This window comes from Amycolatopsis rubida (assembly GCF_900115345.1).
In the GTDB taxonomy this organism is placed as follows: Bacteria; Actinomycetota; Actinomycetes; order Mycobacteriales; family Pseudonocardiaceae; genus Amycolatopsis; species Amycolatopsis rubida.
This window is the reverse complement of sequence record NZ_FOWC01000001.1, coordinates 1243406-1298599: the sequence shown is the minus strand read 5'-3', so window position 1 is coordinate 1298599 and position 55194 is coordinate 1243406. Positions and strand designations below refer to the sequence as shown.

Sequence of the window (55194 nt, the reverse complement as noted above, 5' to 3'; positions counted from 1 at the left end):
GGTGCCGACGTGGTCGCCGCCTCGCCCGCGCCACCCCGCTTGGCAGTGCCAGTTTTGCTTGGCCCCCGCGACGACTGGTTCGCCGACGCGGGTGCCTCGCTCAACGCACAGTGGACAGTCACCGCGGAATCCAACCGAGTGGGGGTCCGCCTCGACGGGCCGCCACTACGTCGAGTGTCCACTGTGGCCACTTCGGAGTTGCCCAGCGAAGGCGTGCTCACCGGCGCGATCCAGGTCCCGCCGAACGGATTGCCACTGGTCTTCCTCGCCGATCACCCGACCACGGGCGGTTATCCGGTGGTCGCGGTCGTGAGACGGGAGTCACTCGGAGCACTCGCTCAAGCACGCCCCGGAACCTTGGTGCGGTTCCAAGCGTCCTTCTGAGCGTGGAACGGGTAACGATCACCGGCGGCGCGGGTTTCCTGGAGCTGAACACCGGAGGACGGGCGGAGCTGCCGCAGTCGCTGCGCATCGCGCTCGCGACCGGTCAGGTGCGCCTCCCGCTGGCGGAAACCCTCCGCGCACTGCTGGCGTTGCTCGTCGACGGCCAGTACCAGGTCAGCGGCCCGCAGCGGTTCGAGTGCCCCGACCTGGTCCCGGCGAGCGACTGGCCGGACGACGACGATGCCCGGGTCGGGTACTACCGCACGGCAATCCGCTCCGGACACCGGCCGGTGGCGGTGGTTTTGTCCGGTACGCGGCCGTTGCTGGTGGACGGGCACCACAAAATCAGCGCTTATCGGGCGGAGGGGGTCACGCCGTCGGTGGTGCTGATCAGCGGGTTGTGAGTGGTTGTCCCGGTTCTCACCGGCATAACCACTCACGACCCCCTCAGTACTCGCTCTCGTAAGCCGCCACCAGCTCCTCGTGCAGCGCCGTCGAATCCGGCAGCTCCGTCCCGTTGAGCGTGTGCACCCGGGTCACCTTCCGCACCGACGAGGTAAGAAAAACGCCGTCCCCCCGCAGCAGATCCTCCACTGAAAGCGGCTCCACCTTCACCGACCAGCCCGCCTTCTCCGCGCCGCGGAACAGCGCGTACTGCGTCGTTCCTGGCAGGATGCCAACAGTGGAGGGCGGGGTGTAGAGCGTCCGCTCCTTCGCCAGGACGACCGTCGACGTAGGCCCTTCGAGGACCGAATCGTCGGTAGCGGTGAAGATCACATCTTGGGCTCCGCGCCGGGCCGCCTCGCGCAGGGCGGCCATGTTCATCGCGTACGAAACCGTTTTCGCGCCGAGCAAAAGCCACGGTGCGCGCTCGGCCAGTTCGGGGCCGAAACCGCGCTCCATGGTCACCGCCGAGACTCCTTCGGTGCGCGCCCGCAGCACCTTTTCGTCGACCTCCAAGCCCATCGCGAACGCCGTCGGCTTGCCTTCCGGATCACCGTCGACACCCCGCGTGTACACGAGTTTCAGCGCGATCTCCGGTCCGCCCTGCCACGCGTCGACGACCGCCTGCGCGGCTCGCGCGAAGCCGTCGAGGTCCGGGGCGGGCAGGTCCAGCATCGCCGCGGAACGGGCGAGCCGGTCGAGGTGCGGACGCATTTCCCGCGGCTTTTTCACCGCCACGAGGATCGTTTCGAACACCCCGTCTCCGCGCAGCAGGCCGAGGTCGTCCACCCGGAGGTGAGCGGCTTCGGGATCGGCCAGTGAACCGTCGAGGAAGGCGAGAACGCGCATCCCCACAAGGTACTCACCTACCCTTACAGGCATGCCGTACAGCTCGCCGCTGCTCGAAATCCCCCGCGCGGTCGCCGCGCCCGAGGGCCACCCGGAAGCCGGAGTTCCGTGGCACTGGGGCGATCCGTTCGCCGAGCAGCGCACCGCCGCCCGAGGAGTGGTCGTCATCGACCGCTCACACCGAGAAATCCTCGCTGTCACCGGCGAGGAACGCTTGCCCTGGCTGCATTTGGTGATCTCGCAACACGTCACCGAACTCGCCGCGAACACTGGTACCGAAGCGCTCGTCCTCGACAGCCAAGGCCACGTCGACACCCATTTCGTGCTCGCGCACACCGGCGAGACGGTGTACCTCGACAGCGAACCCGGCCCGCTCGTGACGAGCGCGTTGCCCAAGGGCGGCAAGCAAACCCTGCGCGAGTACCTCGAAGCGATGAAGTTCTGGTCCAAGGTCGAGATTCGCGACGCGACCGAAGAGCTCGCCGTTCTTTCCGTGCTCGGCCCGGAGACCGACAGCGTGCTCGGCGTCGAACTCGGCACCGAGCCGTATTCGGTGGCCGCGTTGCCCGAGGGCGGTTTCGCCCGGCGGATGCCGTGGCCGACGCGAGCGGGCGCGGATCTCGTGGTGCCGCGCGCTCAGCTCACTCAATGGTGGCAACGGCTCACCGACGCGGGCGCGCGCCCGGCGGGCTCGTGGACCTTCGACGCGCTGCGGGTGGAATCGCGGCATCCGCGGCTCGGCGTCGACACCGACGAACGGACGATCCCGCACGAGGTCGGCTGGATCGGTTCGGCCGCGCACGTCGCGAAGGGCTGCTATCGCGGCCAGGAAACCGTCTCGAAGGTGCACAACGTCGGCCGCCCGCCGCGGTATCTCGCGCTGCTGCACCTCGACGGTTCGCCGGAGATCACGCCGGAGACCGGCGACCCGGTGAAGCTCGGCGAGCGCGTGGTCGGCCGGATCGGCACGGTCGCGCAGCACCACGAACTCGGGCCGATCGCGCTGGCGCTGGTCAAACGCTCGGTGCCGGGCGGGGCGGAACTGCTGGCAGGCGACGAGGACCGAGTGGTCCAGGCCACTGTCGATCCGGACTCGGTGCCGGGCGAGCACGCGGCGCCCGGACGGGAAGCGGCGCAGAGACTGCGGGGCTGAAGTGAACTCGACGGTAGCGTCGTCGCCGAATGTGGAGCAGGATGTGCCCGTGATCGAAGTGCGTCCCGGCGGGCGGCGGCGGATCGACCGCGTCCTCGGCCCGGGATATCTCACCGGATTAGGCGACTTGCCGCTCCCGGTGCTGCGCGAGCGGCGCGACGAGGCCGCGCAGGAAGAGACGGACCTGTCCTACCTGCGCCGGCTCCTGCACGCCCGCATCGACATCGTGCGCGCCGAACAGGAGCGCCGCTCGTCCGGCGGGGAAAGCAGCATTGTCGACCGGCTCGCGTCCATCCTCGCCGACAACGCGCTCGGCCCGGCCGCCGGTTGGGGCCGCCACCAGCAGCTCGAACCGTCCCGTGCGGGCGAGCACCGCAGGCACGCGGAGGCGCTGATCGGCGACACCGGGCTCACCGACGTCGGCTCGCTGTCGGACGACAAGCTCGCCGCCGCGCTGGACACGTACGCGGCCGAGGAAGCCTCCGTGTCCTCCTTTCGCCGCCAGGTCCAGGGCGTGATGGACACGCTGAACGCCGAGATCGCCGCGCGCTACAGCAGCGGGGCGGCCACTGTGGACCAGTTGCTGGACAGCGAACTGGGGCGCGTAGAGGAATGACCGGCCAGCCGATTCTCGTCGAGGTCGTCCGGAACGGATTCGTCGAGAGCGTCCACCACGGATGCCTCGTCGTCACCGCGCCGGATGGCTCCGTCCAGTTCGCCGCGGGCGACGTGACCAGCCCGTTCTTCCCCCGGTCGGCGAACAAGCCGCTGCAGGGCGTCGGGATGCTCCGCGCCGGGCTCGGCTACGAGGGCCCGGACCTGGCGCTGGGCTGCGCCTCGCATTCCGGCGAAACCGGACATGTCGAACGCGTCGCCGCGATGCTGTCCGGCGCGGGGCTCGACCCGGCAGCGCTGGCCTGCCCGGCCGAGCTGCCGATCGGCGAGGACGCCCGGCGCGCGGCCGGCGAGCCGCGGAAGATCACCATGAACTGCTCGGGCAAGCACGCCGCGATGCTCGCCACCTGCGTCGCGAACGGCTGGCCCACCGAGGGCTACCAGCTGCCGGACCATCCGTTGCAGGTCCAGCTCGCGAAGACCGTCGAGGAGCTGACCGGCGAATCCATCGCCGCAGTCGGGGTCGACGGTTGCAGCGCGCCGCTGTTCGCCTTCTCGCCGACCGGTCTGGCGCGGTCGTTCGGCCGGCTCGCGCAGGCCGAACCGGGCACCGAGGAACGCCGGGTGGCCGACGCGATGCGCGAGCACCCGTGGCTGGTCGCGGGCACCGGCCGGGAAGACACCCGGCTGATGCGGAGCGTGCCGGGGCTGCTCTCGAAGAGCGGCGCGGAGGGCGTCCTGGCGTTCACGCTGGGCGACGGCACCGCGTGCGCGATCAAGATCGCGGACGGCAACAAGCGGGCCTTGGCGCCGCTGGCCATGGCAGTGCTCGCTCGCCTGGGCATCGAGACCCCGGAAGAGCTGTCCGACCTGGCTCACCCCCCGGTGCTCGGCGGCGGCGAACCCCAAGGCGAACTGCGGGTCAGTTGGAGTGTTCCTTAGCCGCGAGGTCGCCCCAGAACTCGCGCAGCTGCGAAAACAGCTCGGCCAGCTCCTCGACGTTCCCGGTGCGCAGCGCGTCGAGAATGTCGTGGACCTCCTCCGCGGTGGAGTCGGCGTTGAGCAGCGAGTCGGCGAACAGCTGCACGAGACCGCCGTAGTCCAGTTCGACGACCGAGTCCGGGTCGAAGCTCTCCAGCCACTGCCGGGTCTGCGAGAGCACCCGGCCGGGACCGGAGTCGCCGAAGGTCGTCTCGATCAGCTCGCCCGCCTCGGAGGCCCGTCGCAGCGCGGCCGACATCGGCGTGCGCCAGGACGCCTCCCGCGCCGGGTCGGCCGGGCCGCTGCCGAGCACGAGCTTGCGTTCGTCCGGATCGACCAGCGAGAACCAGGGCAGCGGGACAGTCCAGGTGGTGGTGAGGGTGTGCGCGGCGGTGGCGGTGAGGTCGGTCATCGCGGCCTTGGTCTGCGCACGGGCCTTGTCCGCGGTGACGCCGCTCGCGTCGAGGACCGCGATTCGCAACGCGGGTTCGGCGTCGGCGAGGAAGGTGCTCAGCGCCGCGGCGGAGCGGGCGCGCAGTTCGAGCGGGCACGCGAACGGGCCCTCGGCGGAGTGGCCGGCGGGGACGTCGGCCGGGTCGAGCACGAGCACGTCGGTGCCGAGGCTCGGCGACGGCCGTCCGTCGCGCAGCTGCGCGGGCAGCAGCCGCACCGGCGCGGCCGCCTGTGACTTGAGCCACATCCGCTGTTCCCGTTCGCCGATCCCGACCCGGCTGAGCCCGCCCGCGGAAACGGCCTCGACCAGCTGTTGCGCAGGTGGATCGCCCAGCGCGCGCAGAGGTTCGTACACCCGCAGATAGGCCACGAAGGGTCGGAGCACCCGAGCATCGTGGCACGCCGACCAGGGCCGATCGGCATCGACGTGCCGGTAACCGGCGTCCGGCGAACACTGTCGCGACGAGCACACCGTGCCACGTCGCATCCAACCCCCGGGACACGGTACGGTGTCAGCAGGAAAGAACTGTCGAGACGATGCGGGGCCGCCGATTCCCCCGGCCGCCCCGCCCCTGTGCGAGGGGGTCGAGCCATGGGGCGCGGCCGGGCTAAGGCCAAGCAGACGAAGGTGGCGCGCGAGCTCAAATACAGCTCCCACGAAACCGACTTCGATGCTTTGCAGCGCGAGCTGTCGAGTAGTTCCTCGGACAACCACGAGGACGACAAGCGGTATGAGGACCCGTACGACGACGGGTACGACGAGTACCGCCGTTGACGCAGGCACACGACACGCGAGGGCGGCATCGGACTTAGGTCCGAGACGCCCTCGTGCGTTGTGTGCTGCCCGTTTTCTTGCTGCTGTCGGTGAGGTGACGAAGGAGTTGGACGGGTGAGCGACATCGCACGAGTAGGTGTGGTCGGGGCCGGGCTGATGGGCTCCGGCATCGCCGAGGTGCACGCCAGGTCCGGATTGGACGCGCTGGTCACCGAGGTGAACCAGCCCGCCCTCGACGCGGGCAAGGCGCGCATCGAGAAGTCGCTGCAGCGCGGCGTCCGCAACGGCAAGCTGGCCGCCGAGGACGCCGAGGCGGCACTCGGGCGGCTGCGCTTCACCACCGACATCGCCGAGTTCGCCGACCGCGATCTCGTCGTCGAGGCCATCCTGGAACAGGAGCAGGCCAAGATCGACGTGTTCCGGGCACTGGACAAGATCGTCGAGCGCGAGGACGCGGTGTTCGCGTCCAACACGTCGTCGATCCCGATCATGAAGCTCGGCATGGCCACCGGCCGTCCGCAGCAGGTCGTCGGCATCCACTTCTTCAACCCGGTGCCGGTGCTGCCGCTGGTCGAGCTGGTCCCGTCGCTGCTGACCAGCGAGGACACCGCCCGCCGGGCCGAGGAGCACGCCACCGGCGCGCTGGGCAAGACGGTGATCCGGTCGCAGGACCGGGCCGGGTTCATCGTGAACTCGCTGCTGGTGCCGTATTTGCTGTCGGCGATCCGGATGATCGAATCGGGCTTCGCCTCGGCCGAGGACATCGACCGCGGCATGGAGCTGGGCACGGCGCACCCGATGGGTCCGCTGCGGCTGTCCGACCTGATCGGCCTCGACACCATCAAGGCCATCGCGGACTCGATGTACGCGGAGTTCAAAGAGCCGCTGTACTCGTCGCCGCCGCTGCTGCTGCGCATGGTCGACGCCGGGCTGCTCGGCAAGAAGACCGGCCGCGGGTTCTACTCGTACTCCTGACTTTAGTTGCGGGCCTGATCCACTTTCCCCCGCTGTGCGCGGCCGGGCGGATCGCTTGACTGTGCGGCATGACTTCGACGTTCGTCTTCGCCGCCGGTGCCAACGGCGTGTCCGCCGCCCCGCCGGAACTCGTGCTGCGCGGGTATCGCGGAGTAGGCGTTCCGCAGCCGGAGCAGCAGTTTCGGCTGTCGTATCAGGCTCCGCAGGATCTCGGGGCGTTCGCCACCGAGCCGTCCGCGCTGGCCGGCGTGACCGTGGCCGGCCAGGTCGCGACCACTGTGGACGTCGTCGGGCGGGCCGCGGAGCTGGGCCCGGTCGTGCTGGTCGGGTCGAGCATCGGCGGCGCGCTGGTCACGCTCGTCGCCGAAGAGGTCCCGGAACTGGTGTCGGCGCTGGTCTACGACGCCGCGTTCTGCTGTGTCGAGCTGCCGACGCCGGAGGACTACCTGGCCACCCCAGAGGCCGCGACGTCGCAGGTCGGGGCGATGCTCGGGTTCATCGCGGCCGATCCGGCGGTGATCGGGGCGATGCGCTTCAACTGGCGGTCCTCCTCGGCGGAGGCGTTGACGGCAGCGAGGGCGGCGCTCTGCGCGGACGCGACCGATGGCGAGTTCTACGCCCTGCTCAACGCGATGGCTCCAGACGACATCATCGGCCGCGGCGCCACCGACTCGCGCGGCACGCCGGAGCGGTGGGGTCGCGTTCCGCGGTTCTACGTCCGGCATCTCCAGGACCACCTGGTGCCGCTCGCGCTGCAGGACCGGATGATCGCCGAGGCTGACGCGCGCACGCCCGGCAACAAGTTCGAGGTGCACGACATCGACACCTCGCACTTCCCGAACGCGGCCGGGATGGCTCAGTTCGTCGAGGTGCTCGACAAAGTCGGCCAGTCGCTCAGCTGAACGCCGCTCGTCGTGCGGCCCGGCGCAGCACCGTCAGGATCGCCGGGCCCAGCACGAGGATCGCGACCAGGTTCGTGAGCGCGCGACCGGTGTCCCAGCCCAACGTCGACGTCAGCACGGTGAAGACCAGGAACCGGTGCAGGTTCTCGCCGAGCGGGCCGCCCGGGACGAAGTCCAGTGCGGTGTGGTTCGCCAGGAACGGCCAGGTGAACAGGCTCATCGCGAGGCCGTAGAAGTACGCGGCGACCACTCCGTAGAGCGCCAGCATCGCGATCTCCCACCGGCCCTTCACCCGGCGCGGCAGCAGCCCGGCACCCAGCCCGACCAGCGACGACGCCAGCATCTGGAACGGCAGCCAGGGCCCGACGCCGCCGGTGAGCAGCGCGGACGCGAACAGCGACGTCGAGCCGAGGACGAAGCCGAAGCCCGGCCCGAAGACCCGCCCGGCCAGCACGAGCAGGAAGAACACCAGCTCGATCCCGCCGGTGCCCGCGCCGAGCGGACGCAGCGCGGCGTTCACCGCGGACAGCACGCCGAGCAGCGCGAGGGCCTTCGCGTCGAGTCCGCCGCTGGACAGTTCGGCCAGCACGATCAAGATCAGCACCGGCAGTGTCACGAGGAAAACGAACGGCGCGTCGGTCACGTGCGCGGAGGTGCCCACGGTGCTGCGGGCAAGCAGCGGCCAGCAGAACATCGCGAGCCCGATCACGACGGCCGCCGTCAGCACCAGCGCCGTGCGGTGCCGGATGCGGACGGCCGGGCCCAGGAAATCGGTCACGCCAGCGCCTTCGCCACCGCGTCCACAGTCAGCCACGGCTCCGGTGCGAGGATCTTCGCCACCTGCGGCGCGAAGGCGGGCGAGGCCACCACTACGTCCGCAGTCGGGCCGTCGGCGACCACCTCGCCCTCGGCGAGGACCACGACGCGGTGCGCGGCGGAGGCGACGAACTCGACATCGTGGGTGGCCAGCAGCACCGCGTGCCCGTCGGCGGCCAGGTCGGCGAGGATGGTCGCGAAGTGCCGTTTCGCCGGGTAGTCCAGGCCGCGGGTCGGTTCGTCCAGCAGCACGACCGGCGGGGCGGCGGCGAGTTGCACGGCGAGAACTAAGGCGAGTCGCTGGCCTTCGGAGAGGTCTCTCGGGTTGGTGTGGTCTTTGATGCCCGGCACGAGGCGGTCGAGCAGCTTCCGGGCAGTGCCCGCGTCGACGCCGGATTCACCATCGGCCTGTCGGCATTCCGCCCCGACCGAATCGAGATACAGCAGGTCGGACGGGGTCTGCGGGACCAGCCCGACGCGCGTGCGGGCGGCCCGTGACCGGAGCGTCTTCGGGTCCGCGCCGAGGACGTCGACCGTGCCGTCCGAGCGAGGTCCGCTGCCCTGCAACGCCCACAGCAGGGAGGATTTGCCGGAGCCGTTCCGGCCCATCAGCGCGACGACCTCGCCGCGGTCCAGCCGCAGGTCAACGCCCCTTACCGCGTTCACGCCGCCGTACCGGACCCGCACCCCCTTCGCCTTGAGGACTGCTTCGCCAGAGCTTTTCACGGTCTCGGCAGGGCGGCGCTCGGCCAGGCGTTCCCGGAGCGGACGGGCGAGCCGGCGCGCGTCGCGGACCGACAGCGGTAGCGGCGACCAGCCCGCGAGTCGGCCCAGCTCCACGATCGGCGGGGCGACATCGGTCTCGGCGAAAACCTCCGCTGGCTGGCCGGACACGACGGTGCCGCCGCCGGGCAGGTAGAGCAGGCGGTCGGCGTACTGCGCGACGCGTTCCATCCGGTGCTCGGCGACGACGACCGTCGTGCCAAGGTCGTGCACCAGGCGCGTGATCGCGGCCAGTACCTCCTCGGCCGCGGTCGGGTCGAGCGCTGACGTCGGTTCGTCCAGCACCAGCACGCTCGGGTGCGCCGTGAGCACCGCGCCGATCGCGACGCGTTGCTGCTGCCCGCCGGATAGCGTCCGAAGTGGACGGTCGCGAAGTTCGGCGATGCCCAGCAGATCAAGGGTTTCCTCGACGCGTTTGCGCATCACGTCCGGCGCGACGGCGAGCTGCTCCATCGCGTACGCCAGTTCTTCCTCGACGGTGTCGGTGACGAATCCGGCCAGCGGATCCTGCCCGACCACGCCGACGACCGACGCCAGTTCACGCGGCGGATGCGTCGCGGTGTCGAGCCCGTCGACCTTGACGCGCCCGGTCAGGGTGCCGCCGCTGAAATGCGGGACGAGACCGTTGATCGCACCGAGCAAGGTCGACTTGCCGACTCCGGTGCGTCCGGCGACGAGGCAGAGTTCGCCCTCCTCGATCGTGAGGTCGACATCCCGGAGCACCGGCTGGTCAGCCCCGTCGTAGGTGACGCTGACGTGTGAAAACTCGATCATCGGGCGACCTCCGACACCAGCGCCGGACGCGGCGCGAACCAAGCGGGCAGCACGCTGATCAGCACCGCGACGGCCGGCAGCAGCGGCAGCTCCGGCCAGGTCAGCGGGCTGGCCGGGGTGGTGAGCGAAACCGGGTCGGCGAGCAGCACGAGCACCGCGGTCGCGACGCCGCACAGCGCGACCAGCGTTTCCGGCAGCCGCCACGGGTCAGGCCGGTAGGTCGTGCGGCGGATCTGCCGCCCGCCCAGCACGAATCCGGCGGCGGCCAGCACCAGACCGGCGACGAGCATCGGCACGCCGAGCCACGACGCGGACCCGTCGAGCACTCCGTAGACCCCCACCGCGACGCCGACCAAACCGGCCAACACGCAGGTCGCGATCAGCATCCGGACGCGCGGAGAGAGGTAGTTGCGCCGCCCGTAGCCTCGGGAATCCATGGCCGCGGCGAGTTGCAGCGACCGGTCCATGGCGTCGGCGAGCACCGGCACGAAAATCCCCTTCACGAACCGCAGGCCGCGCGTCTTCCCGGAGCGCAGTCGACGCGCGCGACGCACCCGCTGCACGCTCTCGACCAACTGCGGGGCCACGGACAGCGCGACAGTGACTGCCGTCCCCACCTCATAGAGCGCCCCGGGCACAGCCTTGAGCAGGCGTTTCGGGTTCGCCAGCGCGTTCGCGGCACCGACGCAGAGCACGATCGTGGCCAGCCGGAGCCCGTCGTACAGCCCGCCGAGCAGTTCCTCGGCCGAGGTGGGGCCGAGGAGCTGGATGCCGGCCGCGACGCTCGGGAGCGGGATGGCCGGCAGCGTGAACAGGATGTGGCCGCCGTCCTCGCCGCCGATCAGGATCCGGAACAGCACGCGCGACAGCAGGATCACCGCGGCGATCCAGGCATACATCCGGAACGCCAGCGCCCACGGCGCGTCGCCGCGGCGGAGCACCACGACGAACCCGGCCACCGCGATCACCAAAGCGAGCAGAACCGGGTTCGTGGTCCGGCTCGCGGCGACGGCGAGCGCGAGCGCCCACACCCACCACGCGCCGGGATGGAGCGCTCGCGGACTACTCCGCAGCACGCCTGCGGCGCACCGCGACGACCGTCCCGGCCACCACGAGCAGCACGACGACCACGATGCCGATCACCAGGCCCCACGGGAACCCGCTGTCCGAAGTGGACGCCGGGGCCGCGGCGGGCGCGTTGGCCTTGCGCACCGGCTCGGTGCGCGGCGGCGGATACTCGGTGTAGGACTTGCCGATCGCGAACGACCAGCCCTCGAACGCTCCGGCAGGCGGCTTCCAGCTCTGCGCGCCGACCTGCGCCGACTCCCATTTGCCGCCGTTGGTGGCGGTCCAGAAGCTCCACGACGCCTGCTCCGGCGGCATCCCGGTGCAGGTCTGGTCGGCGGGCTTGCTCTCGATCTTGCACATCACGGCCAGGCCGTATTTGCCCGCGCCGGTGAGTTCGAAGCCAGCGTTTTGCAGCGCGGTGACGCCGTTTTCCTGCTTGCCGGGCGCGCACCGGATGAGGGTTTCGCCGCCAAGCCCCTGGAAGTCGACGATCACCGTGACGCCGTTGTCGTCCTGGCAGTAGCCGTCGGCGCCCTTGCCGGGCGTGGTCGCGGAGGCGGAGGACGCCCCGCCCAAACCGGTAGCGACGAGAAGAGCACAGCCGACGAGGACTCGCCCCCAGTGCCGCGCGTGCACGAACCGCATGTCAGATGTACCTCGCATCGATCGGACCACGACGGGCGATCCGGCTCGCGGTCCCTCCCGGGGGCCGCTCACGGTTGCGGGCCAGCGCCGGATTCTCACCGGCTTCCCCCGTTCGTGGCGAAGAACTTGTCGACGTTAACGCACCGCAGGCCCCGCCGGAAGCGACCGCGGACACACCTACACTTCCGAGCGTGGGACAGGACCAGCTGCGCGTCGGCCTCGTAGGAACCGGACCGTGGGCCACCACGGTGCACGCTCCCGGGCTCGCGGATCATCCAGGGACCGTGCTCAGTGCTGTGTGGAGCCGTCGGCCAGAAGCCGCCGCCGCGCTCGCGCAGGCCTACGACGCCGTGCCCACCAGCGATCTGGACGAGCTGTTCGAGCAGGTCGACGCGCTCGCGTTCGCCGTGCCGCCGACGGTGCAGGCCGACCTGGCGACCCGCGCCGCGGAGGCGGGAAAACACCTGATCCTGGAGAAACCGATCGCCGCCGACCTGGCCACGGCGGAGCGGCTCGCCGACGCCGTGACGTCGGCTGGCGTCGCTTCGCTGGTGATGCTGACGCTGCGGTTCGCTCAGCAGACGCGCGATTGGCTGGACGGCGTCACCGCCGCTGGCGGTTGGCGAGGCGGCAGCGTGCGGTGGCTGTCCGGCGCGCTGCTCGCCGGCAAGTACGCGACCTCGGCCTGGCGACAGGATCCGGCCGCCGGCGCGCTCGCCGACATCGGCCCGCACGCGTTCGACCTGCTCGACGCCGCACTCGGCCCGATCACCGGCGTCCTTGCCGCACACCGCGGCCCTGAGGACCTGTGGCAACTGCTGCTCGAACACGAGGGCGGCATCACGAGCACCGCGACGCTCAGCCTGCGCCTGCCGGTTCAGCCGACGGTGGTCGAGTATTCGGTCTTCGGCGAGCACGGCTTGCGCACGCTGGGCCGCACCGGCACGGCGAACGACGCGTACACCGCACTGCTGGACGATTTCGCCGCGATGGTGTCGTGCGGAACGACCACACATCCCTGCGACGTCCGCCGAGGCGTGCACCTGGCCCGGATCGTGGACCAAGCACGCGCCGCGCTGAGCCGTTAATTCGGTTGCCCGGTCTGAGACGATGAGCGGGAAGTTCGTTTCGGACGAAGGAATGCCTATGTGCTCCGCCACGGCCCACCCCGGCCGCCTGGCCTGAGCTGTCGGCCTGCGCGCCCGGCGTGGGGTTGCCAGTTTTGTGCTGCCCGCGCATTCCTTCTTCTCGAAAGGCCTCCACCAGAGATGTCCGCCCTTCAGGCATACGTCCGCGCGACCGCACCGATCGGCCGCGACGCCGAGCGAATCGGCCCGTTCCTGGCGACCTTCGCCAAGGACAGCTCGCATCCGATGGAGAACTACGCCATCCCCGACGACGGCGCGAAGCCCTCGTCCGCCGAGATCGCTCTCCTGATTTCCGCTTACCGGCAACGAGACCTCCGGCCCCGGCTGGAGTTCTTCACCGAAGCCGCTCCGGACGTCGAGGCAACTCTCGTCGCCGCGGGGTTCACGCTGGAACGGCGAGTGCCGGTGATGACCTGCAGCGTCGAAGATCTCGTCGATTGTGATGCGCCAGAACACATTCAGCTGCGTGAACCGTCGTCCGACGATGAATTCCGTCGCCTGCGGTCCGTGCAGAACGTCGCTTTCGGCGAGTCGCCCGAGGTGTCGGACGCCGATGTCGAACGCAACCGCGACTACCTGACGGTCCTAGCCGAACGCGGCGAAACCATTGTGGGCGGCGGAATCGCACTGGACATCGTGTCCGGCGCGACGGAAATCGTCGGCATCGCCGTGGCCGTCGAACACCGCGGCCAAGGCATCGCGACGGCGATCACCGCGCACCTCACGCGCCTCGCCCACGAACGCGGTGCGGAAACGGCGTTCCTCACGCCAGGCGATGTGGGAATCGGGACGGTGTATCGCCGTGCTGGGTACCGCGTTGCCGGTGAGTGTGTGCACTTGTCGCTGAGCTAGTCGTCGTACCGGTCGCCGCGACGCACTGTCGTTGCGGCGACCGGTACGGCTACCCAGTTGTCGACCACTCGACCGGCACCTCCCGCACCCCACGTATCACGCCGCAGGCCGGGCATCTGCTTGAAGCCGCATGTCCGGCAATGCCGCAACCAGTTCCTGCGACATGACACGCAACTCGGGTCGGGCATCCGAGATGAGCCGGATTCGTCCGCCCGCGTTCCGGCCGGAAGACGCCGCCGTCGTTGAAATGTCGTTCATCACGATTGGCGCTTCCCCAGGCGCGCAAAACCCGATCCCCGGCGTCGAGCGGCACTCCGCCCAGTGTGGTCGACTGGGCGACGGCTCGGCCGGTTGCCGCCACCGCCGGTTCGTGCCGGACTGCTTCCTCGATGAACTCGTCCAGCGCTTTGGGCCTGTCGCGGACCCGGTCCCTCAGGTCAGGGTTCTCGGCGAGCAGCAGCGCCATCGTGGCTGCGGCGTCGGTGGTGGTCAACTGCCCGGCGGCGACCATCAGCGACGCGAAGCGCAGCACCTGTCGCTCGCCAAAACCGGCGTGGATCACGTCTGACAGCATGTCGTCTCGCGGCATGCCAGCGCGTTCGCGGATATGGCCGAGAAGGAGTTTCGCGTATTCCCGGCCGCGTGCCTCGGCTTCCTGCTGGCTTTCGGCGCTAACAAGTCTCTTGGCCTGGTCCGCCAGCAACCCCCTCCCGTCTTCCGGAATGCCGAGCAAAGCCGCGACGCCAAGCCAGGTGCGGCTGACCATCAAATTCAAATAATGGCGCTCGCGGCGGCGGATTGTCATCAGATCCAGGCATCTTCGGCTACGACATCCGCAGCACCGAGGCCCTGCACATACGAACTGAATATGTCACCGTTGTTGGCCGCTTCCGGGATCTCGTCGTAGCCGGTCAGCAGGTGAAACCCGCCGTGCGCGGAGCTTTTCGCCACCGGGCAGACCTGCCGGATAGCGCCGAGACGTGCGTAAACGACTTCGGCAAGAACTCGCCGTTCAGGAGGTCGCGTCACTCTCCAGAATTAGCGAAAACGAAAAAGACGCCGCAGGAAGGCAATTGAGCGATACCGCCAGGCGCACCTTCACCCGCAGTGATCAACAACGCTAGTCGTCGTATCGGCCGCCGCGGCCGCGCTTCACGTCGCTGCGGCGTTTCTTCGCTGCCAGACGGCGTTCCTTCGAGCCTCGCGAAGGCTTGGTGGGACGCCGTTTGGCCGGCGGCGGCGCGGAAGCCTTCGCCAGCACCTCGGCGAGCCGTTCCCGTGCCGCGTCGCGGTTCATCAGCTGGGAGCGGTATTCGCTGGCCGCGATGGTCAGCACTCCGCCGACCAGGCGGGTGCCCAGCCGGGCCGTGATGCGTTCCTTCAGCGCGGGCGGGATCACGGCGGAGCCCGCGACGTCGAACGACAGCTCGACGCGCGAGTCCGTCGTGTTCACGCCTTGTCCGCCCGGTCCTGAGGATCGGGAGAACCGCTCGCGCAGTTCGGCGCCCGGGATCACGAACCGGGCGCCGACGCGTACGTCCTCCGCCATGTCCTCAGTGTCTCAAGACGGGGCAAGCGGCTTTCAGAACCGCGGGTGGTCGCCGGACAGCACCGCGCGCGGGCCGTCCGGGTCTTCGGCGGGCTGGACGTCGCCGAGGATCCACGCGGGCACGTGCCGCGCGGTGAGCACCGCCAGCGCCCGGTCGACGTCCTCGGCGGACACGATCGCGACCATGCCGACGCCCATGTTGAACGTCTTCTCCAGCTCCGCGCGCTCGACCTTGCCGCGCTGCCCGATCAGGGCGAACACCGACGCGGGCGTCCAGGTGCCGCGTTCGAGCTTGGCGACGAGGCCACGCGGCATCACGCGCGCCAGGTTCGCCTCAAGACCGCCGCCGGTGATGTGCGCGAACGTGCGCACCTCGGTTTCGGCGACCAGCGCGAGGCAGTCCTTCGCGTAGATCTTGGTGGGTTCGAGCAGTTCCTCGCCGAGGGTGCGGCCGAACTCCTCGACGTGTCCGTCCAGCGGCATCCGCGCGATGTCCAGCAACACGTGCCGGGCCAGCGAGTAACCGTTCGAGTGCAGGCCGGACGAGCCCATCGCGATGGCGATGTCGCCGGGGCGGACCTTCTCCGGCGACAGCAGCGCGGACGCCTCGACCGCGCCGACGCCGGTGGCCGACAGGTCGTAGTCGTGCTCGCCCATCAGGCCGGGGTGCTCGGCCGTCTCGCCGCCGAGCAGCGCGCAGCCCGCCTGGACACAGCCCTCGGCGATGCCGCCGACCAGCGCCGCGATCTTCTCCGGCACGACCTTGCCGACCGCGATGTAGTCCTGGAGGAACAGCGGTTCGGCCCCGGTGACGACCAGGTCGTCGACGACCATCGCGACCAGGTCGATGCCCACCGTGTCGTGCTTGTCGAGCGCCTGCGCGACCGCGATTTTGGTGCCGACGCCGTCCGTGGACGAGGCGAGGATCGGCTCTTTCCACTTGTCGAGCTTGAGTGAGAAGAGCCCGGCGAAACCGCCGACCCCGCCGCGCACCTCGGGCCTTGTCGCCCGCTCGGCGTGTGGCTTGAGCAGCTCGACGGCCTGGTCCCCGGCGTCGATGCTGACCCCGGCGGCTGCGTACGTGGCGCTCGTGGACTCGCTCACGGAAGCGGACTCCCTACTGGACATGCTTGGTTCGCGGACGCCGGACGGCGTCTTCGGCACCGTACCCGGCGGCGCTGACCGGACTCGCCGCGCCACCTGCGGCGTCCATGCTTTCGAGCAGGTGCTTGCCGATCAGCGCGTCCTCGGGCAGCGGAATCGGATACTCGCCGGAGAAGCAGGCCGTGCACAGCCGCGACTTCGGCTGCTCGGACGCCGCGACCAGGCCGTCCAGCGAAATGTAGCCGAGCGAATCGGCCCCGATCGAACGGCGGATGCCGTCGAGGTCGACGCCGTTGGCGACGAGTTCGGCCCGCGAGGCGAAGTCGATGCCGTAGAAGCACGGCCACCGCACCGGCGGCGACGCGATCCGCACGTGCACCTCAAGCGCACCCGCCTCGCGCAGCATCCGCACGAGCGCGCGCTGGGTGTTGCCGCGGACGATCGAATCGTCCACCACGACCAGGCGCTTGCCGCGGATCACGTCGCGCAGCGGGTTCAGCTTCAGCCGGATGCCGAGCTGCCGGATGGTCTGCGACGGCTGGATGAAGGTGCGCCCGACGTAGGCGTTCTTGACCAGACCGGTGCCGTATGGCAGGCCGGAACCCTGCGCGTACCCGATCGCGGCCGGGGTGCCGGACTCCGGCACCGGCATCACGAGATCGGCGTCGACCGGGTGCTCGGCGGCCAGCTTGCGGCCGATCTCGACGCGCGTGGCGTGCACGCTGCGGCCGGCGATCGACGTGTCCGGACGGGCGAGGTAGACGTACTCGAAGACGCAGCCCTTGGGCTCCGGGTTCGCGAACCGCGACGAACGCAGCCCCTCGGCGTCGATGGCGATCAACTCGCCCGGCTCGACCTCGCGCACGAACGACGCACCGCAGATGTCGAGCGCGGCGGTCTCGCTCGCCACGACCCAGCCGCGTTCCAGCCTGCCGAGCACCAGCGGATGCACGCCGTGCGGGTCACGGGCCGCGTACAGGGTGTTCTCGTCGGCGAAGACCAGGCAGAACGCGCCCTTGAGGGTCGGCAGCAGGTCCAGCGCGGCGGCCTCGATGCCCTTGTCCGCGGCGTTCGCGGCGAGCAGCCCGCAAACGAGGTCGGAGTCGCTGGAGGACCCGGTGAGCCCGGCGTGCGGCTTCAGGCCCGCGGCGACCGTGCGATCGCGGAGCTCGGCGGTGTTGACCAGATTGCCGTTGTGCGCGAAGGACAGGCCGCTGCCGGTGTCCGTGGTGCGGAAGATCGGCTGGGCGTTCTCCCAGATCGTGGCCCCGGTCGTGGAGTACCGGCAGTGCCCGACGGCGATGTGCCCCTGCAAGGACTGCAGGACCTGCTCGTCGAAGACCTGGCTGACGAGCCCGAGGTCTTTGAACACGACGATCTGCGAGCCGTCCGAGACGGAGATGCCCGCTGCCTCCTGCCCGCGGTGCTGCAGGGCGTAGAGGCCGTAGTAGGTGAGCTTGGCGACCTCTTCCCCGGGAGCCCAGACGCCGAAGACGCCGCACTCCTCACGGGGTTCCGGTTCGGGTTGATCTTCGGGTCGATCAGTACTGGCGGAGGGGTCGGAAACCACCGAGGAGCTCCCAGGAAGACGCGGGCGGGCCGAGTCCAAGTGTAAGGGGTGGATGAAGTGGGGCGGCCGTTCACGGCGTGGTTCTGCCCACTACGGGGGAGGCTTTCCGGAGCAGTGATCTTAATGTGAAGCAGTGATCCGGGAGGGCTGGGGCTCCTCCCGACGCTGGCTTTCGACCTCTGCCAGGCGCGCCAGCGCCGGAAGTGCCGCCGTCAGGGCTTCGACCTCATCGTCGGCGAGTTCGTTGATCAGCCCCGCGTACGCATCGACGCCCGCCTGGCGCCGCGTCTGCACGTACGATCTGCCAGCCGCGGTCAGCGACACCAAGGTGACCCGCTTGTCGGAAGCGTCGCCCCTTCGCTCGACCAGCCCGGACTTCTCCATCGCCCGGACCAGGGCGGTCATCGCGGGCTGAGTGACGCCCTCGGCCACGGCCAGATCGGTGATACGTCGCGGGCCGCACCTGTGCAGGGTCGCCAGGGTGGCGGCGGACGTGATGCTGACGTCGCGCGGGAGGCGTCTCGCGGCCATGGTGGCCAGCTCGTAAAGGGCCGACCCGATCGAGGCGGAAGCGCCGCGATCATCGTCTTGACGGCTCATGCGTGAAGCATAGAGTACTTATATAAGTTCTTTATACATCTCGCGTAGTCGGACGTGTCCGGCCGAACACAGGAGGTTTCCGTGGCCAAGGGCTACTGGGTCAGCGTCTACCGCGTCGTTTCCGACCCGGAGAGGCTGGCCGCCTACGACAAGCTGGCCGCTCAAGCCGTCCGAGCCGCGGGCGGACGGGTCCTGTCCCGCGGCGGCGGCCGGATGGTCGTTCACGAGGCCGGAATCGCCGAACGCGTCGTTCTGATCGAGTTCGACAGCTTCGAAGAGGCCGTCGCGGCCTACGAGAGCGAGGCCTATCAGACGGCACTGGTAACCCTCTCGGACGCCGTCGAGCGCGACTTCCGCATCGTCGAAGGCGCCTGACCGGCAGGCACGGGGCAGAAATGAGCCAGGCCCCGTACGAAGTGGATTGGGCCACTTCGTACGGGACCTGAAATCAGGGGCACCGATGGGGACAGCGCGGAGGGTGGATCAGCGGGCGGCCAGCCACTTCGAGCGGCCGCCTCGACCGGGGACCCAGCAGCCGTTCGCGGAGGCGACTGCGACCGGGGCCGGTTGGCGCTCGGGGAGGGCCAGCACTTCGCCCAGTACCTGGCTTGCCTCGCCGCGCGAACGCCATAGCGTCGACGCGGGGGCGAAGATGTTCTCCTCGCTGCCAGGGAGGCGCGTGGCCTCGACGTCGTCTTCCGCGTTCAAGCGGACGACGTCCACCACGTTGTCGTGGACTCGCACTCCGACCACGGCCTGCACTTCGCCCGCTCCGTCCGTCGGGTGGACGAACTGGTAGCCGCGGGCGATGAGCTGCTGCAGGCCCTGCTCGATGTCGAAGGCGGAGCCCACGACGTCGGCCTCAGCCGAGGACATCGTCGAATTCGCCGTCCTTCGCGCCGGCGAGGAAGGCGGCCATTTCCGCACGCGTGTAGACGAGGGCCGGGCCCTCCGGGAAACGGGAGTTCCGCATCGCGATCTCGCCCGAGGTCAGCGGGGCCACTTCGACGCAATTGCCCACCGCGCCGCTGTAGCTCGCCTTGCGCCACTGCGCGCCGGTCAGACGGTCGGCCGGAACACCGTTCTCGAACCGCTCAGCCATGATGCCACCTTCCGGGAAGGACGATGAAAAGCTCAGGAATCTGCATGTGCATCTGCCTGTGACTTCGACGCTAGCACGCGCGCATGCAGCGGTAAATGCACGTGCAGAATTTTCTGCAAATTTCTCACTGCGTGACGACACGGTTCAGTAGAAGTTCCCGGACAGGTGATTAGAGCACTACCCGAACGGGTTAATTATCACCTTGGGTCACGATATTGGTGGCCTGATAACGCACCGCGTTTGCGACTCGCCGCCGCCGGGTGCAGCGGGTGAATGAGGAACACTGACGGTGACAACCGGAGGGGGCAACCGGAGGGAGTGCGACCGGGTCAGCGGAAGCTGGTTTCCGGACTCATGCACGCTCGGTGATGAGAATGGGGTGGGCGTTCTCTATTCGGCTACCCCACAGCTCGGACGGGCCGACGGAATTCTCCCCAGCGAGAATTCCGCCGGGAACGGTGCCTCGGTGCGGTGACGAGAGAAGAATTCTCAGATCTCGGCCTTGCGCTTGGCGATGCGGGCCCGGCTGCGTTCGGGGGTCTCCGCGTCGACGGCCAGCAGGTCCAGCGCCCGGCCGTACTTCTCGATCTCGTCGCGCTTGTCCAGGTAGTGCGCGCCGGTCAGGTACTCGACGTAGACGATGTTCGGCAGTTCCGCCTCGGCGAAGCGCAGCAGCGAGAACGCGTGCTCGGCCGACAGACCGCTGCGGCAGTACGGCAGGATCTGCACCGAAACGTGCGGCAGCGTGGTGACCTCGAGCAGGTACTCCAGCTGCTGCCGGAACACCTTCGGTCCGCCGATCGGCCGGTAGAGCACCGATTCGTCGAGCACCGCCCACATTCGCGGCGCGTCCGGGCGGGCCAGCATCTTCTGCCGCCGCATGCGCAGGGCCACCAGCTGGTCCACGCGTTCGTCGGCCATTTCCGGGCGGCCGTGGCTGAAGATCGCTCGCGCGTAGGGCTCGATCTGCAGCAGGCCCGACACGAACAGCGGCTCCCAGATCTGGATGCGGGACGCCGCTTCCTCAAGACCGACGAGGTCGGTGAACCAGCCGGGCACCGTCTCCCCGAACTTGCGCCACCAGCCCGCTTCGTTCGACTGCTTGACCATGTCGAGGAACGCTTTGCGCTCGTCCTCGTCGGAGACCCCGTACATGGTGAGCAGGTCGGCCACGTCGCGTTCCTTGAAGCCGACGCGGCCGAGTTCCAGCCGGGAGATCTTGGATTCCGAACCGCGGATGTTGTAGCCCGCCTGCTGGCGCGTGATCCCGGCTTCCTCGCGCAACCGGCGAAGCTGCGAGCCGAGGATCATCCGGCGCGCGGTCGGGCCGAGGCTCTGCTCGCCCGCGGACACGCCTACCACCGCGTTCATGACCAGGGCCCTTCCATCGCCGCTCGTTCGCCGGAGGAATCGAAATCCGGCTACCCAAAGTACACGCAAGGCACCGCCCCGGACAGCGTGGCACAGGCCTCGGTTCAGGGGATTCTACGGAGTGTGTGCCTCAGAAGACACTCCCGTGGGAACAATTCCGGCGGAAAATCAGATCCGCACGACCGGAAGCCAGTGCGAAAGGTCCGCGCGGCTGCCCGAGGCGGAGACCCGGGCGGCGCCGAGCGCGTCGTCCCAGTCCAGGAGACCGGTGGCCAGTTCGAGCCAGGTCCGCGGGTCGGTCTCGACAACGTTGGGCGGGGTGCCGCGGGTGTGCCGCGGGCCCTCGACGCACTGCACCGCGGCGTACGGCGGCACCCGGACCTCGACCGTGTGCCCGGGTGCGTCCTGCGCCAGCGTCCGCAGGGTCGCGCGCACCGCGGCGGCCAGCTCAGCGCGCGCCGGATCCGGTCCGGTGCCACGCAACCAGTCCGAAACGGCCAGCACCGCCGCCCGTAACTGAGCGGGATCGACCGAACGCGAAGAGGCCATGCGACAACAGTAGAGTGGCCGCGGACGGACTTTCAGGCACCCGGCACCGAGGGACGGCGATGGCGCAGCGGGACGAGGCAGATCGGATGGTTTCCCGGACCCCGGCGGGCAAACGCGCGCGCCGGAACGCTTATCCCCGCCGCGGGCCGCAAGGAAAACCCGAGATCACTCCCGAGATGCGGGCCAACGCGCGGACGAATCCGAACAGCTGGCTGTATGTCATCGACGAGGCCTTCGACGCCCGCGGTCCGGTGCCGTCATGGGCGGTCGTCGGCGCGTATCCGGTGAACGGGACGGGTGAGGTCGTCGAGGACTTCCACCCCAACGACCGGTACCGGCCCTCGCCCAAGGCGCTCGGTTTTCCCGAGCCGCGCGACGAACTCGAGCGGCTGCTGCAAATGGTCCGGACCGAACACCGGCCCGCCGAGGACCTGCCGCGCGTCATCCTCGATTCGACGCTGCTGGTCTACGCCCTGTCCCCGGTGCAGCGCACGGTGATCGGGTTCCACAACGCCGACGGCCGGGTCATGGTGCCGGCGTACACGTCGAAGTCGCTGGTGCCGCGCGAATGGCCGCACGCCCGCGCGGTGCTCGGCCGCGACATCGTCGGGCTGCTCGCCGGACATCCGCTCGCGGTCAACCCGCACGACCTGATCACCGCCGTCGTCCCGGCCGAGCACCTGATGAAGGCGCTGGCCGAAGAACGACGCTGACCTGGGCAGACCACCCTGCCGAGTGATCATGATTCGCCGAAACCCGCGCACCCGGGCATCGTGACGCAGTAGGAGTACACGCGTCCGGTGAGGAGCCCTGGGTGAAGCGTCATCTGCTGCTGCGCTGGAGCGCGGTTCTCTTCGCCGGAATCGCCGGCACGTCCCTGTGCGAAACGGCGGAGGCGGCGCCGAGCTACGCCGGGGCCGCGGACAACTACGCCGGTTCGCAAATCGCGAAGCACGAAGGCGTTCTGGGAGCGCCGAACATCTCGTACACGACACAAGACCAGTACCTCGGCCACGACGTCAGCGGGCACCAGGGCCCGGTCGACTGGCCCGCCGCGGCGGGAGCGGGCGCGAAGTTCGTGTATGTGAAAGCGACCGAGGGCACCGGGTTCGTCAGCGGGCAGTTCGCCCAGCAGTACAACGGTTCCTACCAAGCCGGGATCGTCCGCGGCGCCTACCACTTCGCGCGCCCGGACGTGTCCGACGGCGCCGCGCAGGCCAACTACTTCCTCGCGCACGGCGGCGGCTGGTCGGCCGACGGCAAGACGCTTCCCGGCGCGCTCGACATGGAATACAACCCCTACGGCGAAACGTGTTACGGCAAGGACGCGAACGGGATGGTCGCGTGGGTCCGCGCGTTCTCCGACACCTATCGCGCCCGCACCGGACGGCTGCCAACGATCTATACCTCGACCAGCTGGTGGAAAACCTGCACCGGAAACAACCCGTCTTTCGGCGGGAATCCGCTGTGGATCGCGCGCTACAACTCCTTCATCGGCGAACTTCCCGCGGGCTGGGGACAGCACGTCATCTGGCAGTTCTCGAACAGCGGCGCCCTGCCCGGCGACCAGAACTGGCTTAACGGAGCCCAGTCAGCGCTCCGCAACCTGGCATTCGGGTGAACGTTCGTGACGAGGTCACGAATTAGTCATCACCGTCCGATGAAAATCACCCACTCGACCATTCAACTTCACGGAACTTGATGACAAACGACGATTCGTCCTCAAGAATCTCCCCCGTGGCGGCTACCTGCACATAGCCGCCCTCCGCGAGGGTATCTGTGAAGGGATCGACGATGTCCACTTCCCGAAGAGGACGGCGTACCGCGCTGCTGTCCGCTCTGACCGTCCCCGTTGTCGCGCTCCTGCTCGGCGCTTCGACCGAGGCGACGGCCGCCCCGGCGGCTTCCCCGCTTTCGGCGCGGGAGATCAACGCCGTCAACGCCGGCATCCAGGCGAACAACCACACCATGGGGTCGCAGATCCGGCGTGTCGAGGGGGATCAGTCCACCCCCGAGACGAAAGCCGCCGCGCAGCGACCGCAACCCGCGGCCGCGCTCCCGAACCAGGTGGCGGCCACCGTCGCCGGCATGGACGTCGCCAGCTACCAGGGCAACGTCGACTGGGGCAACTGGTGGGGCCAGGGCAAGCGGTTCGTCTGGACCAAGGCGACCGAGAGCACGAACTACACGAACCCGTACTTCGCCCAGCAGTACAACGGTTCCTACAACCAGGGCTTCATCCGCGGCGCCTACCACTTCGCCACCCCGAACACCTCCAGCGGCGCGGCACAGGCGACCTACTTCGTCGCGCACGGCGGCGGGTGGTCGAAGGACGGCAAGACGCTGCCCGGCGCACTGGACATGGAGTACAACCCCTACGGCGCGACCTGCTACGGCCTGAGCAAGGCGTCGATGACGGCGTGGATCAAGGACTTCCACGACACCTATCACGCCAAAACGGGCCGCTGGCCGGTGATCTACACGTCGACGAACTGGTGGAACCAGTGCGTTGGCGGCGATTTCTCCAGCACCGCGCCGCTGTGGGTCGCACGGTACGCGTCCTCGGCCGGCACGCTCCCGTACAACTGGGGCGTCTACACCGTGTGGCAGTACACCTCGAGCCCGCTGGACCAGGACACGTTCAACGGCGCCTACGACCGGCTGCAGGCACTCGCCAACGGCTGACCTGAGGCGCTCGCAGACGCGGCTCCCGGTTCTCCCCTCCTCCTGCCGGGCGGGGCGGCCGGGAGCCGCTTTTGTGCGAGCTTTACCCGCCTTGCACAATGCAGACCTGGGGCGGAGACGGAACCGCCTGGGCCGGCGGGGCGTCAGACCGCGGCGCGAGTCGGTGCAGCAGGAAGGCGGAACCGGACATGACTTACCCACCGCAGCCCGGACAGGGCGGGGACCCCTACGGCCAGGGCTGGCAGCAGCCCGGCTCGGGCGGGGTGCCGCAGCAGCCGGGGTGGGACCCCAACCAGGCCCAGCAGCCGGGCGGGTACCCGAATCCCCAGCAGCAGCCCGCCTGGGATCCGAACGCTCAGCAGCAGCCACAGCAGGGCTGGGATCCGAACGCGCAGCAGCAGTATCCGGGGTACCAGCAGCAGCCCTACGGTACCCAGCAGTTCCCGCAGCAGGGCTGGGACCAGGGACAATACCCGGGCGGACCGGGCGGCGAGCCGCCGAAGAACAACAAGACCGGGCTGTGGATCGGCATCGCCGTCGCGGTCGTCGTAGTGGTCGCGCTCGGCATCACCGGGTTCGTCGCGCCGGGGTTCTTCCTGAGCAAGGACGACAAGGGCACCACGCAGGCGCAGCCGCCCGCCCCGGCCCCCTCCCCGTCGTCGGAGGCCCCGCTGCCGAGCGACTCCTCGTCGCCGTCCACGGATTCGAGCGAGGACCCCGGTTCGAGCGGGGCGTCGGGCGAGGCGAAGCAGGTCATCGACGACTTCCTCGCGAAGCTCAACGCCAAGGACGCCGCCGGGGCGACCGCGATGGCCTGCCAGGGCACCGAGAGCATGTCGAAGCGCAGCATCGACGAGACCACCAGCGGCGATCCGCAGCTCTCGCTGAGCAAGGTCACCGCGGGCAGCGCCACGACGAGCGCCCGGATCACCGGCAAGCTGTCGGGCAAGGACGCCAGCGGCACGATGGTCATCATGAACCGCGGCGGCTACTGCGTGGGGCTTTATCTGATCCTGGCGTTCTGACCCGGTGCGCTCGCCGCTGCTGTGGACGTTGATCGCGTCCGTGGCACTGCTGTGCGGGGTCGGTGGCTGACTGCTCGCCGACCCCGCGACGAGCCGCAGTGAAACGCTGAAACCCGCCGGTAGCGCGGTCGTGGCTCTGTATGCGTTGTGGCTCAACGATCGCCGCCGCCGCGCCGAGGAGGCGCGGCAGGTGATCGAGCGGCAGCGGCACGATGCCGACCGCGAGCGGATCTCCGGCGAGCGGTCGCCAAGTCGGTGGAGCTGCTGGGCCACAAGGCCGATCAGGTGCGGGTCGGCGCGCGACGGCTCATCCGGGATCCGCTGCCACCGTCCGATGTGGACGGGCCGGGTCCTCGGCCCCGGCGTGGTGCTGAAGCATTTCGATCTTTCCCGCCAGCGGATCGGCGGCCTGCTGCTGCGGCACGCCTTGGTGGGCGTTTTCCGGTGTCGCAACGCGACTTTTCCCGACCGGGCTTGGTTCTCCGGACCAGCACTTTCTCGGATACGGCGGGGGTCCAGCTGCCGGACGGCTGAAACCGCGGAATGGCGGCTATGTCGCGGTGCCGAGCTGAGCAGCATCAAGAAACCGTGGACGGCTACGAAGCGGTGCGTTCCCGGCGAGCTGTCCGCGGCTTCCTCGGCAAGCCAGTACCCGGCGAAGTCCTGACCAGCGCGAAGCTGGCCGAGCAGAACGCGGGGAAGGGCTCATGAGTGCCTATGCCGGTGAGAACCGGCATAGGCACTCACGACTCAGTCGAACAGCGCCGGAAGCGTCTTCTCCCACGTCTCGCGCAGCTCCTCCAGGGAGAACTCCGCAACCCCCTGAATCTCCAGCTTCCCGGAATCCGGGTCCACGACGCCGGTCTTGCGCCACGGCAGGCCGCGGGCGGTGCACATCTCGGTGAACCGCAGCTCTTCCGTGCGCGGGACCGCCACCAGCACGCGACCGGACGACTCGGAGAACAGCTGCACGAACGGGTCCTGGTCGCGGTCGAGGAACACCCGCGCCCCGCACTGTCCAATGAGGACGGTCTCGGTGAGCGCCTGCGCCAGACCGCCGTCGGCGAGGTCGTGCGCGGCGGAGATCATGCCGTCGCGCGAACCGGCCACCAGGACGTCGGCCAGCAGCTTCTCGCGGGCCAGGTCCACGCGGGGCGGAACGCCGCCGAGGTGGCCGTGCAGCTCGCGGGCCCAAGCCGAACCGTCCAGCTCGTCGTGGGTGTCGCCGAGCAGCAGCAGCGTCTCGCCCGCTTCCGCGCCGATGCCGGTCGGGATGCGGCGGGTGACGTCGTCGATCACGCCGAGCACCGCGATCACCGGGGTCGGCAGGATCGCCGTGTCGCCGGTCTGGTTGAAGAAGCTGACGTTGCCGCCGGTGACCGGGATGCCCAGCTCGACGCACGCGTCGGCGAGACCGTGCACGGCCTGCTCGAACTGCCACATCACGCCCGGGTCGGTCGGGGCGCCGAAGTTGAGGCAGTCGGACACCGCGACCGGGGTCGCGCCGCCGGTGGCGACATTCCGGTACGCCTCGGCCAGCGCGAGCTGCGCGCCGCGGTACGGGTCGAGGTAGACGAACTTCGCGTTGCAGTCGGTGGCCACCGAGACGCCGCGGTTGCTCTCCTCGTCGATCCGGATCATGCCCGAGTCGGACGGCTGGGACAGCACCGAATTGCCGCGCACGTAGCGGTCGTACTGCGCGGTCACCCATTCCTTCGACGCCTGGTTCGGCGACGCGATGAGCTTCAGCAAGTCCGCGCGCAGTTCCTCGGGCGTCGACGGACGCGGCAGCTTCGCGGAGGTGTCGGCGATCAGGCCGTCCTGGAACGCGGGGCGCTCGATCGGACGGTCGTACACCGGGCCCTGGTGCGCGACGGTGTGCGCCGGCACGTCGACCACGATCTCGTCCTTCCAGGTGATGACGAGGTGCTCGCCGTCGGTGACCTCGCCGATGTCGGTGGCGATGACGTCCCACTTGGCGCAGACCGCCATGAACGCCTCGACGTTCTCCGGCGAGACGACCGCGCACATGCGCTCCTGCGATTCGCTGGAGAGCACCTCGGCGGGCGTCATCCCGGTGGCGCGCAACGGAACCCGGTCGAGGTAGATGTGCATGCCGCCGTCGCCCGCCGCGGCCAGCTCGGACGTGGCGCAGGACAGCCCGGCTCCGCCGAGGTCCTGGATGCCGACGACCAGGTTTTCGCGGAACAGGTCGAGACAGCACTCGATGAGCACCTTCTCGGTGAACGGGTCGCCGACCTGCACGCTGGGCAGCTTCCGCCGCCCGGACGCGGATTCGTCGCCGGAGAAGGTGTCGCTGGCGAGCACGGACACGCCGCCGATGCCGTCGAGGCCGGTGCGCGCGCCGAACAGGATGATCTTGTTGCCGGAACCGGACGCGAACGCCAGGTGCAGGTCCTCGGTGCGCATCGCACCCACACACAGCGCGTTGACCAGCGGGTTGCCCGCGTAGGAGGGGTCGAAGACCAGCTCGCCGCCGATGTTCGGCAGGCCGAGGCAGTTGCCGTAGCCGCCGACGCCCGCGACCACACCGGGCAGCACGCGTTTGGTGTCCGGCGCGTCGGCCGGGCCGAAGCGCAGCGCGTCCTGCACCGCGAGCGGCCGCGCGCCCATCGCCATGATGTCGCGCACGATGCCGCCGACGCCGGTGGCCGCACCCTGGTATGGCTCCACATAGGACGGATGGTTGTGGCTTTCCACCTTGAAGGTGACCGCCCAGCCGTCGCCGATGTCGACGACGCCCGCGTTCTCGCCGATGCCGGCCAGCATCTTGGCCTTCATCTCGTCGGTGGCGGTCTCGCCGAAGTAGCGCAGATGCTTCTTCGAGGACTTGTAGGAGCAGTGCTCGCTCCACATCACCGAGTACATCGCGAGTTCGGCGTCGGTGGGCCGGCGGCCGAGGATGTCCCGGATCCGCGCGTACTCGTCTTCGGCGAGGCCGAGTTCGACGTACGGCTGGCTCGTTTCCGGGGTCGCCGCGGCCACTGCGGTGGTGTCCGTGCTCACAACAGGGCTGGTCACAGTGTTTGTCCGACTGTCCGTGTCAGGGTTCGCCACAAGGCCAAGACTACGTGTCGGCCGGGTCACACGCGCAGCCGCCCGGCCTGCTCGCACGGGCATAAATCAGTCGCGCCGGACAGGCCCGGCGGCTTAGCGTCAGTGATCGTGCTTTCCGCCGCGTACCGCTTTCCCGACATCCGACTCCCGCAACGTCCGACGCCGGTCCGGTATCTGCTGGCGGTCCTGCGCGCGCGGCCGGGACTGGTCCTCGCCGCGATCGTCACCGGGGCCGGCTGGTCACTGCCGAGCGCCCTGTTGCCGCTGGTGATCGGCCGGGGCGTCGGGGCGATCGCCGCGGGCGACTCTTCCGCGCTGTGGCGCTGGGCGTTGATCGCGGGCGTGCTCGGCGTGACGCAAGCGCTGCTCGGCACCGGACTGCACTTCGCTTCGTACGGCATGTGGATCCACGGCGCGGGCACCACGCAACGCCTGGTCACCGACCACACGACCCGGCTCGGCGCGTCCCTGCGCGACGCCACCACCACCGGCAACGTCGTCGCGGTCACGTCGTCGGACATGAACTGGGTCGGCAACGCGTTCGAGGTCATCGGCCGCACGTTCGGTTCGATCGTGGCGTTCGTGGTCATCGGGATCGCGATGCTCGGCACCTCGCCGGTGCTCGGCACGATCGCACTGGTCGGCGTCCCGCTCGCGGTGCTCGGCATCGGTCCGCTGCTCGCGCCGCTGCAGAAGCGGAAAACCGCGCAGCGGGAGAATCTGAGCGAGGTGAACGCGCTCGGCGCGGACATCGTGTCCGGGCTGCGGATCCTGCGCGGCGTCGGCGGCGAACGGCGGTTCCTCGCCCGGTTCCGCGACGCGAGCCAGCTGGTGCGGCGCTCCGGCATCGAGGTCGGGCGCAGCGAATCCTGGCTGGCAGGCGCGGAGGTGCTGCTGCCCGGCCTGGTCACGGTGGCGATCACCTGGCTGGGCGCGCGGCTCGCGCTCGACGGCACGATCAGCGTCGGCGAACTGGTGGCGTTCTACGGCCTTTCGGCGTTCCTGGTGGTGCCGGTCGCCACGGCGACCGAACAGGTCAGCTCGCTCAGCTCGGGGCTGGTCGCGGCGCGCAAGGTGTGCGGTCTGCTGGCTCTGCGCCCGAAGCTCGCCGAGCCGGTATCGCCGCAGCCGCTGCCGGACGGTCCGCTGGAGCTGGTGGACACCGCCAGCGGCATCCGGATCGCGCCGGGCAAGCTGACCGTGGTCGACCTCGGAGCCGAGGCGGAGGCGATCGCCGCGCGGATGAGCCGGTTCGCCGACGCGGACGAGGGCGAACAGGTGCTGGTCGGCGGGGTGCCCGCGGATCGCGTCGCGCTCGCCGAACTGCGCAGGCGGGTGGTGTACGCGCACAACCAGGACCTGTGGTTTTCCGGGGTGTTGCGTGATCAGCTGACCCCGGAGCACCCGCGCGAGGTCGACATCTTCTCGGCGCTGCACGCGGCGGACGCCGAGGACATCATCGAGGCCCTGCCGCGCGGGGTCGACGAGCTGATCGGCGAACGCGGCCGCGAGGTGTCCGGCGGACAGCGGCAGCGGCTGAGCCTGGCCCGTGCGCTGGCGATCGACTCCGACGTGCTGCTGCTCGACGAGCCGACATCGGCGGTCGACGCGCACACCGAAGCCCGGATCACCCAGCGCGCCAAGGAATTGCGGGCCGGAAGGACCACGGTGGTGTTCAGTCAGAGTCCACTGTGGAGGAATGTGGCCGACGAGGTCGTGCACGGAAAGGCAGTGACGGTATGACGACGCGGCTCCCGCTGGCGTCGAAACGCGAAGTGCGGCGCTGGGCGAAACGCGTGGCGGTCGAGCACCGGCGCGAGTTTTCCGTGATGCTCGGGCTGTTCTGCCTGGCCACCGTGGTCGGGCTGGCCGGACCGCAGCTGCTCGGCAGGCTCGTGGACGGCGTGGTCGAGCACGGCACGACGCTGCGGGTCGACCTGCTGGCAGTGGCGTTCGTGGTGGTGCTCGTGCTGCAGGCATGGGCGAGGAAGGCGGCGCGGTTGCGCGGCCGGATGTTCGGCGAGCGCGTGCTGGCGCAGACCCGCGAACGGTTCGTCACGAACGCGCTCGACCTGCCGCTCGGCACCGTCGAAGCGGCCGGCACCGGCGACCTGCTCAGCCGGGCGACCAGCGACATCAACCGGCTGGACGTCGCGGTGCGGTTCGCCGCGCCGGAAATCCTGATCGCCGCGGTGACGGTGCTGTTCACCACCATCGCGATGATCGTGACGTCGCCGCTGCTCGCGCTGGCCCTGCTGGTGGCGATTCCGCTCCTGGTGCCGGTGAACATCTGGTACCAGCGGAAGATCCCGAGCGCGTTCGCGTGGATGCTCGACCGCTGGGGCGACCTGCAGTCGATCACCCACGAGACCGTGGAGGGCGCGCGGACCGCGGAGGCGCTCAGCCTCACCGAACGGCGAGTGCGTGCCGGCCAGCACGCGCTCGACCAGGCGACGCTCGGCGAACGCCGGATGCGGGCGCTGCAGATGCGCTGGCTGCCGTCGCTCGAGATCAGCTACGTGCTGCCGATCGCCGCGCTCTTGCTGCTCGGTTTGTTCGCCTACAGCCAGGGCTGGGCCGGGCTCGGCACGATCACGACGATGCTGGCGTACGCGCAGGCGATGACCGCTCCGCTCAGCGAGGCGCTGTTCTGGCTGGAGGACTTGCAGGTCGCGATAGCCGCGACGCGCCGGATCATCGGCGTGCAGCCGGCCGAATCGGCGGACAAGGTCACCGAGGTGCCGCGCGGGCGAGACATCGAGGTGCGCGACGTCCGGTTCGGCTACAGCGCCGACCGCGAGGTGCTGCATGGCATCACGCTGAGCGTGCCGCGAGGCGAACGGCTGGCGATCGTCGGGCCGTCGGGTGCGGGCAAGTCGACGCTGGGCAGGTTGCTGGCCGGGATTTCGGCGCCGACGGCGGGTTCGATCCAAGTCGGCGGCACCGAGGTGTCGACGCTCGCGGACGACGTGCTGCGCGGCGAGGTTCTGCTGCTGACGCAGGAGCACCACACGTTTTCCGGGACGCTGCGGGAAAACCTGGCGCTGCCTGCCCGGCGCGACGGCGGGGATTGGACCGACGAGGAACTGCTGGCCTCGCTCGCGTCCGCCGGTGCCGCGCAGTGGGCGGCTGGGCTGCCGGACGGTCTGGACACCAAGCTCGGCTCCGGCGCGTACTCGGTCCCGGCCGGACTCGCGCAGCAACTGGCGCTGGCCAGGGTCGTCCTTGCCGACCCGCACACGCTGGTGCTGGACGAGGCGACGTCGCTGCTGGACACCGGCTCGGCGCGCGAGCTGGAACGGTCGCTGAACGCGGTGCTCGAAGGCCGCACGGTGATCGCGATCGCGCACCGGCTGCACACGGCCGCGGCGGCGGACCGGGTCGCGGTGGTCGAGGGCGGCAAGATCACCGAACTCGGCCCGCATCAGGACCTGATCGCGGCGGGCGGCCCGTACTCGCGGCTGGTCGAGGCGGCCAGCTGAGCGGAATGTCCGCCGGGGATCCGGCGTTGGCCTCAAGCGGATCCTGATCTTCCTAGCCTGGGGGTGACGCCGGATGGCGGTCATGACGGTGGACGAACGAGAGAAATTCCTCGCCGGGGAACGCGTGGGCGTGTTGTCGATCGGCCGGGGAGGCGCGGCCCCGCTCGCCGTGCCGGTCTGGTACGACTACCAGCCCGGCGGCGAACTGCTGATCTGGATGGACCGCGGATCGGCGAAGGACCGCGCGATCGAGGCGGCGGGCAAGCTGAGCCTCACGGTGCAGCAGGAAACCCAGCCCTACAAGTACGTCACGGTGTCCGGTCCGGTCGTGGACCGGTCCTCGGCGCCGACCGAGGAGCAGGCGCTCGCCATCGCCTCTCGGTACGCGCCCGAGGCCGAGGCGCGGAAGTTCGTCGAGGGCTCGCTGAAGGAGACCTCGGTGCTGGTGCGGGTGCGCGCCGAACGCTGGCTCTCCAGCGACCACAGCAAGTAGAAAGCCGTGAAGGACTCCTTGCGGGGATCTGATTCCCGCAAGGAGTCCTTCACAGACCTTGGCTCAGGCCTTCACGAGCGCGTCGACCGCGCTGTAGAACATGCCGAGGCCGTCGTCGGACGGGCCGGTGAGCGCGTCGATCGCGTGCTCCGGGTGCGGCATGAGACCGACCACGCGGCCGTTCTCGCTGGTGACGCCCGCGATGTCGTTGCGGGAGCCGTTCGGGTTGCCGCCGACGTAGCGGAACGCGACCCGGCCCTCCGCCTCCAGCATGTCCACAGTGGACTGGTCGGCGACGTAACAGCCGTCGTTGTTCTTGAGCGGGATCAGGATTTCCGCGCCCGCCTCGTAGCGGGTGGTCCACGCGGTGGAGTTGTTGTCCACGCGCAGCCACTGGTCGCGGCACACGAAGTGCAGTCCGACGTTGCGGATCATCGCGCCGGGCAGCAGACCGGCCTCGCACAGGATCTGGAAGCCGTTGCAGACGCCGAGCACCGGCATGCCCTTGTGCGCGGCGTCGATGACCGAGGCCATCACCGGCGCGTAGCGGGCGATCACCCCGGCACGCAGGTAGTCGCCGTAGGAGAAGCCGCCGGGGACGACGACCGCGTCGACGCCCTTCAGGTCGTCGTCGGCGTGCCAGAGCGAGACCGCCTCGGCGTCGGCGTAGCGGGCCGCGCGGGCGGCGTCGCCGTCGTCGAGCGTGCCGGGGAAGGTGATGACGCCGATGCGGGCGCTCACGCCTCCACCCGCCGGATCGTCCACTGCTCGATCACCGGGTTGGCGAGGAAGCCCTCGGCCATCTTGGCCAGCGTCTCGTCATCGACGTCGTCGTCGACCTCGAGTTCGAAGTGCCGCCCCTGGCGCACGTCGGCGACCCCGGAGAAGCCCAGCCGCGGCAGCGCGCGCGCCACCGCCTGGCCCTGCGGGTCGAGGATCTCGGGTTTGGGCATGACGTCGACAACGACTCGAGCCACGGCTGGCTGCTCCTTATTTCTGCAGGTCGTGGGTGCAGTTGAAGCGTACTTCACTAGCTTGACCGGCAGACAGACCGGGCTGGACCAGCTGTGGTGCGAGATCCGGTCGAAGCGGACCTACCCCGCCGACGAGTTCTTCCCGAACGCGAAGATCAGCGATCCGGTGCATCCGACCTGACCTACATCGCGATCATCCCGGACGGCAACGGCTGGTGCGTGCGCGACGCCAAGTCCGGCGGCGAACCAGCCCCGCTGGCCAGCCTGTCGACCGATCCGAAGCCGCGCCCCAGGTCAAGGACGGCACGGCCGCCGCGACGAAGTTCGTCGACGTCCACGCGTGCGACATCCCGGCGGCCTTGCCGGTCACGTGCCGGGGCGCACCGGACACCCCAGCAGCGGATCTACGGCGAACCGAAGCTGAGCGTGCACAGGACGGATGTGCTGCGGACCGCCGGGGCGACCATCGTGCACGTCGACGCCAAGGCCGACGGCACCTCCAGCGAGGGCCGGGTGGAGACCGACGACGGCGCGTGCACCACCTCCTTCGGCCGCACTTCCGACCGATCGGTTTTCCGGGGACTTGCGCGTAGCGTGACCTGCGCCATGATGTGTCGTTGACAGTCCGTCAACACCACCGGGAGGCAGCGTGCCAGAGCAGGACTCCTTCGACTACGTGATCGTCGGCGCGGGCAGCGCGGGCTGCGTGCTGGCGAACCGGCTGAGCGAGGACCCGTCCGCGCGGGTGCTGCTGCTCGAGGCAGGCGGCGAGGACACCGCGGACGAGGTCCGGATCCCGGCGGCGTTCGCGTCGCTGTTCAAGACCAAGTGGGACTGGAACTACGAGACCGTCGAGCAGAAGCACACCGGCAAGAGGGAGTACTGGCCGCGCGGCCGGATGCTCGGCGGCTGCTCGTCGATCAACGCGATGATCTACATCCGCGGCAACCGCGCCGACTATGACGGCTGGCGCGATGCGCACGGAGCCACTGGCTGGGGCTGGGACGACGTGCTGCCGTACTTCAAGCGCGCCGAGGGCAACCAGCGCCTCAGCGGCCCGCTGCACGGCACGGACGGCCCGCTGCACGTGGAGGACCGGCGGTTCACCCACGAGCTGTCTCACGCGTGGGTGGACAGCGCGGTCGCGTGGGGGCTCAAGCACACCGACGACTTCAACGGAGAGTCGCAGGAGGGGGCCGGGCTCTACCAGGTCACCTGCAAGCGCGGCCGCCGCTGGTCCACCGCGGACGCCTACCTGCGGCCCGCATTGTCGCGGCCGAACCTGACCGTGCGGACGAACGCACAGGTCATGCGGGTGGTCTTCGAGGGCACCCGCGCGGTCGGAGTGTCCTACCTGGACCAGGGCGTGCCGACGACGGTCCGCGCGGACGCTGAAGTGCTGCTGTCCGGCGGCGCGATCAACTCGCCGCAGTTGCTGCTGCTGTCCGGCGTCGGACCGGCCGAACAACTGCGCGAACTGGGCATCGACGTGGTCACCGCACTGCCCGGCGTCGGCGACAACCTGCACGACCACCCGGCAGTCGGCGTGATCTGGTCGACGAAGGGCACGACCGACATCGCGGACTCCGCGACGCCGGCCGGGCTGATGCGCTACCAGCTGACCAAACGCGGCCCGCTCGCGTCGAACATCGGCGAGGCTGGCGCGTTCTACTCGACCCGCGACGGGCTCGCCGCGCCGGACATGCAGATCCACGTTGCCCCGACGTTGTTCTACGACAACGGAATGCGCGAACCGACCTGTCCTGGCTTCACGTCGGCGGCCACGCTGGTCGACGTCGCGAGCCGCGGGCGGCTGCGGTTGAAGTCGGCGAATCCGTTGTGGAAGCCGGAAATCGACCCGGCTTATTACGCGGAGCCAATCGATCTGGAGTCGGTGAAGTCCGCGTTGCGGTCGCTGATCGAGGTCGGGCGGTCGGGTCCGTTGGCGAAGTTCTTGGATCGGCCGTTCCTTCCGGCGACGCATGAGCTGTCGGACGAGGCGTTGACCGAGCATGTCCGGGAGAACACGCAGACGCTGTATCACCCGGTCGGCACGTGCGCGATGGGCAATGGCGAGCACGCGGTGGTGGATCCGGACCTGAAGGTACGCGGGGTTTCGGGGCTGCGGGTGGTGGACGCTTCGGTGATGCCGGTGGTGCCGCGCGGGAATACGAATGCGCCGACGATCATGGTGGCGGAGAAGGCGGCGGATCTGATTCGGGCTCGATGACCGCTCTGACAACCTGGCGGGATCTCCTTGCCGCCTTGGCGATTCCGGATACCGTGCACCCTCCGGAATCGCCGTGGGTCCTTCCGCGGGAGGTGTTCCTGCGGCGCGCCGACCGGCAGATCGCCGCGCCGATCGGGGCGACTCACCAACTGGCTGCTGAGGCGTTGCAGGAGCCAGGCACGGTGCTCGACATCGGCGCGGCGGCCGGGGCGGCGAGCCTGCCCCTGGTCGGCCGGTCGAACGTCACCGCGGTGACGGCGTTGGACACCGACGACGAGTTGCTCGCGGCGTTCGCCGAGCGAGCCACGGGGATGGAGCATCGGCTGTTGCCTGGCCGCTGGCCCGATCTCGCCGACGAAACTGGCGTGGCGGACGTTGTCGTGTGCGGGAACGTGGTTTACAACGTCCCCGACCTGGCTCCGTTCGCCGCGGCACTCACTGCTGCGGCGCGCCGGCGGGTGGTGGTCGAGACGGCTGCGCGGCATCCATTGACTGAGCTCAATCCGTTGTGGCAACGGTTCCACGGCATCGAACGACCGGATGGACCGACTGCCGAGGACTGTCTCGCGGCGCTCGCGGAAGTGGGGATCGAGCCGGAAGTCGTGGAATGGCGGCGGCCGCCGGAGCCGGAGTACGCCGAGTTCGCGACCATGGTGGACGTCGTCCGGCGGCGGTTGTGCTTGCCTGCCGGCGCGGCCGGGGACGTCGAGCGGGCCTTGCTGGAAATGGGGATAGATCCGGAGACGCCGCCCGATCTCGGGTCGTCCGGCCGGGACCTGGTGACACTGGTGTGGCCTGGTTCCGCCTAACGGACCCGCTCAAGCGCGGGAACACGGGCGAACTGCACCGCGAATAGTTGCCAGGCAAGGAAACCTAAGCCGAGAAGGACATAAGAGTCGCCGACGAGGTGCTGCCACGGTTCCCACGCCAGCTCCTTCATGCCGCTGGAGGGCACGAAGGTGTACGGCGCGGCGATGAAGACCGCGGCACCCGCCGCCAACACCGCGGCAGCGCGAAGAGTGCGGACGCGGGCGGCGAGGACGAGCGTCGCGGGCACCACCCAAACCCAGTGGTGCGACCAGGAAATCGGGGACAGGACGAGCACTGCCGCCGCGTTGACGACGAAGCCGAGTGAGCTGTCGACGCGCCGCATGACAAGTACGGCGGCGACCAGGACGAACGCGGACAACGCCAGCCACAGCAGGTCGTGGGTCCGCGGCAGCAGGGCGAGGCGGTTGAGCGCGCCTTGGATGGTCTGGTTGGTCGCGTAGGGCGAGCCGCTGAAGCCGTCGGCACCGGTGAGGCCGCCACCGAAAAAGTACTCGACGGACGCGTGCGGGGCGACCAAGAAGCCGAGCAAGGTCGCTCCGGCACCGGTGAGCAGTGCGTTGCGAGCGGCGCGGAAATCCTTGGCGAGCAGGAAGAAAAGAAGGAAACCGGCGGGCGTCACTTTGATCGCGGCGGCCAGCCCGACGAGCAATCCGCGCGGCCATCGCGGGTTGAGCGCCAGGCAATCCACGGCGACCAGTGCCATCAGGACGAGGTTGATCTGTCCAAAGCCGATAGTGGAGCGCACGGGCTCGAAGGCAAGTGCCACAACGGTGAGCGCGGACGCGGCGAGGACCGTGATCCGGCGGTTCCAGTCGCGCCACAGGCGACGGACCGTGGTGTACAAGACGATCCAGAGCGACGCGGCGGAGAGGAGATCGAGCAGAACTGACGCGATCGAGAGCGGCGGGAGCGACAGGGCCGAGAAGAGCATCGCGGCGAACGGCGGGTAGATGAACGGCAGCATGGACCCGGCCGTGGTGGTCGGGAGCGGACCGTAAAGGTCGCCGCCATGGACGGCGGCGTCCGCGCCGAAGCGGTAAACCTGCAAGTCAACCGGATTGAAGCTGCTGATGACGGCCGCTAAGCTCGCGACGAGGGCTACCGCGCCGAGTGCGGGCAACCAGGCGAGGATCCGCCCGGCCTTTCCTTGAAACCACATACGGGCGGCGATTGTAGCTGCCTTCCCGGCAGGCGGGCGGGCTGTTCCGGATGACCGTTTTCGCGGAATTGTCGTACCCCGTCGTTACAGTCTGGCCCATGAGTACCTCCCTCTACTACAACGCGAGCCGGGCGACCGCGCTCACCGCTGCCGAGACCGCCGCCGTCGAGCGCGTCGTCACCGCACGCCAGTCGTCTTTTCCCTACCCGGACGAGGAATCCCTCTTCCTGTACGAGGAAGGCGGAAGCGAGCCGGACGCGATCGTGGCCGGGTCCACCAAGATGCCGTTCGATGTCGAGCACGTGATGCCGGCGCTCGAACACGTGCTCGGCTCGGTGACCGAGTTGCGCCGAGCCCTTCCGAACGCGCAGTGGCACGTGCACCTGGACGATTTCGACATCCCGTGGGACGAGAGCGAGGGGTACTTCCTGCCCTCGTAAGCGTCTAGCCGACTCTCCGCAGTGCTTCGCGGGTGAGATCGGCCAGGGTCGGATAGCCGTCGACAGCCATGATCAAGTCAGCTTCAGCGAGCAAGGTACGCAGCACATGGACAACGCCGTCTTCACCAGCCAACGACAACCCCCAGGCGTACGGGCGGCCGACGCCCACCGCGGTCGCACCCAAGGCCAGCGCCTTGACCACGTCGGCTCCGGAGCGAACGCCGGAGTCGAACAGCACCGGCGTGCCGTCCGCGGCGTCGACCACTTCGGCGAGGCAGTCCAGCGCTGGGAGACCGCCGTTGGCCTGCCGTCCGCCGTGGTTGGAGCAGTAGATCCCGTCGACCCCGCCGTCGATGGCGCGGCGGGCGTCGTCGGGATGCTGGATGCCTTTCACCAGCAGCGGAAGCTTGGTCAGCGACCGCAGCCAGGGCAGGTCTTCCCAGGTCAGCGGATTGCCGAAGAGCTGAGCCCACAGTCCGACGGCGGCCGCCGGGTCGTCCTCCGGAGCCTTGCCGAGCCGTTTCCGGAACACCGGGTCGGTGAAGTAGTTGGCCAGGCAATGCCCGCGCAGCTGCGGGAAGTTCGCCGTCGACAGGTCGCGCGGACGCCATCCGGTCACCCAGGTGTCGAGCGTGACGACGATGCCGCGGAAACCCGCTGCCTCGGCGCGTTGCACGAGCGAGGCGGCGACGTCACGGTCAGTCGGCGTGTACAGCTGGAAAAACCCAGGGGTGTCGCCCAGTTCCGGGACGAGCGTTTCCACCGGGTCGACGCTCAGCGTCGAAGCGACCATCGGCACGCCCGTTCGTGCGCTGGCCCGCGCGGTCGCGAGATCGCCGTGGCCGTCTTGCGCGCACAGGCCGATCACCCCGACCGGCGCGAGGAACAGCGGCGACGGCAGCTTCATCCCGTACAGGTCCACCGACAGGTCGCGTTCCTTCGCGCCCACGAACATCCGCGGGACCAAGCCCCAGCGCTCGAATGCCTCGACGTTCCCGCGCTGGGTCCGCTCGTCGCCCGCACCACCGGCCACATAGGACAGTACGGACGGCGGAAGCGCCTGAGCCGCACGCGCTTCCAGTTCCGCGTACGACATCGGCAGGTCAGGAACGCGGCCGGACAACCCGGCGAAGTAGATCTCGTGCTGGAAATCGCCGAAGCCGGGCAACAGTTCTCCTTAACGCTTGCCGTGCAGGACGGTGACCAGCTTGGCGACCAGCGCGTCCGTGGATTCCTTGCGGGAGAAGGAAGTGAGCGTGAGCGGCGCGGTGAACCGCTGCCGGGCCACGGCCTTCGGGCGGGCGAACTCGCGCAGCCCTTCCGGGCCGTGGATCCGGCCGAAGCCGGAGTCGCCGACGCCGCCGAAGGGCAGCGAAGCGATGCCGGCGAAGGAAAGCGGCGCGTTCACCGCGGTCATGCCCGCGCGCAGCCGCGACGCCAGTTCGGCACCGCGCGCCCGCGAGAACACCGTGGAACCGAGGCCGTACTTGGTCGCGTTGGCCTTCTCGACCGCTTCGTCCATGTCGCGGACCTTGGCGATGGTGACCGTCGGACCGAACGTCTCCTCGCGCACTGCCTCGGAGTCCTCCGGCACGTCGACCAGCACGGTCGGCTGGACATAGCGGTCGCCGACGCTCTCCACGCCGCCGACCAGCGCTTTCCCGCCGCGCTTCAGCGCGTCCTCGATGTGGCTGCGGATCACCGAGAGCTGCGAGGGCATGGTGATCGGGCCGTACTGCGCGTCCTCGTCGGAGCCGGCGCGCACGTTCTTCGCCTTCTCCACGACCCGCGCGACGAACTCGTCGTGGACGCGTTCGTGCACGTAGACGCGCTCGACGCCGATGCAGGTCTGGCCGGAGTTGGAGAACGCGCCCCAGACGGTGGCGTCGGCCGCCGCTTCGAGGTCCGCGTCCGTGTCGACCAGCAGCGCGTCCTTGCCGCCCGCCTCGATCACGACCGGGGTCAGGGTGTTCGCGGCGGCGGCCATGATCTTCTTGCCAGTGGCCGCGGAGCCGGTGAACGCGATCTTGTCCACGCCGGAGCCGACCAGCGCGGCACCGGTCTCGCCGAAGCCGGTGATCAGCTGCAGCACCGGCTGCTCGGGCACGACCTCGGCGAAGGCGTCGACCAGCCACTTCCCGACGCCGGGGGTGTACTCGCTCGGTTTGAAGACGACGGCGTTGCCCGCGGCCAGCGCGTACGCGATGGAGCCGAGCGGGGTGAACACCGGGTAGTTCCAGGGCCCGATCACGCCGACGACGCCGAGCGGGAGGTATTCGACGGTCGCGGCCTGGTTGGCCATCAGGAGGCCGGACGAGCGGCGGTGCTTGCCGAGCACCTTGCGGGCGTTCTTCGCCGCCCACGCGATGTGCTCGATCGCCAGCACGCTCTCAAGCTGGGCGTCCGCGATCGGCTTGCCGGTTTCGTCGCGCACGACCTGGCACAGCTGCGGGAGCCGCCGGGTGAGCACGCCCTTCCAGCGCTGCAGCCGCTCCGCGCGGCCGGCGAAGCCGAGGCCGTCCCACCAGCGCGCGGCCGCCCTCGCCCGCTCGACAGCGGAGCTGACCTGCTCGGCCGTGTGCACCGGGTAGGTGCCCACGACCTCGTCGGTGGCCGGGCTGAGCGACTCGAACGTCTCGCCGACGGGCGTCGGCTTCGGCTGGACCGCGGTCATCGGCGTCTCCCCGTCTCGGTGAACCCCCAGGCTACGAGGTTGCTGACACTCTGCCAACAGTTGCCCGGGCTTCCCGTCAGCATGGCATCTCAGGAGCTGGCGCGGAAAGTCCTCCGACCGGGAGCCCTCGCTGGACGCCCTCGTGGACCAGGCCCGGAGCGTAAGGTTGAACCGACCGATCTTGATAAGGAGAAAACCTGATGCGGATCGTCCATTTCGGACATTCCTGCGTACTGCTCGAGACCGCCGCGGAGCGGATTCTGCTCGACCCCGGCACGTTCTCCACCGGCTTCGAGGACGAGCGCGAACTGTCCGCGGTGCTGATCACCCACCAGCACTTCGACCACCTCGACGTCGAGCGGCTGCCCGGCCTGCTCAAGGCGAACCCGGACGCGAAGCTGATCGTCGACCCCGGCTCGGCCGAGGCGATCGAGAAGCTGCACCTGGAGTTCGAGGTCGCGCGGCCCGGCGACGCGTTCGAGTTCGGCGGCACCTCGGTGTCGGTCGTCGGCGGCGAGCACGCGGTGATCCACGCCGACTTCCCGGTGATCCCGAACATCGGCTACCTCGTCGACCATGGCGCGTTCTACCACCCGGGCGACTCGTTCTTCGTGCCCGAGCAGAAGGTCGACGTGCTCGGCCTGCCCACCGGGGCCCCGTGGCTGAAGGCGGGCGAAGCCGTGGACTTCCTGCGCGCGGTCGCGCCGCGCCGTTCGGTGCCGATCCACGAAGCGGTGCTGGCCAACCCGGCGATGCACTACGGGCTGTTCCAGAACCTCGCCCCGGAAGGCACCGATGTGAAGGTGCTGGAGCGAGGCGTCGCGACGGAGGTCTAGGCGGGAGCGGTGTGACGCAGGGAGCCGTAGGTGCTTCCGAAAGCCCGGTTTTCGAGGGCGACGTCCACCGCGTCCAGCAACGCCTGCCGCAAGCCGGGGCGGCTGAGGTCAGCGGCGTCAATGCCAAGCCGCACCAACCCGCCTCGGCGAGCGGCCCGCGCGGAGGCCAGTATGAGCGCGAAACAGCGGACAGTCTCCGTACGGTGCGACTGACTCGTGAAGTCCTGTACCCGCGCGCGCTGGATCTCGCCGGTCACCAGGTCCCGTACGGCGTTCTGGTCGGCACACAGCGTGAAGCCGTGCTCCCGCAACGCCTGCACCGTGCCAGGCGACGCGAGCCAACGCGGTGGCGCGAAGCCGTCAACAGTCACACCGGTCGCGTCGAGGGCAGCCTTCGCGGCGATGAGCCGAAGCCGCGCTTCGTGCGCAGGAAGCACGGCGAACTCGGCCTTACGCCCCAGGTGCACGGCACGATGTGTCGGCGGAATGCGGTGGTCGTAGCCGTTGAGCAGCACCGAGTCGCCCGCTGCGGCGCGCGTACGGACCCAGGCCGTGACGGGCCCGTCCTCGGTGCGCGCGACATGCAGGATCGACAGCGGGACATACCGACGTTCGAGTTCGGCCGCCAGATGCGCACATCGGTGCAGCGTGCGCGTGGTGACCCCGGACAGCGAGACCAGCAGGCGAGCATCCACGCCACCATTGCGCCGCAGCCGGGTGGCGACCGCCTGACCGCTCCGTGAACTACGAGTGAGACTTACGCGGCGGACAGCCGCCGCTGGGTTTATTCGGCTTTGCGGCAGTGCCAGATGAGCATCGACGGCACATCCTTCGCCGCCGCAGCCAAGGCGTCCGGCACCAGGCCGTTCAGCGACCACGGCCAGAGATCCCACGGCCCACCGCCAGGGACGTGGCGAGGTTCGGCTAATGCGGGCGTCGGCTCCTCGCAACTCACCGGCGCGAGGCTCGCGGCGAAGAATGCACGCAGGTAGTCACCGACGCGGTGATGACTCGACCGTTCCCGAGCCGGGTCACCGTCAGCTGTGCGTACGGACGGGATCGATCCGCGCTGGACCTGCTCAGGGTGCACATCGGAGAGGACGAGATGCCCGCCCGGGGCGAGGACCCGGGCGAACTCCGCGATCACCGGTCCCAGGTCCGGCATGTGCGACAGCGCGAGACCGCACAGCACGACGTCCTGCGAACCGTCGTCGACCGGAAGTTCATGCAGGTCAGCGACGAGAGTCGAGTCAGCCTTGGCGTGGCTGAGCATCTCGGGCGAACCGTCAACGGCGACGACGTGGTGGCCGCGTTCGGCCAGAAGGCGGGTGAGACGTCCGGTGCCGCAGGCAGCGTCGAGCGCATGACCGGGAGGGATAGCGTCGAGGATCGCCGCGAGGTGGGGCTCGTCAGCGAAGGCAGCGTTCTCGCCGGAGTCATACGCGGCGGCCCAACGAGCGTAACCATCTTGCGGGGCGAGCTGCGTTACCTCGACCCCCTTGGCCAGGTCGTCGTCAGCAAGCAGCGCGCGGATCTCAGCTAACCGCGCTTCGACAAACTCGCGATCGTGCTCGCCGGTGAACGCGCGGAGCAGCGCCGCTCCTTCGATGCCGATGAGGTAAGCGAGGGGATGCTCGTAACTTACGCTTGCGGACGATAACCGGGCAAATGCCGCAGTGCCACCGATTTTCGCGCTAGTCTGCGCCCCATGGCCCTGTGGCGACGGAAATCCGCTGTTCCGGCAATACCCTGGGAAGGCAGCGGATTACGCGCCGAACCAGGCTCCATCCCGGGGAAAACGCGGCCCGTGATCGTTCTGTCCGCAGGTTCCGTGCAGGCCGCTGTTTTGCCCAGGGAACTGCGGGATTTCGGCCGCGGCCGCGTCGAAATCGTGGAGTCTTCGGGGTCCGGACCGCTGGCCTTCCTGTTCCGGGCTTCGGCGGCGGCGCCGACTTCCCTTGCCGAAGAACAGGTTCGCGACCTGCCGAAGGACGCCGTAGTGCTAGCCCTTCCGAACACCCCGCCCGCCGCGGTATTGACCGGTGCCGAGCGGGACAGTTTTCTCGACTGGGCTCAGCGACTCACGGATTGACCGGTTTGGCGGCCTCCACGAGCCGCCGCACCGCGACCGCGACCCGCCCCCGCAGGTCGGGGTCGATGAGGGTCCCGTTCTCGACAGCTTGGCGAGGAGTCGGAATCCGCGCACAAGCGTCGTCGACGATGCGGGTGCCCGCGTAGGTGAGAGTCTTGCGGAGAGAGTCGTGCGCGTCCGCGCCCCCAGTCGGCGCGGCGACCGAAGACGCGTTGATCCACGCGACAGGTTTGCCGTACATCTCGCCGCCGCCGATGGTCCAGTCGAGCAGGTTCTTGAAGGAACCCGGCAGGCCGCCGGCGTACTCCGGGGTGCAGAACAGGACACCGTCCGCCGCCGCGATCGCTTCCCGCAACGCCACGACCTCAACGGGCAACGGATCCCGATCGCAGTCCGGATTGAAGTGCGGCAACCCGTCGAGGCCACCGTACACAGTGGACGCCGCGAAGCCGGCCGCGGTCGTTATGACAGCCGCATTGACCGAACCGGCCCGCAGACTGCCGCTGATGAGCAGAAGCACGAAGCCCAGTGTGCCAGCGCGGCGGGTGTCGCAGGGTCGCCTTTTCGAGGCGCTCCTGACTTTCACCCGCCGTTATCCCGCGAACACAATCGCCGCCCAACCCCGGCCGCGCCGGCCCGGACGCGCTTCCCGGACGTGCCGAGCTTGGCGGTGAACGATTGACGGCGAATCAGGTCGCCATCGCGGAGTGCCGACTCCGGAGCGGCCTGGAGCCGACAAGTCCGCTCCGACACTGGCAGGACTCGGCGAAAGTCAGCCGGATGCGGCCTGCGCGCCGACCTGGAACTGGCAGCTACCAGCCCCGCCGGAAGTGGCAACGGCAGGCAACCCGCCGACCTCAGGCTCCGCGCCGACCCGAAACCAGCAGCAACTAGCCCGCGCCGGAACCGGCAGCTCGCAGGCAGAGTCCACCCAGCGAAGGCTCCGCCCACGCCTCAAACCCACGGCAAGCCAACCCTCGCCGGAACCGGCAACCCGCCGATGGCCAGCCCAGCTCAGGCACCACGCCGATTCGAAACCGGCAGCAACCAGCCCGAACCGGGAATGGCCTGCCGGGGTCAGCAACCAGCCCGAACCGAAGAACGACCCGCCAAGGCCAACACCCAACCCGAACCGAAGAACGACCCGCCAAGGCCAACACCCAACCCGAACCGAAGAACGGCTGGGTCAGCAACCAGCCGCCTGGTGGCGCATTGACCTCACTCCCACACCACCCCTCCCCGTTGTCCCTGTGCCAACCCCGCCGCCGCGGCGGTGGATCGGGTTTCCGGGTTCAGCGGGTTCGGGCCGATCGCCGTGACCGATGCCTCGTCTGGTTCCAGTACCGCCACCTTCGCGCCTGCCGAGCGCAGGTCCGCCAGCACCTGATCGAACGGCCGCTCCACCGGGAATGCCTCCGCCGCGCCCATCGGGACGACCACTGTCACCTGGGCGAAACCTGTTGCGTAGTCGGCATTCGCGGAGGAGCGGACGCCGCCGTCGACGTACCACCCGCCGTTGATTGGCACCGCCGGCCAGATGCCGGGCACCGCGCAGCTTGCCTCCACCGCGGCGACCAGCGAGACGCCGGACGAGCTGTCGAACACCGATGGTTCACCGGTTTCCGCTTCCACCGCAACGATTTTCACCGCACGCGCAGGCCACTCGTGGGACGGCAGGCGGGATTCGATCACCGCGCGCCGTCGCGGTTCCGGGACGGTTTCCGCGGCCAGGGCATACTTCCCCATCGCCCGGCGGATTTCCGCCGCGGTGCCGCCGTCGGCCAGCACCGCGGCGAACTCCTCGCCGAACTTTTCCGGGTCGAACTCGGCCGCGATCTCCGCCGCTTGCCGGGCCGGATCGGTTTGCCGCGCGTACAACTGCGGCAGCGGCAATCCGCTGCCCAGCTGTGCCGCCACCGCCGCGCCCGCCGACGTGCCGATCAGCACGTCGGCATCGGTCACGTCCTGGCCCGCTTCCGCCAGCCCGGTCAGCAAACCGGTCGCCCACGCGATCCCGGCGACGCCACCGCCGCCCAACACCAAAGCTCGGCTCATGCCGCTCCTTTCACCGGAACCCACTCTGCCCTACGGCACCGACAATTTCCGAAGCGCGGACTCCAGCAGGGCGTCCGTCTCGGGCTTCGGCAAGGCCAGCTCCAGCAACGTTTCCGCTACCTCACGGTATTTCGCCACTCGCGCGGGACTCGAACTGCTCGCGCTTTCCCGCAGCAACCGCTCGTGGACGATCGAGGGCAGGTCCTCGAAATCAAAAATTGTGAACGCCCTGCCCAGATCGGGACGACGGTCCGCCGGGACCACTCGCACCTCGACCTTGCCTTCCGTCAGCCGCTCGCGCAGGTGCCACAGCTGCTCCGCCATCGCTTCCGCGCCACCGATCCTCTTGTGCAGCGCCGTTTCCCCCAGCACCAGCACACACCGCGTGCCCGAATCGAGCACCGCTCGCCGCGACAACCTCTCGATTACCCGCGCGTCCACTTCGTCCGCGACAACGCCCGAAGCACTCGACAACAGCGCTCGTGCATATCCGCTCGTCTGCAACAGCGGCGGCACTACTTCCGGCTCCCAGCCGAACACTGCCTCCGCCGTGCGTTCCCACTCCAGGTACGGCTCTTCTCCGCCGCTGTCTATCCAGTCCTGCTCTCGCGCTCCTCGCGCCATCTCCACTATTCGCCTGCGATCCGGCCCGATCACCCTGCAGTGCGCCAGGACCGCTCCGATGTCCTCCGGCTTCGGCAGCCGCAGTCCTCTTTCCCAGTTCGTCACGAAACCAGGCGTCATCCCCAGCAACCGGGCCAACTCTCTTACACCCAGTCTTCTTCTCTCCCGCGCCGCGCGTAACTCCAGGCCCAATGCCCTCGCGCGCGGTGTTGCGTACGGTGTGGTCATGGTTGCAGTCTGTCAGGGGGTGCCGACAGTTTTCGGGGTTCTCTCCCTGGGCCTTCCCCTGCTACATCCAGTCCTCCAGCGACAACCCCGTCATCCTCTCGTACGCCTCCACATACCTTCCCCTCGTCGCCTCCACCACTTCACTCGGCAACGGCGGCGGCTGTACGTTCGACGCCCTGTCCCAGCCCGACTCCGGTCCCGTCAGCCAATTGCGCACGTACTGCTTGTCGAACGACGGCTGCACCCTTCCCGGCTCGTACCCCTCCGCCGGCCAGTACCGCGACGAATCCGGCGTCAGCACTTCGTCCGCCAGCACCAGCGCGCCCGTCTCGTCCACGCCGAACTCGAACTTCGTGTCCGCCAGCAGGATTCCGCGCTTCGCCGCCACTTCCGCGCCACGGTGGTACACCGCGAGCGTCGCCTCGCGTAGCTCCTCCGCGCGCTTCGCGCCGATAGTCGCGACCACTGCGTCGAACGAAACGTTCTCGTCGTGCTCGCCGAACGCCGCCTTCGTCGCTGGCGTGAAGATCGGCGACGGCAGCTTCGATGCCTCGACGAGCCCTTCGGGCAGCTCTACGCCGCACACTGCGCCCGTACGCTGATAGTCCGAATAACCGGACCCCGTGAGGTACCCGCGTGCGACAGCTTCGACCGGAAGCATGTCGAGGCGGCGTACTAGCAGCGCGCGCCCGCGTACCTCGGCAGGGATGCGCGGGTCGTCGTACGCGACAAGATGGTTCGGGACCAGGTCCGACAACTGCTCAAACCAGAACACGCTCATCGCCGTGAGCACGCGGCCCTTGTCGGGGATGGGCGGGTCCAGGATGAAGTCATAAGCGGAGATGCGATCCGAGGTGACCAGCAGCAGGTGGTCGTCCCCGACCGCATACAGGTCCCGGACTTTTCCGGCGGCGATCTTCGGGTAATCGGCGAGCGTCGTCACTGCTGCACCCTAACCCGAGCACCGCTACAGCGAGGATGATGCAGGTCATGGCCTACCGCTGGATTTCGTTCACCTCCGATTACGGGCTGCACGACGGCTTCGTGGCCGCCTGCCACGGGGTCATCGCCGGCATCGCGCCCGACGTACGTGTTCTCGACGTGACTCATCTCGTACCGCCGCAGCAGGTGCGCTCAGGCGCGGCAGTGCTCGCGCAGACCGTGCCGTCGCTGCCTGAGGCCGTACACCTCGCTGTCGTCGACCCAGGCGTCGGCACTGCGCGTCGCGGCATCGTGGTCGTCGCGACGCACGGCATCCTGGTCGGCCCGGACAACGGTCTGCTCCTACCCGCCGCAGAGGCGCTAGGCGGCGTGTACGCGGCGTACGTGATCGACGTGCGCACGCCGACGTCCGCGACCTTTCACGGCCGCGACATCTTCGCCCCTGTCGCTGCGAAGCTCGCTCTCGGCGCACACCCCGGCTCCTTCGGCCCCGCGATCCGCGACCTGGTGCGACTGCCAGAACCGCTGATCGCAGCGTTCCCGGGCAAGCTCGTGTCGGACGTGCTGACCGTCGACCACTTCGGCAACGTCCAGCTCGCCGCCGCCCCCGCCGACCTCGAACTAACCGGGTTGGCCGGTGCGGTGACCGTGCACAGCGAGCACGTCGCGGTGTCCGCCACGATCGGCCGGACCTTCGCCGACGTGCCGCGTGGCGCGAACCTCGTCTACACCGACTCGGCAGGCAAACTGGCCGTCGCGGTCAACGGCGGTTCGGCGGCTTCGGTGCTGCGGATCGGGCCGACCGAGGAATGCACCATCACCTCGTCGCCGACCTCCAGCTGACCGGGCCGGGTCACCGCCGCCTTCATACCGAAGAGGACGCCGCCCGCCGGGTCGCGGTGGTACGCCGCGAGCGAGCGAATCGGCTCCGGACCGGAGCGCTTGCCGGTTTCCTGGTCGACCATCGGCACCGCGCAGCGGACGCACAGCTTCGCGTAGGCGAACTCGGCCCCGCCGGCTTCCATCCGGCGCACCGAATCCTCGGCGTGCGGTTCCGCCCAGCCGCGGATCACGAGATTGGGCCGGAACCGATCCATGGGCACCGGTTTGCCGCCGCGCTCGGCGATCCGTTCGTTCAGGTGGTCCAAAGAGGACTCGGAGATCACCAGGATCGCGTGGCCGTCGGCGAACCTCGCGGTGCCCGGGGTCTCACCGCTCGTGACGCGGTCATGCTCCGGGGTGACGCCGAGCAGCACGGACGGCTGACCCACCACGATGGAGAACCACTCAGCGGCGTCGGCACCCTGGTGGACGCCCTCGCCGGTCCAGTTGAAGGTGGACGCGGGGTGCCGTTGGCCGTCCTTCTGGACCTCGACGGTCAGGTCTTCGATCCCCGGCGCGGACAGGGCGAGGCGAGTGCCGCCGTCCAGGAGGCGGGGCCGGATGGCGGCCATGACGGGGAAGCGGCGCTGGCTGCGGAAGTCGCCGTCCGCCGCGGTGACGATGAACTCGCGGTCGTGCGCGAGACCGGCGGGGGTCACGTCGGCGGACTGGACGGTCGTGCCGGCACAGCCTTTGACCGGGTAGTAGGTGAGCCGCGAGATCGTCCCCATGGGATTTACGGTACCTGCTCGCCCGAAGGCGACTGGGGCGCACGATCCCGCACGGACCGTCGCCGCGCCGGTACCCCTGCGGACCCGTGGAGCTGCTGCCGTTCGACGAATATGTGCGCTCGCTGCCGCGGAAGCGGATGGCGGCAGGCACCCTGCTTCGCGACGACACCGGACTCGTCCTGCTCGTCGAGCCGTCCGATAAGGACAGCTGGGACATACCCGGCGGGGTGTGCGACGCGGGCGAGCCGCCATGGCGCACAGCGCGCTGGGAACAAGCCGAGGAAACCGGGATCGAGCGCCCGCTCGGCCCGTTGCTGGCCATCGACTACGCACCGGACGACGGCCGGATGCCGGATGGGCTCGCGTTCATCTTCGAAGGAAACCGCCCGCCGCGCCCTCACCGACCCGGAGATCCTGGCCGTGCACCTGCTGCCGATCGACGAGGCCACTCAGCGATCAACACCATCGCCGGTCCGGCGGCTCCAGATTGCCCGGGCAAGCCGCGCGGACCGGCGACAGTGTCGGCGAAGACGGTCATCCCCTCACAAAACCTGCGACAAGAACTGCTGCAACCGAGGACTAGCCGGAGCCTCGAACACCTGCTCCGGCGTCCCCTGCTCCACGATCCGCCCCGCGTCCATGAACGCGACCTCGTCGGCCACGCTCCTGGCGAACCCCATCTCGTGCGTCACCACGATCAGAGTGAGACCCCGCGAAGCCAGCCCAGCCATCAGGTCCAGGACGCCCTTCACCAGTTCTGGGTCCAGCGCACTCGTCGCCTCGTCGAAGAGCATCACTTCCGGTTCCATCGCCAGCGCACGAGCGATCGCCACCCGCTGTTGCTGACCACCGGAAAGCGCCGCCGGACGGTACGGGGCCTTGTCCGCTAGGCCGACTTCCGCCAGGCGCGTCCGGGCGACCTCTGCCGCGTCCTCTTTGGACAGACCGCGCACGCTGCGCAGCGGGAGCACGATGTTGTCCAGCACCGAACGATGTCCGAACAGGTTGAAGTGCTGGAACACCATCCCCACCCGCTGGCGCAACGCGTCCGGATCCGAGGAGATGACGCTTTCCCCGTCCAGCAGCAGGTCCCCGCTATCGGGCTCCTGCAAGCGGTTCACGCAGCGCAGCAACGTGGACTTGCCGGAACCGGACGGGCCGATGACGCACGTGGTGCTGCCGCTCGGCACCTTCAGGTTCACCCCGCGCAGGACCTCCAGCGTCCCGAACCGGACGTGGATGTCCTTCAGCTCCACCGAAGACGAACGAATCGCTGTACTCATACCGTCCCACCCGCGAGCATTTCGTTGCTCTCCGCGGTCACCTTGCGACCGGTCTGCAGCCGCTTGTCGATGTAGTTCACCAGGTGCGTCAGCGGCACGGTGATCACCAGGTAGACCACCCCGGCGGCCACCAGCGGCGACAAGTTGCCAGTGTTGGCCGCGAGGTCCTGGCCGATGCGGAACAGTTCCCGTTGCGAGGTAAGGAAACCGAGGAAGTACACCAGGGTCGAGTCCTTCACCAGCGCGATGAACTGGTTCACCAGCGCGGGCAGCACCCGCCGCACGCCCTGCGGGATCACCACCAGCAGCATCGCCTTGGGGTAACTCATGCCGAGCGCGCGGCTCGCCTCCAGCTGTCCTTTGTCGACGCTCTGGATGCCCGCCCGGAAGATCTCGCCGATGTAGGCGGCGGCGATCAGGCTCAGCGCGGCGATGCCCAGCGGGTACGGGTTGTTCCCCACCACACTACGGGCGAGCAGGCCGACGCCCTGGCCGATCACGAGGATCGTCAGGATCGCGGGCAGGCCACGGAAAATGTCCGTGTACACCCGCGCGGGCCAGCGCAGCCAGCGCTTGGTGGACAGGCCCATCACCGCGAGCACCATGCCGAGCAGGGTCCCGATAATAGCCGCCGCCACCGACAGGATCAGGGTGTTCAGCAGGCCGGTCCTGAGCAGGTCCGGGAAAACTTCCCAGATGTAGGTCCAGTTGAGGAAAGTGTCGAAAAACTGATCCATCGGGCTACTTCGTCTTGAAATCCGCGGGAACCGGAATGCTCGGCTCGAACTGCTGGTGCACCTTCGCCCAGGTGCCGTCCGCGACGGCCTTCTTGATGCCGTCGTTCAGCTTGCCCAGCAGTTCGGTGTTGCCCTTCCGCACCGCGTATCCGTGCGGGATGCTGGTCGTGATCGCCTTCGTGACCTTCAGTTCGGGGTTCTTGGTCGCGTAGTCCTCCGCGGACACCTGGTCGAACACCGCGCCGTCGATCGCCGCCGACTTCAGCGCGCTCAGCGCCGCCGCGTCGTTCGGGAACCGGACCGCCTGCGCTTTCGGCGCGTTCGCGGCGAGCCAGGTGTCCGACACCGTGCCCTGCACCACGCCGATCCGCTTGCCGGTCAACGAGTTCTCGTCGGAGATGCCCGCGCTCGCCTTCGCCTCGATGCCGAGCGACTGGTAGTTGTAGGGATCGCTGAACGCCACCGTCTTCTTGCGCTCGTCGGTCTGCGCGATCGCCGAGCTGCCGATGTCGAACCGGCCGTTCGCGACGCTGCCGAGCAGCGCCGAGAAATCGGTCGCCACGAATTCCAGCTTCAGGCCTTCTTTCGCGGCGATGTCCTTCAGCAACGCGTTGTCGAAGCCGGTGAATTCACCGTTCTCCTGGTACGCGTTGGGCCGGGAATCGCTCAGCGTGCCGACCCGCAGGGTCTCGCCCGCGTCGCCACCGCACGCGGTGAGACCGGCGACCAGTGCCGCCGCGAGGGCGGTGACGATCAGTTTCTTCATGCCACCAGTGTGCCCGCGCATCAGGAGTTCGCCACCGGGAGGCCGGGGCCGCCCTTCTCCAGCTCCTTCGCGACCGGCGCTTCCTTGAAGAACTGCGCGTGCAGCCGGGCCGCGGTGCCGTCGGCGATCGCCTTGGCGAGACCGTCGTTGATCTTCTTCAGCAGCTCGGGGTTCGACTTGGCGACCGCGAAGGCCGACGGGGTGTCCTTGTCCGCGACGGTGTAGCCGAATTCGAGCGGAATCGCCGGGTTCTGGTCGAGGTACTTCTGGCCGATGTCCTTCGGCACGACCCAGCCGTCGAGACCGCCGGTCTTCAGCTGCGCGAAACCGGCGTTGTAGTCCGGGAACCGGACGACCTGCGCACCAGCGAGCTTGCCCGCGAACTCGTCCTGCACCGAACCCTGCACGACACCGACCCGCTTGCCGGCGAACGAGTTCGCGGCGGGCAGCGCGGCGCCCTTCTTGCTGACGACGGTGGTGTAGCTGGTGTCGTAGCCGTTGCTGAACGCCACGGTCTTCTTGCGCGCGGCGGTCGCGGAGATCGTCGAGCTGCCGATGTCGAGCTGTCCGCCGGCGACCTTGGCGAGCAGGCCGGAGAACTCGGTGCCGACGAACTCGACCTGGAAGCCCTCGCGCTTGGCGATGTCCCGCAGCAGTTCGTTGTCGTACCCGGTGAACTGGCCGTTTTCGAGGTAGATGCTGGGCGGGGCGTCGGCGAGGGTGCCGACGCGCAGGGTTTCCCCGGAAGCGTCCGAGGATCCGCACGCCGTAAGGCCCGCGGTGGCGGCGACTACGACGGCGAGCGTGCTGAGGATCTTTCTCATGACTTCTTCCTGAATATCCGGGATGCGCAGACAGGAAAGCGCCAGGCCGCGGGTGGCGGCCTGGCGCTTCCGGGTTCGGCAGGAAGACTAAAAGCTTCGCCCGATCGAGTAATGCCGTCTCAGCACGTGGACGACGTGCGCGCACTCACAGAATCGGCTGCGGCGCGTACGCCGCGGCGTCCGGGAACCGCTTGAGCACGTCCTCGACGCGCGCCGCGACTTCTTCGACCTGACGCGGGGCGACGCCGGTGAACGAGATCCGGTCGGCGAGGAGTTCGTCCAGGTCAGCGCGGTCGAGCGGGAGGCGTTCGTCGGCCGCGAGCCGGTCGAGGAGGTCGTTCTCCGCCCCCCGTTCGCGCATCGCGAGGGCGACTCCGACGGCGTTCTCCTTGATGGCCTCGTGAGCCGTCTCACGCCCGACGCCCCGGCGCACGGACGCCATGAGCACCTTCGTGGTCGCGAGGAACGGGAGATAGCGATCAAGCTCACGCTCGACCACGGCCGGGAACGCGCCGAATTCGCCGAGCACGGTGAGGAAGGTTTCGAGCAGGCCGTCGAGCGCGAAGAACGCGTCCGGCAGCGCGACGCGGCGCACGACGGAATCCGAGACGTCGCCCTCGTTCCACTGGTCGCCGGCCAGTTCGCCGATCATCGACAGGTAGCCGCGCAGCACCACGGCGAGGCCGTTCACGCGTTCGCACGAGCGGGTGTTCATCTTGTGCGGCATGGCCGAGGACCCGACCTGGCCCGGTTTGAAGCCCTCGGTGACCAGCTCGTGCCCGGCCATCAGCCGGATCGTCTTGGCGAGGCTGGACGGCGCGGCGGCCAGCTGGACCACAGTGGAGCACACATCGAAATCGAGCGAACGCGGGTACACCTGGCCAACGCTGACGAACCGGTTGCCGAAGCCCAGATGCTCGGCGATCCGCGATTCCAGCTGGTCCAAAGTGGACCCGTCGCCGAGCAGGTCGAGCATGTCCTGCGCGGTGCCGACCGGGCCCTTGATGCCGCGCAGCGGGTAGCGCTCGATGAGGTTGTCCAGCCGGGAGAACGCGACGAGCAGCTCGTCGGCGGCGGTCGCGAAGCGCTTGCCGAGCGTGGTCGCCTGCGCGGCGACGTTGTGCGAGCGGCCGGCCATCACCAGATCGGAGTGTTCGACGGCGAGCGCGGCCAGCCTGGACAGCACCGCGGCGACGCGGCCGCGGACCAGTTCCAGCGACCGCAGCTGCTGCAGCTGCTCGACGTTCTCGGTGAGATCGCGCGAGGTCATGCCCTTGTGCACGTGCTCGTGCCCGGCGAGGGCGTTGAACTCCTCGATCCGGGCCTTCACGTCGTGCCGGGTGACGCGTTCGCGCGCGGCGATCGAGTCGAGGTCGACCTGCTCGACCACACGCTCGTAGTCATCGACAACGCCTTCGGGCACCTCGACGCCCAGTTCGGCCTGAGCCCGCAGCACGGCGAGCCACAGCCGTCGCTCGAGCACGACCTTACGTTCGGGCGACCAGAGCGCCACCAGCTCAGGCGAGGCGTAGCGGGCGGCGAGCACGTTCGGAATGCGGGGCTTGTCCGTCACGCGGCCACGATACCTGCGCAGGTCAGCGCGGCGGTCACCACTCCGTGAAGCTGCCGTCGGGCAGCCGCCACACCGGCGACCGCCAGGCGTGTCCGGTCTCGTCGGCGCGGCGGACCGCCTCCTCGTCCACCTCGATGCCGAGGCCGGGCGCGGTCGGGCGCGCGGCGTAGCCGTCGGTGAACCGGAACAACGCGTCGTCGGCGAGATAAGCCACCGGCTCGCGGCCGTCGTGGTAGTGCATGCCGAGGCTTTGCTCCTGGATGAGGAAGTTCGGCGTCGCGAACGCGACCTGCAGTGCGGCGGCCAGCGAGATCGGGCCGAGCGGGCAGTGCGGGGCCAGGTTCGCGCCGTACACCTCGGCCAGCGCGGCGATCCGGCGCAGCTCCGAGATGCCGCCCGCGTGCGACGGATCCGGCTGCACCACGGCGACGCCCGCGTCCAGCACCGGTTTGAACTCCCAGCGCGAAAACAGCCGTTCCCCGAGCGCGATCGGCACGGTGGCTGCCTCGACCACCGATCTGACCACGTCAGCGGGCAGTTCCGGCAGCACCGGCTCCTCGACGAACATCGGCTGTACTTCTTCGAGCATCTTCACCAGCCGGCGCGCCATCGCGGGCGCGACGCGGCCGTGGAAGTCGATCGCCAGGTCCCGGTCGGGTCCGAGCGCTTCCCTGGCCTCCCTGGCGCGAGCCAGCGCGGCACTCGCTTCGGCCGGAGCGGCGATCGGCCCGAGCGGACCGGCGACGTTCATCTTCACCGCCGTGAAACCCCGCTCGACCTGCGCGGACACCGCGTCGAAGATCCCCGACGGACGGTCGCCACCGACCCACGAATACACCCGCACCCGGCCGCGCACCGGACCGCCGAGCAGCTCGTGCACCGGTGCGTTCCGGGCCTTGCCCGCGATGTCCCACAACGCCTGATCGAACCCGGCGAGCGCGCTCGAAAGCACCGGACCACCGCGGTAGAAGCCGCCTCGGCGCAGCACCTGCCAGTGGTCCTCGATGCGCAGCGGATCCTTCCCCACGAGCAGTTCGGCCAGCTCGTGCACGGCCGCGCGGACGGTACCGGCACGCCCTTCCACGACC

63 protein-coding genes, 1 pseudogene and 1 riboswitch (2 of these 65 only partly in view) are annotated in these 55194 nt (G+C 69.2%); of the genes and pseudogenes, 27 read left to right on the top strand and 37 right to left on the bottom strand.

Annotation, left to right across the window (positions count from 1 at the left end; all coding sequences use genetic code 11):
• On the top strand, positions 1-384 hold the end of the coding sequence (locus BM362_RS06400; protein WP_093572448.1) for a 5-oxoprolinase subunit C family protein. Its footprint begins 477 nt before the window's first position; the window shows 384 of its 861 coding nt (coding positions 478-861); its start codon lies off the left edge, out of view; the stop codon is at positions 382-384.
• 2 nt (positions 385-386) lie between these two features.
• On the top strand, positions 387-788 hold the full coding sequence (locus BM362_RS06395) for a hypothetical protein (RefSeq protein WP_093572447.1): 402 nt from the start codon (positions 387-389) through the stop codon (positions 786-788).
• A 43-nt stretch (positions 789-831) separates the two neighbouring features.
• On the opposite strand, the gene BM362_RS06390 is transcribed toward BM362_RS06395, so the two are convergent.
• Positions 832-1677, bottom strand: a complete 846-nt coding sequence (locus BM362_RS06390) for an aminodeoxychorismate lyase (protein ID WP_067577304.1) — start codon at positions 1675-1677, stop codon at positions 832-834.
• A 31-nt stretch (positions 1678-1708) separates the two neighbouring features.
• On the opposite strand from BM362_RS06390, the gene ygfZ reads away from it, so the two are divergent.
• From ygfZ to BM362_RS06375, 3 genes are read left to right on the top strand one after another with little or no spacing between them, the layout of a single operon-like run.
• Entirely contained in the window at positions 1709-2830 is a 1122-nt protein-coding gene (gene ygfZ, locus BM362_RS06385; RefSeq protein WP_093572446.1) for a CAF17-like 4Fe-4S cluster assembly/insertion protein YgfZ, read from the top strand.
• A 49-nt stretch (positions 2831-2879) separates the two neighbouring features.
• Entirely contained in the window at positions 2880-3446 is a 567-nt protein-coding gene (locus tag BM362_RS06380; protein WP_067578081.1) for an RsiG family protein, read from the top strand.
• Positions 3443-4387 (top strand): asparaginase, encoded by a 945-nt coding sequence (locus tag BM362_RS06375; protein WP_093572445.1) that lies wholly within the window; start codon positions 3443-3445, stop codon positions 4385-4387. Before BM362_RS06380 ends, BM362_RS06375 begins: the two co-directional genes overlap by 4 nt.
• On the opposite strand, the gene BM362_RS06370 is transcribed toward BM362_RS06375, so the two are convergent.
• Positions 4368-5264, bottom strand: coding sequence for a DUF8083 family protein (locus tag BM362_RS06370; protein WP_067577310.1), 897 nt, complete (start codon positions 5262-5264; stop codon positions 4368-4370). The genes BM362_RS06375 and BM362_RS06370 overlap by 20 nt on opposite strands.
• A gap of 207 nt (positions 5265-5471) precedes the next feature.
• Between BM362_RS06370 and BM362_RS06365 the strand changes: the two genes are divergently transcribed.
• From BM362_RS06365 to BM362_RS06355, 3 genes are all read left to right on the top strand, one after another.
• Entirely contained in the window at positions 5472-5654 is a 183-nt protein-coding gene (locus BM362_RS06365; RefSeq protein WP_037716129.1) for a DUF3073 domain-containing protein, read from the top strand.
• A 114-nt stretch (positions 5655-5768) separates the two neighbouring features.
• Complete coding sequence (locus tag BM362_RS06360) at positions 5769-6629, top strand: 3-hydroxybutyryl-CoA dehydrogenase (protein WP_093572444.1); 861 nt, start codon at positions 5769-5771, stop codon at positions 6627-6629.
• 68 nt (positions 6630-6697) lie between these two features.
• Positions 6698-7531 (top strand): alpha/beta fold hydrolase, encoded by an 834-nt coding sequence (locus BM362_RS06355; protein WP_093572443.1) that lies wholly within the window; start codon positions 6698-6700, stop codon positions 7529-7531.
• On the opposite strand, the gene BM362_RS06350 is transcribed toward BM362_RS06355, so the two are convergent.
• The 4 genes from BM362_RS06350 to BM362_RS06335 are packed head-to-tail and all read right to left on the bottom strand — an operon-like array spanning position 7524 to position 11617.
• Positions 7524-8309, bottom strand: coding sequence for an ECF transporter S component (locus BM362_RS06350; protein ID WP_067577314.1), 786 nt, complete (start codon positions 8307-8309; stop codon positions 7524-7526). The genes BM362_RS06355 and BM362_RS06350 overlap by 8 nt on opposite strands.
• On the bottom strand, positions 8306-9904 hold the full coding sequence (locus tag BM362_RS06345; RefSeq protein WP_067577316.1) for an ABC transporter ATP-binding protein: 1599 nt from the start codon (positions 9902-9904) through the stop codon (positions 8306-8308). The genes BM362_RS06350 and BM362_RS06345 overlap by 4 nt, the downstream gene beginning before the upstream one ends.
• Positions 9901-10980 (bottom strand): CbiQ family ECF transporter T component, encoded by a 1080-nt coding sequence (locus BM362_RS06340; RefSeq protein ID WP_093572442.1) that lies wholly within the window; start codon positions 10978-10980, stop codon positions 9901-9903. Before BM362_RS06340 ends, BM362_RS06345 begins: the two co-directional genes overlap by 4 nt.
• Complete coding sequence (locus BM362_RS06335; protein WP_067577320.1) at positions 10967-11617, bottom strand: hypothetical protein; 651 nt, start codon at positions 11615-11617, stop codon at positions 10967-10969. Before BM362_RS06335 ends, BM362_RS06340 begins: the two co-directional genes overlap by 14 nt.
• Before the next feature lie 17 nt (positions 11618-11634).
• A riboswitch (cobalamin riboswitch) is annotated at positions 11635-11762 on the bottom strand.
• Positions 11763-11808: 46 nt separating this feature from the next.
• Here BM362_RS06335 and BM362_RS06330 point away from each other — a divergent pair.
• Both BM362_RS06330 and BM362_RS06325 read left to right on the top strand, forming a co-directional pair.
• Entirely contained in the window at positions 11809-12705 is an 897-nt protein-coding gene (locus BM362_RS06330) for a Gfo/Idh/MocA family protein (protein WP_067577321.1), read from the top strand.
• A 180-nt stretch (positions 12706-12885) separates the two neighbouring features.
• Positions 12886-13617, top strand: a complete 732-nt coding sequence (locus BM362_RS06325) for a GNAT family N-acetyltransferase (RefSeq protein WP_093572441.1) — start codon at positions 12886-12888, stop codon at positions 13615-13617.
• Positions 13618-13666: 49 nt separating this feature from the next.
• Here the strand turns inward: BM362_RS06325 and BM362_RS06320 are convergent, their stop codons facing one another.
• From BM362_RS06320 to BM362_RS06300, 6 genes are all read right to left on the bottom strand, one after another.
• Positions 13667-14422 carry a cytochrome P450 gene (locus tag BM362_RS06320; protein ID WP_093572440.1) on the bottom strand — a complete coding sequence of 252 codons (756 nt, stop codon included), beginning with the start codon at positions 14420-14422 and terminating at the stop codon, positions 13667-13669.
• Positions 14422-14568, bottom strand: coding sequence for a hypothetical protein (locus BM362_RS47295; RefSeq protein ID WP_167545213.1), 147 nt, complete (start codon positions 14566-14568; stop codon positions 14422-14424). Before BM362_RS47295 ends, BM362_RS06320 begins: the two co-directional genes overlap by 1 nt.
• A 169-nt stretch (positions 14569-14737) precedes the next feature.
• A complete protein-coding gene (arfB, locus tag BM362_RS06315) occupies positions 14738-15166 on the bottom strand; it encodes an alternative ribosome rescue aminoacyl-tRNA hydrolase ArfB (protein ID WP_037808657.1) in 429 nt (142 codons plus the stop codon).
• Positions 15167-15199: 33 nt separating this feature from the next.
• Positions 15200-16270 (bottom strand): phosphoribosylformylglycinamidine cyclo-ligase, encoded by a 1071-nt coding sequence (gene purM, locus BM362_RS06310; protein WP_067577327.1) that lies wholly within the window; start codon positions 16268-16270, stop codon positions 15200-15202.
• A gap of 13 nt (positions 16271-16283) precedes the next feature.
• Positions 16284-17840 carry an amidophosphoribosyltransferase gene (gene purF, locus BM362_RS06305; RefSeq protein WP_093572439.1) on the bottom strand — a complete coding sequence of 519 codons (1557 nt, stop codon included), beginning with the start codon at positions 17838-17840 and terminating at the stop codon, positions 16284-16286.
• Positions 17841-17960: 120 nt separating this feature from the next.
• Positions 17961-18440, bottom strand: coding sequence for a MarR family winged helix-turn-helix transcriptional regulator (locus BM362_RS06300; RefSeq protein WP_093572438.1), 480 nt, complete (start codon positions 18438-18440; stop codon positions 17961-17963).
• Positions 18441-18521: 81 nt separating this feature from the next.
• Between BM362_RS06300 and BM362_RS06295 the strand changes: the two genes are divergently transcribed.
• On the top strand, positions 18522-18815 hold the full coding sequence (locus tag BM362_RS06295) for a DUF1330 domain-containing protein (protein WP_067577331.1): 294 nt from the start codon (positions 18522-18524) through the stop codon (positions 18813-18815).
• A 108-nt stretch (positions 18816-18923) separates the two neighbouring features.
• On the opposite strand, the gene BM362_RS06290 is transcribed toward BM362_RS06295, so the two are convergent.
• From BM362_RS06290 to BM362_RS06275, 4 genes are all read right to left on the bottom strand, one after another.
• Positions 18924-19316, bottom strand: a complete 393-nt coding sequence (locus tag BM362_RS06290) for a hypothetical protein (RefSeq protein WP_093572437.1) — start codon at positions 19314-19316, stop codon at positions 18924-18926.
• The gene (locus BM362_RS06285) at positions 19303-19542 is read right to left on the bottom strand and encodes a DUF397 domain-containing protein (RefSeq protein ID WP_067577335.1); all 240 of its coding nucleotides are present in this window, start codon (positions 19540-19542) and stop codon (positions 19303-19305) included. Before BM362_RS06285 ends, BM362_RS06290 begins: the two co-directional genes overlap by 14 nt.
• 489 nt (positions 19543-20031) lie before the next feature.
• Positions 20032-20913 (bottom strand): helix-turn-helix domain-containing protein, encoded by an 882-nt coding sequence (locus BM362_RS06280; protein ID WP_067577337.1) that lies wholly within the window; start codon positions 20911-20913, stop codon positions 20032-20034.
• A gap of 168 nt (positions 20914-21081) precedes the next feature.
• Positions 21082-21462, bottom strand: coding sequence for a sterol carrier family protein (locus BM362_RS06275; protein ID WP_198545189.1), 381 nt, complete (start codon positions 21460-21462; stop codon positions 21082-21084).
• A gap of 59 nt (positions 21463-21521) precedes the next feature.
• Here BM362_RS06275 and BM362_RS06270 point away from each other — a divergent pair, with 59 nt between their 5' ends.
• A complete protein-coding gene (locus BM362_RS06270; protein ID WP_067577339.1) occupies positions 21522-22175 on the top strand; it encodes a type VII secretion system-associated protein in 654 nt (217 codons plus the stop codon).
• Positions 22176-22276: 101 nt separating this feature from the next.
• Positions 22277-23083: a lysozyme gene (locus BM362_RS06265; RefSeq protein ID WP_093572436.1), complete on the top strand. Its 807-nt coding sequence runs from the start codon at positions 22277-22279 to the stop codon at positions 23081-23083.
• A 46-nt stretch (positions 23084-23129) separates the two neighbouring features.
• Here BM362_RS06265 and BM362_RS49860 read toward each other — a convergent pair whose 3' ends face one another.
• On the bottom strand, positions 23130-23264 hold the full coding sequence (locus tag BM362_RS49860) for a hypothetical protein (RefSeq protein WP_255366058.1): 135 nt from the start codon (positions 23262-23264) through the stop codon (positions 23130-23132).
• Between BM362_RS49860 and BM362_RS06260 the strand changes: the two genes are divergently transcribed.
• The 3 genes from BM362_RS06260 to BM362_RS49855 all read left to right on the top strand — a co-directional run bounded on the left by BM362_RS06260 (position 23257) and on the right by BM362_RS49855 (position 25883).
• Entirely contained in the window at positions 23257-24147 is an 891-nt protein-coding gene (locus BM362_RS06260) for a lysozyme (protein ID WP_093572435.1), read from the top strand. The two genes, BM362_RS49860 and BM362_RS06260, sit on opposite strands and share 8 nt — an antisense overlap.
• Positions 24148-24335: 188 nt before the next feature.
• Complete coding sequence (locus tag BM362_RS06255) at positions 24336-25172, top strand: hypothetical protein (protein ID WP_093572434.1); 837 nt, start codon at positions 24336-24338, stop codon at positions 25170-25172.
• A gap of 588 nt (positions 25173-25760) precedes the next feature.
• The gene (locus BM362_RS49855; protein WP_255366062.1) at positions 25761-25883 is read left to right on the top strand and encodes a hypothetical protein; all 123 of its coding nucleotides are present in this window, start codon (positions 25761-25763) and stop codon (positions 25881-25883) included.
• Positions 25884-25922: 39 nt separating this feature from the next.
• Here BM362_RS49855 and purL read toward each other — a convergent pair whose 3' ends face one another.
• Positions 25923-28250: a phosphoribosylformylglycinamidine synthase subunit PurL gene (purL, locus tag BM362_RS06245; RefSeq protein ID WP_167545212.1), complete on the bottom strand. Its 2328-nt coding sequence runs from the start codon at positions 28248-28250 to the stop codon at positions 25923-25925.
• Positions 28251-28358: 108 nt separating this feature from the next.
• Here purL and BM362_RS06240 point away from each other — a divergent pair, with 108 nt between their 5' ends.
• The 3 genes from BM362_RS06240 (at position 28359) to BM362_RS06230 (ending at position 32225) form a co-directional block, all read left to right on the top strand.
• On the top strand, positions 28359-29993 hold the full coding sequence (locus tag BM362_RS06240) for an ABC transporter ATP-binding protein (RefSeq protein WP_093572756.1): 1635 nt from the start codon (positions 28359-28361) through the stop codon (positions 29991-29993).
• Positions 29990-31732, top strand: a complete 1743-nt coding sequence (locus BM362_RS06235; RefSeq protein WP_067577346.1) for an ABC transporter ATP-binding protein — start codon at positions 29990-29992, stop codon at positions 31730-31732. Before BM362_RS06240 ends, BM362_RS06235 begins: the two co-directional genes overlap by 4 nt.
• 73 nt (positions 31733-31805) lie before the next feature.
• Complete coding sequence (locus tag BM362_RS06230; RefSeq protein WP_093572432.1) at positions 31806-32225, top strand: pyridoxamine 5'-phosphate oxidase family protein; 420 nt, start codon at positions 31806-31808, stop codon at positions 32223-32225.
• Positions 32226-32288: 63 nt separating this feature from the next.
• Here BM362_RS06230 and purQ read toward each other — a convergent pair whose 3' ends face one another.
• From purQ to BM362_RS47290, 3 genes are all read right to left on the bottom strand, one after another.
• Positions 32289-32966, bottom strand: a complete 678-nt coding sequence (gene purQ, locus BM362_RS06225) for a phosphoribosylformylglycinamidine synthase subunit PurQ (RefSeq protein ID WP_067577351.1) — start codon at positions 32964-32966, stop codon at positions 32289-32291.
• Positions 32963-33202, bottom strand: coding sequence for a phosphoribosylformylglycinamidine synthase subunit PurS (purS, locus tag BM362_RS06220; protein ID WP_037808692.1), 240 nt, complete (start codon positions 33200-33202; stop codon positions 32963-32965). Before purS ends, purQ begins: the two co-directional genes overlap by 4 nt.
• A gap of 179 nt (positions 33203-33381) precedes the next feature.
• Positions 33382-33537: a hypothetical protein gene (locus tag BM362_RS47290; protein WP_167545211.1), complete on the bottom strand. Its 156-nt coding sequence runs from the start codon at positions 33535-33537 to the stop codon at positions 33382-33384.
• Positions 33538-33848: 311 nt separating this feature from the next.
• On the opposite strand from BM362_RS47290, the gene BM362_RS06215 reads away from it, so the two are divergent.
• Both BM362_RS06215 and BM362_RS06210 read left to right on the top strand, forming a co-directional pair.
• Positions 33849-35429, top strand: coding sequence for a GMC family oxidoreductase (locus BM362_RS06215; protein ID WP_093572431.1), 1581 nt, complete (start codon positions 33849-33851; stop codon positions 35427-35429).
• A complete protein-coding gene (locus tag BM362_RS06210) occupies positions 35426-36238 on the top strand; it encodes a class I SAM-dependent methyltransferase (RefSeq protein WP_093572430.1) in 813 nt (270 codons plus the stop codon). Before BM362_RS06215 ends, BM362_RS06210 begins: the two co-directional genes overlap by 4 nt.
• Here the strand turns inward: BM362_RS06210 and BM362_RS06205 are convergent.
• Positions 36235-37419, bottom strand: coding sequence for a glycosyltransferase 87 family protein (locus BM362_RS06205; RefSeq protein WP_093572429.1), 1185 nt, complete (start codon positions 37417-37419; stop codon positions 36235-36237). The genes BM362_RS06210 and BM362_RS06205 overlap by 4 nt on opposite strands.
• Before the next feature lie 98 nt (positions 37420-37517).
• On the opposite strand from BM362_RS06205, the gene BM362_RS06200 reads away from it, so the two are divergent.
• Positions 37518-37859 carry a hypothetical protein gene (locus BM362_RS06200; protein WP_093572428.1) on the top strand — a complete coding sequence of 114 codons (342 nt, stop codon included), beginning with the start codon at positions 37518-37520 and terminating at the stop codon, positions 37857-37859.
• Between the two features lie 4 nt (positions 37860-37863).
• Here BM362_RS06200 and BM362_RS06195 read toward each other — a convergent pair whose 3' ends face one another.
• Entirely contained in the window at positions 37864-39027 is a 1164-nt protein-coding gene (locus BM362_RS06195) for a lactate 2-monooxygenase (RefSeq protein ID WP_093572427.1), read from the bottom strand.
• A gap of 9 nt (positions 39028-39036) precedes the next feature.
• Positions 39037-40533, bottom strand: coding sequence for an aldehyde dehydrogenase family protein (locus tag BM362_RS06190; RefSeq protein ID WP_093572426.1), 1497 nt, complete (start codon positions 40531-40533; stop codon positions 39037-39039).
• Between the two features lie 200 nt (positions 40534-40733).
• Between BM362_RS06190 and BM362_RS06185 the strand changes: the two genes are divergently transcribed.
• Entirely contained in the window at positions 40734-41369 is a 636-nt protein-coding gene (locus tag BM362_RS06185) for an MBL fold metallo-hydrolase (protein ID WP_093572425.1), read from the top strand.
• Here BM362_RS06185 and BM362_RS06180 read toward each other — a convergent pair.
• Positions 41366-42064, bottom strand: coding sequence for a DUF2334 domain-containing protein (locus BM362_RS06180; protein WP_208865106.1), 699 nt, complete (start codon positions 42062-42064; stop codon positions 41366-41368). The genes BM362_RS06185 and BM362_RS06180 overlap by 4 nt on opposite strands.
• A gap of 89 nt (positions 42065-42153) precedes the next feature.
• Positions 42154-42690, bottom strand: coding sequence for a class I SAM-dependent methyltransferase (locus BM362_RS48725; RefSeq protein ID WP_244287079.1), 537 nt, complete (start codon positions 42688-42690; stop codon positions 42154-42156).
• On the opposite strand from BM362_RS48725, the gene BM362_RS48720 reads away from it, so the two are divergent.
• Positions 42631-42912 (top strand): hypothetical protein, encoded by a 282-nt coding sequence (locus BM362_RS48720; protein WP_244287051.1) that lies wholly within the window; start codon positions 42631-42633, stop codon positions 42910-42912. The genes BM362_RS48725 and BM362_RS48720 overlap by 60 nt on opposite strands.
• Positions 42913-43176: 264 nt before the next feature.
• A complete protein-coding gene (locus BM362_RS06170; protein WP_093572423.1) occupies positions 43177-43461 on the top strand; it encodes a hypothetical protein in 285 nt (94 codons plus the stop codon).
• On the opposite strand, the gene BM362_RS06165 is transcribed toward BM362_RS06170, so the two are convergent.
• The 4 genes from BM362_RS06165 to BM362_RS06150 all read right to left on the bottom strand — a co-directional run bounded on the left by BM362_RS06165 (position 43451) and on the right by BM362_RS06150 (position 47311).
• Positions 43451-43927 carry an NADPH-dependent FMN reductase gene (locus tag BM362_RS06165; RefSeq protein ID WP_425285690.1) on the bottom strand — a complete coding sequence of 159 codons (477 nt, stop codon included), beginning with the start codon at positions 43925-43927 and terminating at the stop codon, positions 43451-43453. The genes BM362_RS06170 and BM362_RS06165 overlap by 11 nt on opposite strands.
• A gap of 752 nt (positions 43928-44679) precedes the next feature.
• A complete protein-coding gene (locus BM362_RS06160) occupies positions 44680-45516 on the bottom strand; it encodes a patatin-like phospholipase family protein (protein WP_093572422.1) in 837 nt (278 codons plus the stop codon).
• A gap of 30 nt (positions 45517-45546) precedes the next feature.
• Positions 45547-46368, bottom strand: coding sequence for a helix-turn-helix domain-containing protein (locus tag BM362_RS06155; RefSeq protein ID WP_093572421.1), 822 nt, complete (start codon positions 46366-46368; stop codon positions 45547-45549).
• 61 nt (positions 46369-46429) lie between these two features.
• The gene (locus tag BM362_RS06150; protein WP_093572420.1) at positions 46430-47311 is read right to left on the bottom strand and encodes a phosphoribosylaminoimidazolesuccinocarboxamide synthase; all 882 of its coding nucleotides are present in this window, start codon (positions 47309-47311) and stop codon (positions 46430-46432) included.
• 47 nt (positions 47312-47358) lie between these two features.
• Between BM362_RS06150 and BM362_RS06145 the strand changes: the two genes are divergently transcribed.
• Positions 47359-48153 (top strand): SAM hydrolase/SAM-dependent halogenase family protein, encoded by a 795-nt coding sequence (locus BM362_RS06145; RefSeq protein ID WP_093572753.1) that lies wholly within the window; start codon positions 47359-47361, stop codon positions 48151-48153.
• Here the strand turns inward: BM362_RS06145 and BM362_RS06140 are convergent.
• Positions 48036-48923 (bottom strand): MOSC domain-containing protein, encoded by an 888-nt coding sequence (locus BM362_RS06140; protein ID WP_167545210.1) that lies wholly within the window; start codon positions 48921-48923, stop codon positions 48036-48038. The two genes, BM362_RS06145 and BM362_RS06140, sit on opposite strands and share 118 nt — an antisense overlap.
• Positions 48924-49060: 137 nt before the next feature.
• On the opposite strand from BM362_RS06140, the pseudogene BM362_RS48715 reads away from it, so the two are divergent.
• A pseudogene (locus tag BM362_RS48715) lies at positions 49061-49216 on the top strand (NUDIX domain-containing protein); the annotation flags it as partial.
• A 249-nt stretch (positions 49217-49465) separates the two neighbouring features.
• On the opposite strand, the gene BM362_RS06130 reads toward BM362_RS48715, so the two are convergent.
• The 6 genes from BM362_RS06130 to dgoD all read right to left on the bottom strand — a co-directional run.
• Positions 49466-50206: an amino acid ABC transporter ATP-binding protein gene (locus tag BM362_RS06130; RefSeq protein WP_067577380.1), complete on the bottom strand. Its 741-nt coding sequence runs from the start codon at positions 50204-50206 to the stop codon at positions 49466-49468.
• Positions 50203-50943, bottom strand: coding sequence for an amino acid ABC transporter permease (locus BM362_RS06125; protein ID WP_093572419.1), 741 nt, complete (start codon positions 50941-50943; stop codon positions 50203-50205). Before BM362_RS06125 ends, BM362_RS06130 begins: the two co-directional genes overlap by 4 nt.
• A 4-nt stretch (positions 50944-50947) precedes the next feature.
• A complete protein-coding gene (locus tag BM362_RS06120) occupies positions 50948-51709 on the bottom strand; it encodes an ABC transporter substrate-binding protein (RefSeq protein ID WP_093572418.1) in 762 nt (253 codons plus the stop codon).
• 20 nt (positions 51710-51729) lie between these two features.
• Positions 51730-52533, bottom strand: a complete 804-nt coding sequence (locus BM362_RS06115; RefSeq protein WP_093572417.1) for a substrate-binding periplasmic protein — start codon at positions 52531-52533, stop codon at positions 51730-51732.
• A 145-nt stretch (positions 52534-52678) separates the two neighbouring features.
• The gene (gene purB, locus BM362_RS06110; protein WP_093572416.1) at positions 52679-54106 is read right to left on the bottom strand and encodes an adenylosuccinate lyase; all 1428 of its coding nucleotides are present in this window, start codon (positions 54104-54106) and stop codon (positions 52679-52681) included.
• A 34-nt stretch (positions 54107-54140) separates the two neighbouring features.
• Positions 54141-55194 carry the 3' portion of a galactonate dehydratase gene (gene dgoD / locus BM362_RS06105; RefSeq protein ID WP_093572415.1) on the bottom strand. The gene runs 95 nt beyond the window's last position, so 1054 of the gene's 1149 nt are visible here — the last part of the coding sequence; its start codon lies beyond the right edge, outside the window; the stop codon is at positions 54141-54143.

Bases quoted from the DNA above. Each gene is read 5' to 3' on its own strand.
- BM362_RS06390 (WP_067577304.1), bottom strand. From the start codon at position 1,677: ATGCGCGTTCTCGCCTTCCTCGACGGTTCACTGGCCGATCCCGAAGCC.
- ygfZ (WP_093572446.1), top strand. From the start codon at position 1,709: ATGCCGTACAGCTCGCCGCTGCTCGAAATCCCCCGCGCGGTCGCCGCG.
- BM362_RS06375 (WP_093572445.1), top strand. From the start codon at position 3,443: ATGACCGGCCAGCCGATTCTCGTCGAGGTCGTCCGGAACGGATTCGTC.
- BM362_RS06365 (WP_037716129.1), top strand. From the start codon at position 5,472: ATGGGGCGCGGCCGGGCTAAGGCCAAGCAGACGAAGGTGGCGCGCGAG.
- BM362_RS06355 (WP_093572443.1), top strand. From the start codon at position 6,698: ATGACTTCGACGTTCGTCTTCGCCGCCGGTGCCAACGGCGTGTCCGCC.
- BM362_RS06345 (WP_067577316.1), bottom strand. From the start codon at position 9,904: ATGATCGAGTTTTCACACGTCAGCGTCACCTACGACGGGGCTGACCAG.
- BM362_RS06335 (WP_067577320.1), bottom strand. From the start codon at position 11,617: ATGCGGTTCGTGCACGCGCGGCACTGGGGGCGAGTCCTCGTCGGCTGT.
- BM362_RS06325 (WP_093572441.1), top strand. From the start codon at position 12,886: ATGTCCGCCCTTCAGGCATACGTCCGCGCGACCGCACCGATCGGCCGC.
- BM362_RS06320 (WP_093572440.1), bottom strand. From the start codon at position 14,422: ATGACAATCCGCCGCCGCGAGCGCCATTATTTGAATTTGATGGTCAGC.
- arfB (WP_037808657.1), bottom strand. From the start codon at position 15,166: ATGGCGGAGGACGTACGCGTCGGCGCCCGGTTCGTGATCCCGGGCGCC.
- BM362_RS06300 (WP_093572438.1), bottom strand. From the start codon at position 18,440: ATGAGCCGTCAAGACGATGATCGCGGCGCTTCCGCCTCGATCGGGTCG.
- BM362_RS06290 (WP_093572437.1), bottom strand. From the start codon at position 19,316: ATGTCCTCGGCTGAGGCCGACGTCGTGGGCTCCGCCTTCGACATCGAG.
- BM362_RS06285 (WP_067577335.1), bottom strand. From the start codon at position 19,542: ATGGCTGAGCGGTTCGAGAACGGTGTTCCGGCCGACCGTCTGACCGGC.
- BM362_RS06280 (WP_067577337.1), bottom strand. From the start codon at position 20,913: ATGAACGCGGTGGTAGGCGTGTCCGCGGGCGAGCAGAGCCTCGGCCCG.
- BM362_RS06275 (WP_198545189.1), bottom strand. From the start codon at position 21,462: ATGGCCTCTTCGCGTTCGGTCGATCCCGCTCAGTTACGGGCGGCGGTG.
- BM362_RS06270 (WP_067577339.1), top strand. From the start codon at position 21,522: ATGGCGCAGCGGGACGAGGCAGATCGGATGGTTTCCCGGACCCCGGCG.
- BM362_RS06260 (WP_093572435.1), top strand. From the start codon at position 23,257: ATGTCCACTTCCCGAAGAGGACGGCGTACCGCGCTGCTGTCCGCTCTG.
- BM362_RS06255 (WP_093572434.1), top strand. From the start codon at position 24,336: ATGACTTACCCACCGCAGCCCGGACAGGGCGGGGACCCCTACGGCCAG.
- BM362_RS06235 (WP_067577346.1), top strand. From the start codon at position 29,990: ATGACGACGCGGCTCCCGCTGGCGTCGAAACGCGAAGTGCGGCGCTGG.
- BM362_RS06230 (WP_093572432.1), top strand. From the start codon at position 31,806: ATGGCGGTCATGACGGTGGACGAACGAGAGAAATTCCTCGCCGGGGAA.
- BM362_RS06210 (WP_093572430.1), top strand. From the start codon at position 35,426: ATGACCGCTCTGACAACCTGGCGGGATCTCCTTGCCGCCTTGGCGATT.
- BM362_RS06205 (WP_093572429.1), bottom strand. From the start codon at position 37,419: ATGTGGTTTCAAGGAAAGGCCGGGCGGATCCTCGCCTGGTTGCCCGCA.
- BM362_RS06200 (WP_093572428.1), top strand. From the start codon at position 37,518: ATGAGTACCTCCCTCTACTACAACGCGAGCCGGGCGACCGCGCTCACC.
- BM362_RS06190 (WP_093572426.1), bottom strand. From the start codon at position 40,533: ATGACCGCGGTCCAGCCGAAGCCGACGCCCGTCGGCGAGACGTTCGAG.
- BM362_RS06185 (WP_093572425.1), top strand. From the start codon at position 40,734: ATGCGGATCGTCCATTTCGGACATTCCTGCGTACTGCTCGAGACCGCC.
- BM362_RS06160 (WP_093572422.1), bottom strand. From the start codon at position 45,516: ATGAGCCGAGCTTTGGTGTTGGGCGGCGGTGGCGTCGCCGGGATCGCG.
- BM362_RS06155 (WP_093572421.1), bottom strand. From the start codon at position 46,368: ATGACCACACCGTACGCAACACCGCGCGCGAGGGCATTGGGCCTGGAG.
- BM362_RS06145 (WP_093572753.1), top strand. From the start codon at position 47,359: ATGGCCTACCGCTGGATTTCGTTCACCTCCGATTACGGGCTGCACGAC.
- BM362_RS06140 (WP_167545210.1), bottom strand. From the start codon at position 48,923: ATGGGGACGATCTCGCGGCTCACCTACTACCCGGTCAAAGGCTGTGCC.
- BM362_RS06130 (WP_067577380.1), bottom strand. From the start codon at position 50,206: ATGAGTACAGCGATTCGTTCGTCTTCGGTGGAGCTGAAGGACATCCAC.
- BM362_RS06125 (WP_093572419.1), bottom strand. From the start codon at position 50,943: ATGGATCAGTTTTTCGACACTTTCCTCAACTGGACCTACATCTGGGAA.
- BM362_RS06120 (WP_093572418.1), bottom strand. From the start codon at position 51,709: ATGAAGAAACTGATCGTCACCGCCCTCGCGGCGGCACTGGTCGCCGGT.
- BM362_RS06115 (WP_093572417.1), bottom strand. From the start codon at position 52,533: ATGAGAAAGATCCTCAGCACGCTCGCCGTCGTAGTCGCCGCCACCGCG.